At 73.2% G+C, this 55390-nt stretch carries 53 protein-coding genes and 1 pseudogene (1 of these 54 cut by a window edge); 29 read left to right on the forward strand and 25 right to left on the reverse strand.

Annotation, left to right across the window (positions count from 1 at the left end):
• Positions 1–335: 335 nt before the first annotated feature.
• The 6 genes from ACWDD9_RS37860 to ACWDD9_RS37885 all read left to right on the forward strand — a co-directional run bounded on the left by ACWDD9_RS37860 (position 336) and on the right by ACWDD9_RS37885 (position 6364).
• Positions 336–890, forward strand: coding sequence for a PadR family transcriptional regulator (locus ACWDD9_RS37860; RefSeq protein WP_074003532.1), 555 nt, complete (start codon positions 336–338; stop codon positions 888–890).
• Between the two features lie 191 nt (positions 891–1081).
• A complete protein-coding gene (locus ACWDD9_RS37865) occupies positions 1082–1954 on the forward strand; it encodes a class I SAM-dependent methyltransferase (RefSeq protein ID WP_074003533.1) in 873 nt (290 codons plus the stop codon).
• Between the two features lie 808 nt (positions 1955–2762).
• Positions 2763–3719 carry a PhzF family phenazine biosynthesis protein gene (locus ACWDD9_RS37870; RefSeq protein WP_449814119.1) on the forward strand — a complete coding sequence of 319 codons (957 nt, stop codon included), beginning with the start codon at positions 2763–2765 and terminating at the stop codon, positions 3717–3719.
• Positions 3720–3990: 271 nt separating this feature from the next.
• Complete coding sequence (locus ACWDD9_RS37875) at positions 3991–4878, forward strand: isocitrate lyase/PEP mutase family protein (protein ID WP_375877348.1); 888 nt, start codon at positions 3991–3993, stop codon at positions 4876–4878.
• Positions 4875–5222, forward strand: a complete 348-nt coding sequence (locus ACWDD9_RS37880) for a hypothetical protein (RefSeq protein WP_234348422.1) — start codon at positions 4875–4877, stop codon at positions 5220–5222. Before ACWDD9_RS37875 ends, ACWDD9_RS37880 begins: the two co-directional genes overlap by 4 nt.
• Before the next feature lie 152 nt (positions 5223–5374).
• Positions 5375–6364, forward strand: coding sequence for a bile acid:sodium symporter family protein (locus tag ACWDD9_RS37885; protein ID WP_449814153.1), 990 nt, complete (start codon positions 5375–5377; stop codon positions 6362–6364).
• Here ACWDD9_RS37885 and ACWDD9_RS37890 read toward each other — a convergent pair.
• The 7 genes from ACWDD9_RS37890 to ACWDD9_RS37920 form a co-directional block, all read right to left on the reverse strand.
• Entirely contained in the window at positions 6330–6788 is a 459-nt protein-coding gene (locus ACWDD9_RS37890) for a hypothetical protein (RefSeq protein WP_181970456.1), read from the reverse strand. The genes ACWDD9_RS37885 and ACWDD9_RS37890 overlap by 35 nt on opposite strands.
• A gap of 65 nt (positions 6789–6853) precedes the next feature.
• A complete protein-coding gene (locus ACWDD9_RS37895) occupies positions 6854–7555 on the reverse strand; it encodes a DUF402 domain-containing protein (protein WP_449814120.1) in 702 nt (233 codons plus the stop codon).
• A complete protein-coding gene (locus ACWDD9_RS37900) occupies positions 7552–8394 on the reverse strand; it encodes a hypothetical protein (RefSeq protein ID WP_449814121.1) in 843 nt (280 codons plus the stop codon). The genes ACWDD9_RS37895 and ACWDD9_RS37900 overlap by 4 nt, the downstream gene beginning before the upstream one ends.
• Positions 8391–10259, reverse strand: a complete 1869-nt coding sequence (locus ACWDD9_RS37905; protein ID WP_449814122.1) for a GMC family oxidoreductase — start codon at positions 10257–10259, stop codon at positions 8391–8393. Before ACWDD9_RS37905 ends, ACWDD9_RS37900 begins: the two co-directional genes overlap by 4 nt.
• Entirely contained in the window at positions 10256–10750 is a 495-nt protein-coding gene (locus tag ACWDD9_RS37910) for a hypothetical protein (protein WP_074003538.1), read from the reverse strand. Before ACWDD9_RS37910 ends, ACWDD9_RS37905 begins: the two co-directional genes overlap by 4 nt.
• A 233-nt stretch (positions 10751–10983) precedes the next feature.
• Positions 10984–12066 (reverse strand): TIGR03617 family F420-dependent LLM class oxidoreductase, encoded by a 1083-nt coding sequence (locus tag ACWDD9_RS37915; RefSeq protein WP_449814123.1) that lies wholly within the window; start codon positions 12064–12066, stop codon positions 10984–10986.
• Positions 12067–12158: 92 nt separating this feature from the next.
• A complete protein-coding gene (locus ACWDD9_RS37920; protein WP_449814124.1) occupies positions 12159–12815 on the reverse strand; it encodes a TetR/AcrR family transcriptional regulator in 657 nt (218 codons plus the stop codon).
• Positions 12816–12943: 128 nt separating this feature from the next.
• On the opposite strand from ACWDD9_RS37920, the gene ACWDD9_RS37925 reads away from it, so the two are divergent.
• Entirely contained in the window at positions 12944–14485 is a 1542-nt protein-coding gene (locus tag ACWDD9_RS37925) for a carboxylesterase/lipase family protein (RefSeq protein WP_049652502.1), read from the forward strand.
• Between the two features lie 158 nt (positions 14486–14643).
• On the opposite strand, the gene ACWDD9_RS37930 is transcribed toward ACWDD9_RS37925, so the two are convergent.
• A complete protein-coding gene (locus ACWDD9_RS37930; RefSeq protein WP_375874918.1) occupies positions 14644–15324 on the reverse strand; it encodes a type 1 glutamine amidotransferase domain-containing protein in 681 nt (226 codons plus the stop codon).
• Positions 15325–15561: 237 nt separating this feature from the next.
• Here ACWDD9_RS37930 and ACWDD9_RS37935 point away from each other — a divergent pair, with 237 nt between their 5' ends.
• Complete coding sequence (locus ACWDD9_RS37935; protein ID WP_375874919.1) at positions 15562–16473, forward strand: LysR family transcriptional regulator; 912 nt, start codon at positions 15562–15564, stop codon at positions 16471–16473.
• A gap of 54 nt (positions 16474–16527) precedes the next feature.
• On the opposite strand, the gene ACWDD9_RS37940 is transcribed toward ACWDD9_RS37935, so the two are convergent.
• From ACWDD9_RS37940 to ACWDD9_RS37955, 4 genes are all read right to left on the reverse strand, one after another.
• Complete coding sequence (locus ACWDD9_RS37940; protein ID WP_449814125.1) at positions 16528–17361, reverse strand: ABC transporter permease subunit; 834 nt, start codon at positions 17359–17361, stop codon at positions 16528–16530.
• Positions 17358–18353: an ABC transporter ATP-binding protein gene (locus tag ACWDD9_RS37945; RefSeq protein ID WP_449814126.1), complete on the reverse strand. Its 996-nt coding sequence runs from the start codon at positions 18351–18353 to the stop codon at positions 17358–17360. Before ACWDD9_RS37945 ends, ACWDD9_RS37940 begins: the two co-directional genes overlap by 4 nt.
• Positions 18354–18508: 155 nt before the next feature.
• Positions 18509–19936, reverse strand: coding sequence for an RtcB family protein (locus ACWDD9_RS37950; protein ID WP_449814127.1), 1428 nt, complete (start codon positions 19934–19936; stop codon positions 18509–18511).
• A gap of 49 nt (positions 19937–19985) precedes the next feature.
• Positions 19986–20441 carry an archease gene (locus ACWDD9_RS37955; protein WP_375874923.1) on the reverse strand — a complete coding sequence of 152 codons (456 nt, stop codon included), beginning with the start codon at positions 20439–20441 and terminating at the stop codon, positions 19986–19988.
• A 266-nt stretch (positions 20442–20707) separates the two neighbouring features.
• Here ACWDD9_RS37955 and ACWDD9_RS37960 point away from each other — a divergent pair, with 266 nt between their 5' ends.
• The gene (locus ACWDD9_RS37960) at positions 20708–22480 is read left to right on the forward strand and encodes an eCIS core domain-containing protein (protein ID WP_449814129.1); all 1773 of its coding nucleotides are present in this window, start codon (positions 20708–20710) and stop codon (positions 22478–22480) included.
• A gap of 58 nt (positions 22481–22538) precedes the next feature.
• On the opposite strand, the gene ACWDD9_RS37965 is transcribed toward ACWDD9_RS37960, so the two are convergent.
• Together ACWDD9_RS37965 and ACWDD9_RS37970 are read right to left on the reverse strand one after the other, a co-directional pair.
• Positions 22539–23729 (reverse strand): ATP-binding protein, encoded by a 1191-nt coding sequence (locus ACWDD9_RS37965; RefSeq protein WP_449814130.1) that lies wholly within the window; start codon positions 23727–23729, stop codon positions 22539–22541.
• 122 nt (positions 23730–23851) lie between these two features.
• On the reverse strand, positions 23852–24517 hold the full coding sequence (locus ACWDD9_RS37970) for a response regulator transcription factor (protein ID WP_049650922.1): 666 nt from the start codon (positions 24515–24517) through the stop codon (positions 23852–23854).
• Between the two features lie 174 nt (positions 24518–24691).
• On the opposite strand from ACWDD9_RS37970, the gene ACWDD9_RS37975 reads away from it, so the two are divergent.
• The 6 genes from ACWDD9_RS37975 to ACWDD9_RS38000 all read left to right on the forward strand — a co-directional run bounded on the left by ACWDD9_RS37975 (position 24692) and on the right by ACWDD9_RS38000 (position 31165).
• A complete protein-coding gene (locus ACWDD9_RS37975) occupies positions 24692–25183 on the forward strand; it encodes a hypothetical protein (protein ID WP_449814131.1) in 492 nt (163 codons plus the stop codon).
• Entirely contained in the window at positions 25173–26264 is a 1092-nt protein-coding gene (locus ACWDD9_RS37980) for an efflux RND transporter periplasmic adaptor subunit (protein ID WP_375874926.1), read from the forward strand. The genes ACWDD9_RS37975 and ACWDD9_RS37980 overlap by 11 nt, the downstream gene beginning before the upstream one ends.
• On the forward strand, positions 26261–26971 hold the full coding sequence (locus ACWDD9_RS37985) for an ABC transporter ATP-binding protein (RefSeq protein ID WP_074003550.1): 711 nt from the start codon (positions 26261–26263) through the stop codon (positions 26969–26971). Before ACWDD9_RS37980 ends, ACWDD9_RS37985 begins: the two co-directional genes overlap by 4 nt.
• Entirely contained in the window at positions 26968–28164 is a 1197-nt protein-coding gene (locus ACWDD9_RS37990; protein ID WP_074003551.1) for an ABC transporter permease, read from the forward strand. The genes ACWDD9_RS37985 and ACWDD9_RS37990 overlap by 4 nt, the downstream gene beginning before the upstream one ends.
• 146 nt (positions 28165–28310) lie before the next feature.
• The gene (locus tag ACWDD9_RS37995) at positions 28311–28703 is read left to right on the forward strand and encodes a hypothetical protein (protein WP_074003552.1); all 393 of its coding nucleotides are present in this window, start codon (positions 28311–28313) and stop codon (positions 28701–28703) included.
• A 5-nt stretch (positions 28704–28708) separates the two neighbouring features.
• The gene (locus ACWDD9_RS38000) at positions 28709–31165 is read left to right on the forward strand and encodes a DUF4132 domain-containing protein (protein WP_449814154.1); all 2457 of its coding nucleotides are present in this window, start codon (positions 28709–28711) and stop codon (positions 31163–31165) included.
• A 30-nt stretch (positions 31166–31195) separates the two neighbouring features.
• On the opposite strand, the pseudogene ACWDD9_RS38005 reads toward ACWDD9_RS38000, so the two are convergent.
• Positions 31196–31397 (reverse strand): annotated as a pseudogene (locus ACWDD9_RS38005) (IS630 family transposase); the annotation flags it as partial.
• Between the two features lie 365 nt (positions 31398–31762).
• Between ACWDD9_RS38005 and ACWDD9_RS38010 the strand changes: the two are divergent.
• From ACWDD9_RS38010 to ACWDD9_RS38020, 3 genes are all read left to right on the forward strand, one after another.
• A complete protein-coding gene (locus ACWDD9_RS38010; RefSeq protein WP_449814132.1) occupies positions 31763–32287 on the forward strand; it encodes an RICIN domain-containing protein in 525 nt (174 codons plus the stop codon).
• A gap of 127 nt (positions 32288–32414) precedes the next feature.
• A complete protein-coding gene (locus tag ACWDD9_RS38015) occupies positions 32415–32783 on the forward strand; it encodes a hypothetical protein (protein WP_074003555.1) in 369 nt (122 codons plus the stop codon).
• A 594-nt stretch (positions 32784–33377) separates the two neighbouring features.
• Complete coding sequence (locus ACWDD9_RS38020; protein WP_449814133.1) at positions 33378–34565, forward strand: hypothetical protein; 1188 nt, start codon at positions 33378–33380, stop codon at positions 34563–34565.
• 130 nt (positions 34566–34695) lie between these two features.
• Here the strand turns inward: ACWDD9_RS38020 and ACWDD9_RS38025 are convergent, their stop codons facing one another.
• Both ACWDD9_RS38025 and ACWDD9_RS38030 read right to left on the reverse strand, forming a co-directional pair.
• Positions 34696–35130 (reverse strand): SMI1/KNR4 family protein, encoded by a 435-nt coding sequence (locus ACWDD9_RS38025; RefSeq protein ID WP_387824501.1) that lies wholly within the window; start codon positions 35128–35130, stop codon positions 34696–34698.
• 37 nt (positions 35131–35167) lie between these two features.
• Complete coding sequence (locus ACWDD9_RS38030) at positions 35168–35833, reverse strand: TetR/AcrR family transcriptional regulator C-terminal domain-containing protein (RefSeq protein ID WP_449814134.1); 666 nt, start codon at positions 35831–35833, stop codon at positions 35168–35170.
• A 68-nt stretch (positions 35834–35901) separates the two neighbouring features.
• On the opposite strand from ACWDD9_RS38030, the gene ACWDD9_RS38035 reads away from it, so the two are divergent.
• On the forward strand, positions 35902–37164 hold the full coding sequence (locus tag ACWDD9_RS38035; RefSeq protein WP_449814135.1) for a beta-ketoacyl-[acyl-carrier-protein] synthase family protein: 1263 nt from the start codon (positions 35902–35904) through the stop codon (positions 37162–37164).
• Between the two features lie 43 nt (positions 37165–37207).
• Here the strand turns inward: ACWDD9_RS38035 and ACWDD9_RS38040 are convergent, their stop codons facing one another.
• On the reverse strand, positions 37208–38212 hold the full coding sequence (locus ACWDD9_RS38040; RefSeq protein ID WP_449814136.1) for a S41 family peptidase: 1005 nt from the start codon (positions 38210–38212) through the stop codon (positions 37208–37210).
• A 256-nt stretch (positions 38213–38468) separates the two neighbouring features.
• On the opposite strand from ACWDD9_RS38040, the gene ACWDD9_RS38045 reads away from it, so the two are divergent.
• From ACWDD9_RS38045 to ACWDD9_RS38055, 3 genes are all read left to right on the forward strand, one after another.
• Complete coding sequence (locus ACWDD9_RS38045) at positions 38469–39110, forward strand: hypothetical protein (RefSeq protein ID WP_143204585.1); 642 nt, start codon at positions 38469–38471, stop codon at positions 39108–39110.
• A 33-nt stretch (positions 39111–39143) separates the two neighbouring features.
• Complete coding sequence (locus ACWDD9_RS38050; protein WP_449814137.1) at positions 39144–39719, forward strand: RICIN domain-containing protein; 576 nt, start codon at positions 39144–39146, stop codon at positions 39717–39719.
• Positions 39720–39949: 230 nt separating this feature from the next.
• Positions 39950–40978 (forward strand): hypothetical protein, encoded by a 1029-nt coding sequence (locus ACWDD9_RS38055; RefSeq protein ID WP_449814138.1) that lies wholly within the window; start codon positions 39950–39952, stop codon positions 40976–40978.
• Between the two features lie 57 nt (positions 40979–41035).
• Here the strand turns inward: ACWDD9_RS38055 and ACWDD9_RS38060 are convergent, their stop codons facing one another.
• Positions 41036–41572, reverse strand: coding sequence for a DUF4240 domain-containing protein (locus ACWDD9_RS38060; protein ID WP_375874933.1), 537 nt, complete (start codon positions 41570–41572; stop codon positions 41036–41038).
• Between the two features lie 324 nt (positions 41573–41896).
• Positions 41897–42544, reverse strand: coding sequence for a transglycosylase family protein (locus ACWDD9_RS38065; RefSeq protein ID WP_375874934.1), 648 nt, complete (start codon positions 42542–42544; stop codon positions 41897–41899).
• A gap of 467 nt (positions 42545–43011) precedes the next feature.
• Here ACWDD9_RS38065 and ACWDD9_RS38070 point away from each other — a divergent pair, with 467 nt between their 5' ends.
• Genes ACWDD9_RS38070 through ACWDD9_RS38080 form a run of 3 tightly spaced genes read left to right on the forward strand, consistent with a single transcriptional unit; the run spans position 43012 to position 45387 of the window.
• Complete coding sequence (locus tag ACWDD9_RS38070) at positions 43012–43338, forward strand: hypothetical protein (RefSeq protein ID WP_375874935.1); 327 nt, start codon at positions 43012–43014, stop codon at positions 43336–43338.
• Positions 43339–43355: 17 nt separating this feature from the next.
• Positions 43356–44762, forward strand: a complete 1407-nt coding sequence (locus ACWDD9_RS38075; RefSeq protein ID WP_449814139.1) for a hypothetical protein — start codon at positions 43356–43358, stop codon at positions 44760–44762.
• A gap of 52 nt (positions 44763–44814) precedes the next feature.
• On the forward strand, positions 44815–45387 hold the full coding sequence (locus ACWDD9_RS38080; protein ID WP_449814140.1) for a hypothetical protein: 573 nt from the start codon (positions 44815–44817) through the stop codon (positions 45385–45387).
• A 246-nt stretch (positions 45388–45633) separates the two neighbouring features.
• On the opposite strand, the gene ACWDD9_RS38085 is transcribed toward ACWDD9_RS38080, so the two are convergent.
• Entirely contained in the window at positions 45634–46422 is a 789-nt protein-coding gene (locus tag ACWDD9_RS38085; protein WP_449814141.1) for a TIGR04222 domain-containing membrane protein, read from the reverse strand.
• Between the two features lie 519 nt (positions 46423–46941).
• Between ACWDD9_RS38085 and ACWDD9_RS38090 the strand changes: the two genes are divergently transcribed.
• Together ACWDD9_RS38090 and secD are read left to right on the forward strand one after the other, a co-directional pair.
• Complete coding sequence (locus ACWDD9_RS38090) at positions 46942–47364, forward strand: hypothetical protein (protein ID WP_449814142.1); 423 nt, start codon at positions 46942–46944, stop codon at positions 47362–47364.
• Positions 47365–47541: 177 nt separating this feature from the next.
• Positions 47542–49875 carry a protein translocase subunit SecD gene (secD, locus tag ACWDD9_RS38095; protein WP_449814143.1) on the forward strand — a complete coding sequence of 778 codons (2334 nt, stop codon included), beginning with the start codon at positions 47542–47544 and terminating at the stop codon, positions 49873–49875.
• Between the two features lie 325 nt (positions 49876–50200).
• On the opposite strand, the gene ACWDD9_RS38100 is transcribed toward secD, so the two are convergent.
• Positions 50201–51349 (reverse strand): methyltransferase domain-containing protein, encoded by a 1149-nt coding sequence (locus ACWDD9_RS38100; RefSeq protein ID WP_449814144.1) that lies wholly within the window; start codon positions 51347–51349, stop codon positions 50201–50203.
• A 548-nt stretch (positions 51350–51897) separates the two neighbouring features.
• On the opposite strand from ACWDD9_RS38100, the gene ACWDD9_RS38105 reads away from it, so the two are divergent.
• Positions 51898–52164 (forward strand): hypothetical protein, encoded by a 267-nt coding sequence (locus tag ACWDD9_RS38105; RefSeq protein WP_449814145.1) that lies wholly within the window; start codon positions 51898–51900, stop codon positions 52162–52164.
• A 222-nt stretch (positions 52165–52386) separates the two neighbouring features.
• On the opposite strand, the gene ACWDD9_RS38110 is transcribed toward ACWDD9_RS38105, so the two are convergent.
• Positions 52387–53451, reverse strand: a complete 1065-nt coding sequence (locus ACWDD9_RS38110) for an aldo/keto reductase (RefSeq protein WP_449814146.1) — start codon at positions 53449–53451, stop codon at positions 52387–52389.
• 117 nt (positions 53452–53568) lie between these two features.
• On the opposite strand from ACWDD9_RS38110, the gene ACWDD9_RS38115 reads away from it, so the two are divergent.
• Complete coding sequence (locus ACWDD9_RS38115) at positions 53569–54471, forward strand: helix-turn-helix domain-containing protein (protein ID WP_449814147.1); 903 nt, start codon at positions 53569–53571, stop codon at positions 54469–54471.
• A 49-nt stretch (positions 54472–54520) separates the two neighbouring features.
• Here the strand turns inward: ACWDD9_RS38115 and ACWDD9_RS38120 are convergent, their stop codons facing one another.
• Together ACWDD9_RS38120 and ACWDD9_RS38125 are read right to left on the reverse strand one after the other, a co-directional pair.
• The gene (locus ACWDD9_RS38120) at positions 54521–55159 is read right to left on the reverse strand and encodes a hypothetical protein (RefSeq protein ID WP_449814148.1); all 639 of its coding nucleotides are present in this window, start codon (positions 55157–55159) and stop codon (positions 54521–54523) included.
• A 72-nt stretch (positions 55160–55231) separates the two neighbouring features.
• Positions 55232–55390, reverse strand: the 3' end of a protein-coding gene (locus ACWDD9_RS38125) for an alpha/beta fold hydrolase (RefSeq protein ID WP_449814149.1). The gene runs 1428 nt beyond the window's last position; 159 of the gene's 1587 nt are visible here — the last part of the coding sequence; its start codon lies off the right edge, out of view; it ends in the stop codon at positions 55232–55234.

The raw sequence follows: 55390 nt of genomic DNA on the forward strand, positions 1-55390 counted from the left end.
AGGCCGTCCTGGCCCTCGCCAGGCGCCGTCTCAACGTGCTCTGGGCCCTCATACGCGACAGCCGCACCTTCGATGCAGTTGCGCCCAAGAACGCCGCCCCAGCGCAGTAAGGCAGTCACGAGGCGTCACCGCCCTGGCTTGACAACATCATTGGGAATCTCCCTTCCCCTGTGGTGCTCGTACGTGACCGGGCGGGCCCCGGCCCGCCTCGGCTCTCCTCGATCGGCTGCGGCCCTCTCGACCTGCCTCGAATAGAGATACATCGTTTCGAGGCACATCGACAAGAGGTAACATGACGACTCCACAGGGCGCACTCCGACCGAAGGGCTCCAGCCGTGTTGACGCTCGCGATCCTCGGTTTCCTGTACGACCAGCCGCTTCACGGCTACGAGCTCAAGTCCCGGATCACCGGACTGACCGGTCATGTCCGACCGGTGAGCGACGGCGCGCTCTACCCCGCCATCGCCCGGCTGGAGAAGGCCGGACTGCTGCACCGCCGCACCGAACCGGGCAGCGGCGCCGCACCGCGGCAGACGCTGGAGCTGACGGCGCAGGGGCGGGCCGAACTGCTGCGCCGCCTGGCCGACCCGGAGCAGGCCGAGATCACCGACCAGATCCGCTTCTTCACCGTCACCACGTTCCTGCACCATCTCGCCGACCCGACCCGGCAGGCCGCCGTGCTCCGCCGCCGACTGGCCTTCCTGGACGCTCCGAGCAGCTTCTTCTACGACGGGACGGGGCAGCCGGTGACCGCCGAGCGCGAGCCGAACCCCTTCCGGCGCGGGATGCTGCTCGTCGCCCGGGCCTCCACGGCGGCCGAGCGGGCCTGGCTGTCCGAGACCGTCGCGGAGCTGGAACGGCCGGGTGGGGCGGAGCTCTCGGAAGGCTAGATTCGGGAGCGAAAACGAAGGCGTGAACCCCTGTCGAACGGCAGAGCGAAGAGCCGGATTTAGGCCGTTCCGCATCTGGCTCTCCCCCGCCCCGGCGTCGCTATGATGATCCGCCTCACGTCCTCGGCGTCCCCCTCCGCGGGCGTGACCCGCCACCGCGCCCCGCCGTCCCCCTGGAGGCCGCCGTGCCCATGTCCGAGACCGCGGTCGAGGCCGCAGTCCACTCCGCGCCGCTGAAGCGGGACGACATTCCCGGCTGGTTCTTCAGCCTCGACCGGGCCGCCTTCAGCCACCTGCTGTCCGCCCAGACCGCGGCCGGCGTCACCGGCGACATCCTGGAGCTCGGCAGCTACCTCGGCCGCAGCGCCGTCCTGCTCGGCGACCACCTGCAGCCGGGTGAGCGGCTGACGGTCTGCGACCTGTTCGACTCCGAGGCGGGCGACGCCGACAACGCCGCCGAGATGAACATGTCCTACCGCAAGACCCTCACCCGCAGCGCCTTCGAGGCCAACTACCTCGCCTTCCACGGCGAGCTGCCCGAGATAGTGCAGGCCCCGACCTCGGTGCTGGCCGACGGCCGCGTCCGGGCGGACAGCTGCCGCTTCGTCCACGTCGACGCCTCCCACCTCTACGAGCACGTCGCCGGGGACATCGCGGTGGCCCGGGCCGCGCTCGGCGAGAACGGCGTGGTCGCCCTGGACGACTACCGCTCCGAGCACACCCCGGGCGTCTCCGCCGCGGTCTGGGAGGCGGTCTTCACCGGCGGACTGCGGCCGGTCCTGCTCACCCCGATGAAGTTCTACGGCACCTGGGGCGACGCGGCGGCCGCCCAGGCCGTCCTGCGGAAGCGCGACTGGCCGGCCGAGGGGTACACCGTCGACGAGGACACCATCGCCGGCGCCCGGGTGATGCGCCTCAACTACCAGGTCAAGGGCCCGATCCAGCGCTCCACCTCACGGCGGCTCGCCCTGGAGCTCCTGCCCCCGGTCGCGACCAAGGCCACCCGCCGGATGCTCCGGACACTGCGCGAACGCCGCGCCGCACCCCCGCTCCCGCGCGCCTGACCCTCACGCGCCGGGGCCCGCACCTCACCGGTCGGGCCCCGGCGCCGGCTTCGCCCCGTACACGGCCCTGTTCCCCCGAAGCCACGGCGAAGCGAGAGACAGTGCTCTGCAGTAAGAGTGGCACTCGGCCCGGGACAGCGAGGCGGGGCCCGGGGAACTTGGCCGACCCGGAGGACGGCGAAGTCGATGTGGGCCTGTTCGACGGCTTCGGAGCACACCTCGCGCTTGGCGTGCTCAGCCGGCGCCCGGTAGATGCTCGCGACGGAGGGGTTCCGCCCCTTCCGCGTGCCGGCGGGGATGATCAGGCCGGGCTGGATCTGTTCGACCGACCGCCACCCGCGCGGCGGCGCAGGACGGTGTGCACCATGTCGTCGGTGATGACGGGCGGTCGGCCGCCCTCCTTGCCCTTGCGGGCCGCGGTGTGCCCTTCGAGGGTGGACGCGCGGAGTGGGCGGTGCGGACGTCCGCGCTCGGCAGGTCCGGGTCGGTCAGCGCACTTCGGACAGACTTGCCGACAGGGGTCCGGCACCCCGTGATCGACCTTGCTCTCGCACTGGACCGTTCGCGAGAAGGCAACCCCGGTGGACACTTAGTCCAGACTGGATATAACGTCCAATCCATGAGGAGCCCTGACGCAAGCGCGGATCCGCGCGTGCAGACCTGGGCGCCCTGGACTCGGCACTCGCCTCGGCCGTCCTCCACGAACCGACCCCGCCGGCCCGATGATCACCATGCTCAGCGTCAGCCCCGGCAGCCACGGACGACAGCCCAGCCGATGACAGCAGAGCCACTCGAAGAGAGAACCGCGATGACGACCCACTCCGCCGGCACCCCCGCGCTCCCCACACTCACGAGCGACAACTCGACCTTCTCCGGCGATGACGGGTGCATGAAATTCGAACTGGTCGAAGTGTTCGGGAATGAGCCGCTGACCGGAGGGCCACTCGGAGTGGTCACGTGCGCTGCCGCATGTGACGATGCGCTGATGCAACGCCTGGCGGCCCGCCTGGCCATGCCGGAAACCGTCTTCCTGCGCCGGGGTGACGGAGGAGAGGTGGAGGTGCGGATCTTCACTCCCTACGTCGAGCTGGACTTCGCAGGTCATCCCCTCGTGGGAGCAGCCGCAGTGGCGGTGCGGCAGGGCCTGGCCCAGCCCGGCCGGGTGGCGCTGCGCACTCGGGGCGGAATCGTTCACGCGCAGGTGGGGCCGACAGGGGAAAGTGCCGTACTGGAGGAACGGGCCTGCCAGGTGGGTCCGCCCGTCGTTCCGGATCTCGTATGCGAAGCGGTTGGGCTCGCTCCGGACGCGGCAGTGGGGCCCGTGAGATTGGCATCGGCCGGGCTCGGGTTCGCCTGCCTCCCGGTGAGCGCCGCCGATCTGGAGTCGGCCGAGGCCCTGCCGCACAGGGTTGCGGCGCTCGCCGAGAGGGTGCCCGGACTGGCCGGCGTCTTCGGGGTGGCAGTGTTCGTTCCGCAAATGCCCGAAGTCCGCGCTCGGGTCTTCGTGCCCGAGCCGGTTTGCGCGGAAGACCCCGCCACAGGCTCGGCCGCACTGGCAATGGCCGGATGGCTGGCGCACACGGGGCCGATCGACAAGCCCCTGGTGTTCGACATCGTCCAGGGCACCACCGAACTCGGCTTCTCCAGATTGCGGGTGGAAGTCCGCAGGAATGCCGATGGGGGCATATTCGCAAGCGTCGGCGGCGGGGTACGCACCTTGCTGAAAGGGCAGCTCATGACGGGCAAAATGGTCGACCGGGCCTGAGAACCGCTCGCCCGGCGATTCACGTGACGGCAGTCGACTCCGACAGCCCTGCCTCCGGGGCGCCGACCCCGACCACCTTGCTGAAGCGTCACAGCATTTAGCCGATATGCATATCAGCATCTTTCATATCTTCGACATTTCTTCACTCTCGCGAGTGAATCTCACTTAAAGATTTGCCCACGGAACCTTAAAGAGCGCATAGTGATGACACCTCAGTTCGGTCTGGTAAGCACCAAGTTCAGGCAAAGTCATCCCCAGTGAGGAGAAGACCTTGTTCCACGGAAACACGGCAACGGACAGCCCCGGGCAGCGGCTGCGCGCGGAGATCGCGGGCCCGGGGGCGACGCCGCTGATCGGCGTCTACGACATGTACTCGGCCTCCATCGCGGCCGAGCACTACGACGGCATGTTCGTCTCCGGCTTCGGCTTCGCGGCCTCCTACTACGGGCTGCCGGACATCGGTTTCATCGCCTGGCCCGACATGGTGGGCTTCGTCGAACGGCTGCGCGGGGCCTTCCCCCGGCACCACCTGCTGGTCGACATCGACGACGGCTACGTCGATCCGGAGGTGGCCTGCCACGTCGTGCGCAAGCTCGAACGGATCGGCGCGTCGGGCGTGATCCTGGAGGACCAGAAGCGGCCGCGCCGCTGCGGGCACGCGGACGGCAAGCTGGTGCTCCCGCTGGAGGAGTACCTGGAGAAGCTGGAGCTCGTCCTCGCCAACCGGACGGACTTGGTGGTGGTCGCGCGCACCGACGCCACCGAGGAGGCCGACATCCTGCGCCGGGCCCGGGCGCTCGCCGCCACCGACGCCGACGTGGTGCTCGTGGACGGCGTGCGCAGCGAGGAGTGGATCCGCCGGATCCGCCGGGTGGTCGGCGACAAGCCGCTGCTGTTCAACCAGATCGCGGGCGGCAAGTCGCCCCGGCTGTCGCTCTCGGAGCTGTCGGCCCTGGGGGTGGACGTGGCCATCTACAGCACCCCGTGCCTGTTCGCCGCGCACCGGGCGATGGACGACGCCCTGTCCGAGCTGAAGAGCGCCGACGGACGGCTGCCCACCCCGTCCGGGGGGCGTGAGCAGGTCGGCGTGCGGGAGTCCACCGAGCTGCTGGAGCGGAACATCGCGCGCCCCAGGGGGCTGATGGCGGTGACGGCATGAGGGCCGGGCAGCTCAGGCCGGCCCGGCCCTCGCCCGCCCTGCCCTCGTCGGCCCAGCCCTCGGCGGCCGCCGCCCTGCGGGCCACCGCGCTGGGGCTGGCCGGGGCCTGCGCCCTGCTCGCGGGGGCCGCGGCGCCCGCGGCCGCCGGCGGCGGGCTGATCACGGTCGTGGACAACTCGAACGCCGACTCCTGGCTCGAGATCGACCGGACGGCCAACCTCCAGAACGGCAGCGGCTCCGCGGGCAGCGACCACGACGGCGCCGGCTCGCTGGTGGGCGGCCTGCTCGGCCCGGGATCCTCCTCCGGGCCCGCCCTCCGCCCGGTGACGGGAGGCGGCCCGTGACCGACGGCCTGGCGCGCCCGGAGCAGCCACCAGGGCTCCGGGCGCGCGGGGAGCGGCCCCGCGGGGCAAAGGCGCTCGAGGTACGGGCGCGGACGCGACGCGGCTCCGGGCCCCGCTCCCGAAGACTGCTGCCGCGCTGGCTGGACCCGTACATGGCGGCGCTGGCCGGGACAGTCGGGCTGGCCGCGCTGTTCCCGGCCTCCGGCGCCTCGGCACGGGTCGCCGGGGTGGCCTGCGACCTCGCGGTGGCACTGCTGTTCTTCCTCTACGGTGCCCGGCTCTCCACCCGCGAGACGCTGGCCGGGCTGCGCCACCTGCGACTGCACGGGCTGGTGGTGGCCACCACCTTCGTCCTCTTCCCGCTGCTCGGCGTGGCCACCGCGCTGCTCACGCCCGTCCCGCTCACCGGGCCGTTGCAGACCGGGGTGCTGTTCCTCTGTCTGGTGCCCTCGACGGTGCAGTCCTCGGTGGCGCTCACCGGCGCCGCCGGGGGCAACGTCCCGGCGGCGATCTGTGCCGGCACCTACTCCAGCCTGGCGGGCCTGGTGCTGACGCCGGTGCTGGCGGCCTGGCTGCTGGGTTCGCACACCGAGCTGTCCGCCGACGGGCTGCTGCGGATCGGGCTGCAGCTGCTCGCGCCCTTCCTGCTCGGGCAGGTGCTGCGGCCGTGGCTCGGCGGTCCGCTGTCCCGGCACAAACGGGTGCTCACGCCGGTGGATCGCGGCTCGATCCTGCTGGTCGTCTACACGGCGTTCAGCGCGGCGGTGTCCCAGGGCATCTGGGGCCTGGCCACCCCGCTGGCACTGCTCGGGCTCCTCGCGGTGCTGCTCGCCCTGCTCGCCGCCGCCCTGGCGGCCACCGGGCTCGGTGCCCGGCTGCTGGGGCTCGATCGGTCGGCCACCGTGGCGGCGGTGCTCTGCGGTTCGCAGAAGAGCCTGGCCAACGGCCTGCCGATGGCCACCGTCCTGTTCGGAGCGCAAGCCGGGCTGATGGTGCTGCCGCTGATGCTCTACCACCAGCTCCAGCTGATCGTCGGCACCGTCCTCGCCGGTCGCTGGTCGCGGGCGGCGGCGGGCGGCGCGGCGCCCGGCTCGGTCCCGCCCGCGCTCACCGGTCCGGGCGCTCCGCCAGCGCCCGGGTGATCCCCCGGCGCAGCCTGGCCGAGGCCCCGGGCTGTCGGCCGAGCGGGAGCAGCCGCTCGGCTGACAGCTCCGGTCGTCGGGCCAGCTCCAGGACGGCCGCGTACGGACGGTCGCCCTCCCTCAGGCGGTCCCCGACGAGATCGACCAGGCCGTCCAATGCCTCGCCCGTGAGGGCGGGGTGGGCCGCGAGCAAGCGAAGGAGGCGATTGTCGTTCCACACCTGCTGCCGGCGCCCGGCCAAGGCCGCCAGCAGGTCGGTGGGGGCGGCCGGGTTGTCGGCGATCGCGTGCCAGACGAACGGGTACTCGCCGATGGCCAGTCGGCGCAGGACGTCGGGATTCGAGGTCCGTTCGGCGAGCCGCCGGTAGTCGCCGCCGTCGTGCAGGTGCTTGAGCGCCTCCATGTCGTCCGTCGTGTCCGTCATGCCCATCGTGTCCGCCGCGGCCGTCACATCTGCCCCCTCGCCGTCCTTCGTGCAGGGGCGCGACCTTAACAGTCCACTGATCCGCCCTCATTCCACTTTCCGGCGGGGGTGCTGAGGGCGGTGGCCGGGAGGGTGGGCAGCGGTCCCTCCGGCGGCAGCGTCCAGGCGTCCGGGTCGGGGGCGAACGGGCCGGTGCGGTCCCGGAGCTGGGCGAGGGCGAGCTCCCGGGCCCGGTCCAGCTGTCGGTGGGTGGCCTCGTCAACGACGCCGAGGCGCCGGGCCTGGGCGTACTCGTCCTCGTCCTTCCAGCTGTACGACGACAGATCGGGGGTGATCACGAGGTCCAGGAAGAGGTCGAGGGTGTCGATGCCGATGGCCGTCCGGCGGTACGGGCGCTCGAAGTTGACGTACCAGCGCAGCGGCCGGCCGTCGGGTGTCAGGAAGCGGTGCACGCTGAACGGCACTCCGGCAGTGAAGCGGCTGAGCACCACGGTGTCGCGCCAGGTCCAGTGGTCGAGTTCCCAGCGGCCGGAGGCGAGGTCGTGGACGCAGTCCAGGCGCAGGGCGTCGTCTCCGGCGTGCGCGGCGACGGTCCAGCTGGCCGGGGCCAGACTCTCCGTACCCGGGCGGGCGGTGAGGGTCAGGACGTCACCGTCGTCCGCGAGCACGGTGTAGGGCATGGCCGACCAGACCCGGCCGTGGGCGACGTCCCGCCGTACGGCGGTGCCGCCCGGGGCGAAGACGGGAGCCGAGCCCGGGGCCGTCACCGGACGTAGTAGGCGCGGTTGTGGGCGGCGACGGGCGGGGACTGGTAGGTCCAGACCCCGGCCGCCGGGGCGTCGGCGATCAGGTGGGCGAGGTCGCGGGCGGACTCCTCGGCGGGGTTGCCGAGGTCGAGCCGGACGCGGTCGGCGGTGCGGTCGTCCAGCGCGTAGTAGCGGTAGGGCTGGTAGACGTTGAGCGGTCCGGCCAGCAGCTTGCCCTCGTCGTCGGTGCCGTAGCCGGTGATCGGGGTGTTGTTGACGGACTCGGGGGTGAGGCCCACCAGGTTCACGTCCAGGGCGAGGAGTTCCTCGTCGTGGCGGCTCAGCCCGTCCGGCCCGAGGGCGGCCCGGCGGCAGGAGACCGACCAGCGTTCGCGCATGTCGGGCGCGTTGAGGGAGGGCAGGGTGGTCTCGAACCAGCCCGGGTGCTTGGGCTCGGCGTACAGCCGGCGCCCGGCGTCGATGGCGAGCGGGTTGTCGCAGAGCACGTGCAGCCGCGCGATGCCGAGCAGCTTGGTCTGGTCGTAACCCCGGGCGTACTGGCCGTAGTTGACCACCGGCATCCGCTCCTCGGCGAAGACCGGGTGGGCGATCAGGTTGATCTCCAGCTCCTGGGTGATGCCGCCGCCGTTCGGATACTGGGCGAAGTAGAGCTGGAAGTTGAGCGAGACGCAGGCCCCGCCGTCGAAGGCGGCGACGCTCAGCCCGGGGTGGCGCTTGGCGAGCAGTTCACTCGCCCGCGCACGGTCGACCAGGTAGTCGACACCGATGTTGTGCAACGCACCGTAGTGGAAGGGCAGGTGGTACGGCTCCGGTACGGGCGGCAGCGGCAGGCCGGTCATGAGGGCTCCGAGGACGAGGGGGACGAGGAGGACGGCGAGGAGAACGGCAAGGGGGACGACGAAGGGGTCAACGCGGGTGAGAACACGGGCGGTACGGGGACACGGCTAGCGGCCGGGGGCGCCACCGCCGCCGGGCGGTGCAGCTCCAGCAGGTCGCGGTGCATCCGCTCGGCGCTGCGCAGCGCGAGGGCGGCCATGGTGAGCGAGGGGTTGGAGGTGCCAAGGGAGGGCATCGACCCGCAGCCGACGGCGTACAGGTTGGGGTGCTCCCAGCACCGCTGCCAGTGGTCGACCACCGAGTTGGCGGGCGAGTCGCCCATGATGTGGGTGCCACCGGCGTGGCCGGCGCCCCGGTAGCCGTGGACGGTTCCCCGGTGTTCGAGCCGTCCCGGCCATCCGGCCGCCGGGTAGGCGGTGTGGTCCTCGGCGCCGAGCAGCGCGAACAGCTGGTCGGAGACGGCCCGGGCCGAGGCCATGCCCTCGCGGACGTACTCGGAGACGTCGTAGCGGATGGCCGGGCTCGGCAGGCCGAGCGGGTCGCGCCGGTCCCGGTCGAGGGTGACCCGGTTGGCCGGGTCGGCGGGCTGCTCCAGCTCGAACTGGAGCGAGAACTGACGGCCCAGCCGGTCGCCGAGCCGCTCCCGGAGCTCCTTGCCCCGGAGGCCCGCCGCGAGCAGCGACGCCGCCTCGGCCTCCGGCGCGCCGCCCGCCCAGGACCAGCCCCAGTTGCCGATCTCGATCCGGAACGGCGCCCGGCGGTCCCGCCCGGGTCCGAAGCGGAACGCCTCCAGGCCGCTGGTGGAGCCGGGCCCCCGGTAGGGGCCGACCGGTCGGGGCATCAGCCCCCAGGTGAGCAGGGCCGGGTGGTCCATCAGGTTCCGGCCGACCTGGTCGCTGCGGTCGGCCAGACCGGAGAGGAGCAGCAGCCGGGCGTTCTCGATCGCGTGCGCGGCGAGGACGACCAGGTCCGCCGTCACCTGGTGGGTCGTGCCGCCCGCGAGGTACTCGACTCCCCGGGCCCGCCCGGTCTCCGGGTCGGCCAGCACCCGGCTGACGACGGCCTCCGTGCGCAGTTCGACCCCGGCCGCCCAGCGGGCCTGGGTACGCATCGGGGTGTACTTGGCCCCGCTCGGGCAGGCCGGGACACAGCTGGAACTGCCCGCGCAGAGCGGCCCGTCCGCGGAGCCGGGCCTGGTCGGCACACCGTTGCGGGCGTGCGGGGTGGCGGTGACGGCGAGCCGGGCGGGGCCGGGCACGGCGGGGTCGCGGACGGTCCGGCCGTCGAGGGCCCGGGCCAGCTGCCGGTCGAGGTAGCTGGCCGGGATGGCCCGCATCGGGAAGTCGTAGCCGTCGGGGATGGGCAGCCCGACGGCACGGCGCTGCTCCTCGGCGTCGGCGGCGACGCCGAGTTCCCGTTCCGCCTCGCGGTAGTGGGGTTCCAGGTCGTGGTAGCCGATCGGCCAGTTGCGGCCGTGGCCGAGGTCGCCGGTGCGGAAGTCCTCGGGGTGCATGCGCGGGGTGAGTCCGGTCCAGAGCAGCCCGGTGCCGCCGTTGGCGCGCAGGTAGCCGCTGGCGTAGGGCAGCGGCCCGTACTGGCGGAGGTGGCCGGTGGCGGTGAAGCCGCCGTCCGGGTTCCCGGTGAGGTCGGTGACGTCGGGTGACGGCGCCTCGGGGCTGTGCGGGTAGGGCGAGGTGGGCGGTCCGCCGCCGGCCGCGCGGTGGGCGGTGGCGGCCTCGGCGCCGGTGGGCGCGGCCCGTCCGGCCTCCAGGACGAGGACCCGCCAGCCCTGTGCGCCCAGGCGGTGGGCGACCAGTGTCCCGGCGAAGCCCGCGCCGACCACGACGGCGTCCCAACGGACGGTCACCGGCCCTCACCGCCGTTCTCCGGTGCCACTGCCCCGGTGCCCCGCGATGCGGTGCCTCCCGACGTCGCGGCCCCGCCCAGGATCTCCGCCCCTCCCCGGACCTCGGGGCCCGGAACCTCGGCGCCCCGGGGCGCGCCGGCCCAGCTGCCGTGCCCGGGGGCGGCGGCGCCGGGCGGGACGGCGTGGAAGGTCCGCCAGACCAGCCCCTGGTCGTGGGCGCGGGCGGAGGAGGGCGCCTCGCCGGGCCAGGCGCCGACGTACCAGAGGTGGACCAGGGCGTGCTCGTCGCGGACCCGGTGGGCCAGCGTGGTGCGGTGGTGCTCGTCCGCCATGCCGGTGGAGCGCAGTTCGGGCACGTCGAAGCCGGTCAGCTCGGCGCAGACGCGGAGGAACTCGTCCGGGTCGGCCAGGGCGTCGACGTACGCCTTCGCTCCGGGGTCCCAGCGCTCCGCCAGGTCGTAGTCGGCCGGACGGTTGTCGGACACGGACACGCGGACACCCCCACGATCGGCAACGGGTGGCCGAGGCATGACAGGCCGTACGGCGCAACGGTCCGTACGGCACGACAGGCCCCGCACAACGCGGCAGGTCCGGGGCCGCCGGTCCTCACGGGGACGGCCCTGCCTGCCACCGCGATCCTGCCGCCCGCCCTCACCACCGGAAACGCGTTGCACGAATCTGCCCGGACTTCATCACCCTGTGCCCGGTCGGCCGTCCATCCCGATCATCCGGCGTCCGCTTCCGGTCGGCCCAGCGCCCGCACCGCCGCCAGGACGTCCAGGCCCAGCTCCGGGTCGGCGTCCTCGGGGAGGCTCACGGACAGCCGGGTGACCAGCCCCGCGTAGCGGCGGTGGATCTCCCCCGCGACCTCCTCGACCGGACCGCAGACCGCGAAGGTGTCGAACACCTCGTCGTCGATCAGCGCGGCCATCTCCGCCCAGCGCCCGCGCACCGAGTGGGTGTGCAGCTCCTCCTGGAGCCCCTCCCAGCCGTGCTGCGCCAGCACCGGGCGGTAGGCCGGCGTGGAGGCGTAGAACGCCAGCCGCTCGCGGGTGGCGGCCCGGTTGGCCGCCACCTCCTCCTCGGTGCGGCCGGTGGCGGTGAGCACGTTGCCGACGATCTCGAACGGCCGCTCCGTCCACGCGGCGCCCTCCGCCTCGGCCCGGGCCCGTTCCTCGGTCAGGCCCGGCAGCACCTGCTCGGCCAGGTAGGCGGTGGAGGAGAACGGGTGGCTCAGGAAGCCGTCGGCCACCGCCCCGGCGGTCCGGGTCATCAGCGGCCCGACGCCCGCCAGCAGGATGCGCGGCACCCCGGACGGGACCGGATCCGGCGAGAACACCGGCGTCATCACCGTGTGGGTGTAGAACTCGCCCCGGAAGCGCAGCCGTTCGCCGGTCTGCCAGCTGTGCCAGATCGCCCGCACCGCGTGCACGTACTCGCGCATCCGGGCGGCCGGGCGGTCCCAGGGCATCCCGAAGCGCTTCTCGATGTGCGGCTTGACCTGCGAGCCCAGCCCGATGACGGCCCGTCCGCCGGAGGCCGCGTGCAGCCCCCAGGCCTGGTAGGCGAGCGTCATCGGGGTCCGCGCGAAGGCCACCGCGATGCCGGTGGCCAGCTCGATCGACTCGGTCCGGTCGGCCGCCCGGGCGAGCTGGAGGAACGGGTCGTACGCGGTCTCGGCGACCACCAGCCGGTCCATGCCCCGGCGTTCGGCCCGCTCGGCGGCGTCCAGGATGCCCGCCGGGTGTCCGGAGGCGGTGGCGTCGAGGCGCAGGGCGGCGGGTCGGAGGGCGGCGGGTCGGTCCATGGCGGTGCTCCTGGTCGCGGGCGGCGGTGCTACCCGGGTAGCCTGCCACGCCCCGCCCCGGGCCCCCGGGCCCCGGACCGACCGCCGCCCCCTCACCGACCGCCGACGGCACCGCCCGCACCGCCCGCACCATCCGCACCACCCGCACCACCCGGCGCCGCGAACAGCCGGTCCAGGTGCCGGTCGACGGCCGTGAGCACGGCGGCGGGCTCGACCACGTCCAGCTCCAGCAGCGTGGTGAACCCGGTGAGCGCGAGCAGCAGGTCCGTCTCCACCACCGGGTCGCGGTCGGCCGCGAGCTGCCCGTCGGCGATCGCCTGCCGGACGATCCGCTCGACCATCGCCCGCCCCTGGAGCAGTCCGCCGCGCGCCCGCGCGTGGACCTCCTCGTCGTGCAGCGCCTCCAGCACGTAGGCGGCGCTCATCCGGCTGGTCGCCCGCGCGTCGGCGTGCAGGGGCAGCAGCTCGACCAGCATCGCCCGCAGCACGTCGCGCGGGTGCGGCCGCTCGCCGAGCTCCGCCAGTGCCCGGCCGACCCGCAGCCCGCTCTGCTCGCCGGCGAAGTCCATCGCGAAGGTGAGCATCTGCGCCCGGGAGCCGAAGTAGTGCTGGAGCTGCCCGAGCGAGATGCCCGCCTCCTGGGCGACCTCGCGCATCGTCAGGTGCGTGGCGCCGCGCCGCTCCACGACCCGCCACAGCGCGCGGGCGATCGTCTCGCGGCGTTCCCGGTGGTCGACCTGCTTGGGCATCGGCGGCGGCTCCTCGGATTCTCCCCGCGGGCCGCGGAGGCCGCGGACCCTGCGGGATCTTTTCCATACGCTTGACATAATACATCTGACCTATAACGTGGGAAGCCTTCCGAGGGAGGAGCGTCCACATGTCGGAGCAGCCCGTCATCCGCACCACCGAAGGACTCGTCCGCGGCCGCTGGGAGCCGCGGCGCGAGCCGGAACAGCACTCGGAGCAGCACCACGAGCAGCGAGGCGGCCGGGAACTCGCCGTCTTCCGCGGCATCCGCTACGCCCAGCCGCCCGTCGGAGCCCTCCGCTTCGCCGCCCCCGCCGCCCCCGAGCCGTGGGACGGCGTCCGCGAGGCCGTCGCCTTCGGCCCCGTCGTCCCCCAGTCCGGGCCGATGCCCGCCGGGTCCGGCGAGTCGTCCGAGGACACCGACTGGCTGACGCTCGACGTCTGCACGCCCGATCCGGGCGCGGCCGGGCTGCCGGTCCTGGTCTGGATCCACGGCGGCGGATTCATGTCCGGCACCGCCGGCGACCCGCTGTACGACCCGACCGCCCTGGCCTCCGCCGGGCTGGTCGTGGTGGCCGTCAACTACCGCGTGGGCGCCGAGGGCTTCGCCCTGCTGGAGGGCGCCCCGGCCAACCGGGCCTTCCTGGACCAGATCGCCGCCCTGCACTGGGTGCGGCGCAACATCGCCCGGTTCGGCGGGGACCCGGCCCGGGTGACCGTCGCCGGGCAGTCCGCGGGCGCCGGCTCGGTCGCCGCCCTGCTGGCGATGGACCCGGCCCGCGGCCTGTTCCGGCGGGCCGTCGCCCACTCGGTGCCGGGCAACCACTGCACCCCCGCGCTGGCCGCCGAGGTCACCGCCGAGCTCGCGAAACTGCTCGGCACCGTCCCCACCGCCGCCGCGCTGGCCGAGGTGCACCCCTGGCGCCTGGCCTCGGCGGTCACCGAGCTGAATGCCGCGCTGCCGGACCACGTCGCACGCTGGGGCCGACTGGCACGGAGCGGCATCGCCACCGTCCCGGTGGTCGACGGCGAGGTCCTGCCGGGCTCCCCGTGGTCGGCGCTGACCGCCGGCGTGGACCTGCTGGTCGGTCACACCCGGGACGAGTTCCGGCTGTTCAGCGTCCTCAGCGGCCGACACGGCGGCTTCACCGAGGAGGAGGCGCGGCGCATGCTGAAGGCGTTCGCGCCGACGCCGGGCGGCCCGGACGCCTACCGGTCCGCCCTCCCCGGCGCGACGCCCTCCGAACTCCTCGAAGCCGTCGGCTCCGACGCCCTGTTCCGGGTGCCGTCCCTCCGGCTGGCCGAGGCCAACGCGGCCGCCGGCGGCACCTCGTACCTCTTCGAGCTCGCCCTGCCCGCCCCCGCCCTCGGCGGCGTCCTCGGCGCCTGCCACGGCCTGGACGTACCGCTCGCGTTCGGCAGCCTGGACAGCCCGACGGCGCGGCAGTCGCTCGGCGACCCGCCCCCGCCGGAGGCCGTCCGGGTGTCGGCGGAGCTGCGCCGGGCCTGGGTCCGGTTCGCCACCACCGGCGACCCGGGGTGGCCCGCCTTCGATCCGGACCAGCAGCTCACCCGCGTCCTGGACGCCCGCTCGGAGACCGTCCGCTACCCGGAACAGGCCGCCCGCCGGATCTGGGCGGGGCACCCCCTCACCGCCTACGACCTGCACTGACGGGGCCCGGCCGGGCGGGGATCCCGAGGGCGGGCGCCGAGGACGGCCGTACGGCGCGGGCACATGCCCGCGCCGTACCCGCCGTGGGCTCCTCACCCGTTCAGACAGCTCCCGTGCACGGGCGACCGCACGGACCGGCCGTTCCGCCGCTACTTCCCCTACTTCCCCGCGTCCTTCAGCAGCCGCAGCAGCCCGGTCGCCACCAGGGCCGAGGAGGCCGGGTTCTGACCGGTCACCAGGTTGCGGTCGACCACCGCGTGCGGCGCCCAGGGCTCGCCCTCCTCGAAGTCCACGCCGAGCCCGACCAGCCGGTCCTGGAGCAGCCACGGCGCGCGGTCCGCCAGGCCGGCCTGGGTCTCCTCGGCGTTGGTGAAGCCGGTCACCCGGTACCCGGCGAAGGGCGAGCCGCCGTCCTCGGTCCGCGCCGCGAGCAGCGCGGCCGGGCCGTGGCAGACCACTCCGAGCGGGCGCCCGGAGGCGAGCACCCGGGTGAGCAGCCGGCCGGAGTCGGCGTCGACCGCCAGGTCCTCCATCGGGCCGTGGCCGCCGGGGTAGAACACGGCGTCGTAGTCGGCCGGGTCGACCTCGGCCAGCACCAGCGGCTGCCGGAACTCGGCGATCCCCGCCAGTTCCTCGGCCATCGCCGGGTCGGTCAGACTGGCCCGGTCCGCGACCGGGACGACACCGCCGGGGGTGGCGACGGCGACCCGGTGGCCGGCCTCGGTGAAGGCGCGGTACGGGACGACCGCCTCCTCCGCCCAGAAGCCGGTCGGGTGCTCAGTGCCGTCGTTCAGGGTCCAGACCTTCGAACCGGTCAGGACGAACAGGATGTCGGCCATGGGGTGTGCCTCCGGGGGTGCCGCGGTCTCCGCCACGACGGTCCGCCGCGGCGCTCACGCGGTCGACGCTAGACGCGCCCGGCCCGCGGGAACCAATGGGCCACGCGATGCGAGGCATCGGGATTCCGATACCTCACCCGGACCGTCGAGCCGGTCGCCGCGCTCAGCGCCGAACCCACCATCGGGGCCACCATCGGGCCCACCGCCGAGCCATCGGAATCCCGTACGCTCACGGGCATGAGCGATCGCCCGGCCACCGGCTCCGGCCCGCTGGACCTCAACCAGCTGCGGACCTTCCTCGCCGTACACCGGGCGGGCTCCTTCACCGCGGCCGCGCACCTGCTGGGCCTCTCCCAGTCCACGGTGACCGCGCAGATCCGGGCACTGGAGCAGCGGCTCGGCCGGGAGCTGTTCGAACGCCGGGCCCGCGGGGTCAGCCCGCTGCCGTACGCCGACGACCTCGCCGCCCGCCTGGCCGGGCCCCTGGACCGGCTCGCGGACCTCGCCGACGGGCGCGGCGGCGGCACACCGGAGCCGGTGCACCTGGCCGGGCCGGCCGAGTTCCTCGGCACCGTCCTGCTGGCCGAGCTGGCCCCGCTGGTCGCGCAGGGCGTCCAGCTGCGGGTGACCGGCGGGCTCACCGACCCGCTGCTGGCGGAACTGCGCGCCGGACAGCACGACCTGGTGGTCGCCACCCGGCGTCCGCGCGGCCGGACGCTGCTCGCCGAACCGCTCGCCGACGAGGAGTTCGTCCTGGTCGCGGCCCCGGTCTGGGCCGAGCGGCTGGCCGGCCGGGAGCTGCCCGACGCGCTGGCCGAGGCACCGCTGCTCAGCTACGCCGAGGACCTGCCGATCGCCCGCCGCTACTGGCGGCACGTCTTCGACCGGCGGCTGCACGCCCGGGCCGCGGTCACCGTGCCGGACCTGCGGGCGCTGCTCTCGGCGGTGACCGCGGGCGCGGGCTGGAGCGTGCTGCCCGGCTACCTGTGCCGGGCCGAACTCGCCTCCGGGGCCCTGCGGTTGCTGCACGAGCCGGCCGATCCGCCGATCAACACCGCCTACCTGGTGCGCCGCCCGGCCGGCTCGGCCAACCCGCACGTGGCCCTGGTCCGCGAACACCTGCTGGCCGCGGCCCGCACCTGGGGCTGACCGGCCGCACCCCCGCCGACCAGCCGCCCACCAGCCACACACCGCGCCCCGGGATCAGACCGCCAGGTCCCGCCGCTCCAGCAGCCGGAAGGCCGCCACCAGCCCGAGCAGCCCCACCCCGAGCAGCACGCCGAACGCCGCCCACGGCACCCCTCCGTGGCCGAGCACGTCGCCCGGCGCGTAGTAGTGGAACGGGCTGAGGTAGCGCAACGACCGGGCCGGGGACCAGGCCAGCGCGACGAAGTTGAGCGCGAAGCCGACCGCGCCGAAGGCGACGGCCGCGCCGACCACATGGGCCCGCCGCCGGCTGACCGCGGAGACCGCCAGCACCGGTCCGGTCAGGCAGAACGCGAGGGCGCAGCCGAGCAGTCCGGCGGTGAACACCGCGCCCTCCGGGACGGCCTCGCGCAGCGGCGCGGAGACCGCCACCCCGAGCGCGAGGGTCAGCGTGGCGGCGGCGTTGAGCAGCACCGAGGCGGCGACCAGGGCGCCGGTCCGCTCGGCGAGCAGTCGGCGGCGGGAGACCGGGCGGGTCATCAGCAGCTCGATGGTGCCGGACTCGACGTCGGCCGCGACGGCGGCGGCGCCGAGCGAGCCGATCACGGTCAGCTGGAGGGCGATCCAGAACGGGTGGGTGAGTCCGGCGCCGAGCAGGCCGGGGTAACTGGCGATGGAGACGTCGCCGTTGGAACCGCTGAAGGCCTTGAACGCGCCGGGCGGGGTGCGGCCGCCGCCGAACAGGTCGCCGGGCGGGATGGTCCCGGCGATCACCACGATCAGGGCCTCGAAGACGACCATGCCGAACAGCAGGGAGAGCAACATCCGGCGCCGCCGGTGCAGGGCGAGCCAGACCAGCGGGAGGCGGCGGTTGACGGTGCCCGGGTTCACGGCCGCTCCTCCGGTTCCGGCCGGCTGCCGCCGGTCGAAGGCTCCTCGGCCCCGACGGACCGGTAGAGGTCGAGGAAGGCCTCGTCCAGGCCCGCCTCCTCCACCGTCAGGTCGGCCACCGGCAGTTCGGCGAGCAGGGTGCGCACCGCCGCGACCACCTCGTCCGGCGGCACCAGCAGCTCCACCCGCGGGCCGTCCCAGCGCGGGGACCACCGCTCGGCGGCGCCCAGCGGCCGGGCGCCCCGCCCGTCGTCGAGGAGCAGCCGGACCCGGCGGGCCCGGGCCTGGCGCAGCTCGGCCACCGAGCGGACGGTGACCAGCCGGCCGTGGCGGACGATGGCGACCCGGCCGCAGGTCCGCTGCACCTCGGGCAGCACGTGGCTGGAGAGCAGGACGGTCCGTCCGGCCGCGGCCTCCTCGGCGAGCAGTTCGTAGAAGGTCTCCTGGACGAGCGGGTCGAGCCCCTCGCTCGGCTCGTCCAGCACCACCACCGGCGGCCGGTGCTGGAGCGACTGGACGAGTCCGAGCTTCTGCTTCATGCCGCGCGAGTACTGCCCCACCGGCCGGGCCAGGTCGGCCCGGGAGAGCTTCAGCCGCTCGCACAGCTCGCGCTGGCGCGGGACCGGGGCGCCCTGGAGGGCGGCGAGCAGGTCGAGAGTCTGCTGCCCGGTGAGTTCGGGGTAGAGCCGCAGTTCGCCGGGCAGGTAGCCGATCGAGGGGGCGAGCAGGCCGTGGTCGGCCACCGGGTCCAGACCGAGCACCCGCACCTGCCCGTCGCTGGGGCCGAGCAGGCCGACCAGGCAGCGCAGCGTGGTGGTCTTGCCGGCGCCGTTGGGGCCGAGCAGGCCGAACACCTCGCCGGCCTCGACCGACACGTCCAGCTGTTCGATGCCGACCGTACTGCCGTAGCGCTTGGTGAGCGCCCGCAGTTCGATCACCGGACCGCCTCCGGTGCCCCGCCGGTCGACGGCTGGATCCGGACTTCCCGGCATGACCACCTCCTGTGAGGGACGCGCCCGACGGTGCCGGACGGGCTCCAGCGACGGGATGCGATCCGTCGCCGGACGCGCCCCGGTGACGGACGCGTCCGACATCCAAGCGCGCCCGGCCGGGCGAGTCGAGGGACGCGGCCGAAACGGAGGGTGTCTCACCCCTTGCACACCCCCAGCGGCACCAGCCGGGCGACCTGCCGGGCGAGCCCCGCCGCCTCGGTCACGGCGGCCACCGCGTCGACGTCCTTGTACGCCTCGGGGGTCTCCTCGGCCAGCGCCCGCCAGGAGGCCGGCCGCACCGCGATCCCCCGCGCCTCCAGCTCGCTCTTCAACCGCTCGCCGCGCACGGTGCGCAGCGCCTGGTGGCGACTCAGCACCCGCCCGGCGCCGTGGCAGGCGGAGCGGAAGGCCTCGTTGCCGGGCAGGCCGACCATGACGTACGAGGCGGTGCCCATGGTGCCCGGCACCAGCACCGGCTGCCCGGCCTCCACCAGGTCGGCGGGCAGGTCGGGGTCGCCCGGCGGCAGCGCCCGGGTGGCGCCCTTGCGGTGCACGCACAGCGTCCGGAACTCGCCGTCGACCTCGTGGGTCTCCAGCTTGGCGAGGTTGTGCGAGACGTCGTAGACCAGCTCCAGCCCGACGCCGAGCACGGTGGCGAAGGCGCGGCGGGCCGCCTCGGCGAGCAGCTGCCGGTTGGCCCGGCCGTAGTTGGCGGCCGCGGTCATGGCGCCCAGGTAGGCGCGGCCGCGCGGGGAGTCGACCGGGGTGCAGGCGAGCTGGCGGTCCAGGAGCTCGATCCGGTAGCGGTGCAGTTCGCGGTCCATGGCGCGGACGTGGTCGGTGCAGATCTGGTGGCCGAGGCCGCGCGAACCGCAGTGGATCATGACGCAGACCTGGCCCGGCCGCAGTCCGAAGGCGGCGGCGGTCCGCGGGTCGTGCACCCGGTCGACGGCCTGCACCTCCAGGAAGTGGTTGGCCGAGCCGAGGCTGCCGACCTGCTGCAGCCCGCGCTCGACGGCCCGGGTGCTCACCTCCCCGGGAGCCGCGCCGGCCAGCACGCCGCGGTCCTCGCAGCGTTCCAGGTCGCGCGGCACACCGTGGCCGTGCTCGACGGCGTAGCGGGCACCGCCGATCAGCAGCTCGTCCAGTTCCTCCGGTCCGCCGAGCCGCCACAGGCCGCCCCGGCCCAGGCCGCGCGGGACGGTGCGGTCCAGCAGGTCCATCAGGCGGCCGATCCGCTCCGGGTCGAGTTCGTCCCGGCCGACCCCGGCCGCCAGCAGCCGGACCCCGCAGGAGATGTCGAAGCCCACCCCGCCCGGCGAGACCACCCCGCCCCGCTCAACGTCGGTCGCGGCGACCCCGCCGATCGGGAAGCCGTAGCCCCAGTGCACGTCCGGCATCGCGTAGGAGGCGCGGACGATCCCGGGCAGCGTCGCCACGTTCGCCACCTGCTCCAGCGCCTTGTCCCCGGCGGCCTGCGGCAGCAGCGCGGCGCTCGCGAACACCACCCCGGGCACCCGCATCGGCGGGCGCGGCTCGATCCGCCAGCGGTACCGGCCGGCCTCGGTCAGTGCGATCTCCACCTCGCTCACCCCGCTCCCGCGGCTCCGGCCCACCGCGCCGGGACCGGGCTCAGACGTCCACCGTGGCCTGGCAGGTCCAGCCGTCCGGCCCGGCGCTCAGGTCCAGGTCGTGCAGTGAGACGGCCTTCGGCACGGCGCCGACCAGGACGGCCGTGGCGGCGTCGGCCATCCGGAACCGGACCGCCACCCGACGGGCGCCGTCCAGGCCCTCGATCGGGCCGACCGCCACCGCCACCGGCAGCTCGCCGTCGACGTCCATCCGGTAGACGACCTCCTCCAGGACGCCCGCCAGCAGGTCCGGATCGCTCACCGCGAGGACCGTGCAGCCGCGCTCACCGACGATCCGCGCGCCGGCCAGGTCGGCGAAACTGCCGACGACGCCGTACACCAGCTCGCCGATACAGCCCTCCGCCGTCGGCGCCCAGGCCTCGACCCGCAGGTCGGCCGTGTGCGGCACACTCCGGTGCCCGCCGGCGGACCGGCCGACAGGCTCGTCTCCGTCCACGAGCGACGCCTCCCGCACCCGTTTCCCTCTCCCCTCCAGCCTCGTCCCGCAGCCCACCCGGGGGCAAGCGCGGCCGATCCGGCGGCCGGGTGCCGCAGCAGGCCCGCGCGCAGGGCGATGGCGTACGGCCGAACGGTGGCCGTGCCTGCGCGACGGGCAGCGCGTCGTGCCCGATCAGGCAGCCCGGACTGCCTTCACGCCTCTGGTGGAGCCCCTGCCCGTCTGTTAGTCAGGAGGGTGACCGCCTGCCGTGCGAGAGGGAGACCATGCACGCCCAGCACAGCGCGAAGACCGATGAGGCCGAGCGCAGCCGTCCACCGGCGAGCAAGCCCGCGATCGGGGGCGCGCCGCCTCTCCTGGCCCTCCAGCGCAGCGTCGGCAACGCGGCGGTCGTCCGGATGCTCCGCCGGACCGGACGGCCAGGGGCTCAGGAAGAGCCCCGGCAGGGCGGCGAATTCGACTACGGGCAGGCCGAACACGCCGTTCAGCGCTCCACCGTCCAGGACGTCCTGCGCTCCCCGGGGCGTCCGCTCGACCACGGCACGCGCACCGAGATGGAAGGCCGGCTCGGCGCGGACTTCTCGGACGTCCGCATCCACACGGACGCCGCCGCGCGGGCCTCGGCAGTGGACGTGGGCGCCCGCGCCTACACCTCCGGCCACCACGTCGTCATCGGCGAGGGCGGAGGCGACAAGCACACCCTCGCCCACGAACTCACCCACGTCATCCAGCAGCGCCAGGGCCCCGTCGCCGGAACGGACGACGGCACCGGGCTGAAGGTCTCCGACCCCTCCGACCGCTTCGAACGCGAGGCCGAGGCCAACGCCGTTCGCGTCATGCGGCGGTCGGTGCATCCGCCGGCGCGGACCGAGGGCGGAGCCGCCGTCGGCACCCGTACCGACGTAGCGGTGCAGCGCGCGACGGCGGAGGAGGACCGCGAGGTCGCGGCGAACCTCGCGGAGGCCGCCGGCGGGCGCCTCGGGAGCACCGAGCCGTGGGCGCGCGAGACGTTCGATCCCCATGACACGGAGATCGGCGCGGACAGGACCGGTGTCCACATCGCCAGCGTCCAGGCCCCCACGGACAAGGTGATGAAAGCGGGTGCGCAGTGGTCGGCCGTCGAGCTGGATAAGAAGAAGAAGCTCCTGGGCGAGGCGCTGGACACCGCGTTCCTCGAATGGAGCAAGCGGTACGACCCCGAGCAGGTGTACATCTTCACCGCGCCGGAGTACTACTTCAGCGGCCAGGGCACCCACTTCCTGAGCGGGGACCAGGCGGCCGGCGTGGACGAGTGGCTCGCCGACCGCCTGGCGATCCTGCCCAGCAACTACCTGGTGGTGCCGGGAACCATCGGCCGCCGACGTTCCCTCGACGCGCACGAATCGGACCAGGCGCGCGCCGACCAGCAGGAGGGCCGGAAGCGGCTCAAGGAGAACATGGGTGCCGACAACGGATACGCCAAGGACTCGGTAGCGGAGCTGGAGGAGATCTGGGAGCAAGGCCCTGACCCCGACGGGTCGGGCAACGTGACCGTGTTCGACAACTACGCGCGTGTCTTCCAGGGCGGCCAGGATCCGAAGACCTACACGAAGCGTTTCGAGGCGCCGGACTGGGGAGGAGCTCCGGACCGTTCACAGGAGGAGATGGAGCAAGGCTTCTTCGCCATCGGGCAGGAGAACTTCGAGACCACGGTGAAGGGCGTTCAGGTCCGCCTCCAAATTTGCTCGGACAACGCCGCGGAGAGCCTCTGGAACGAACCGTACGAAGGCGTCCACATCCTGGTGGCGGCGAACTTCGGCGACGCGGGCGAGAGCCAGGCCAACATGCACGGGGACACCTTCGTCGTGGCCGACTCGGGACATTCCCAGCTCTTCGAGGCCGACAATCCGGTCCCGCCGGCGGACAGCGTCGAGGACCTCCGGTACCACGCTGCCGAGAAGCGGAAGATGACGGGCAAGAGCCCGGAGGCGACCAGCACGAAGGGACCGGTCTCGCTGAACTTCTACCGCACGGCGACCCGGGAACCCAGCGCCCAGTAGGCGCCGGGGCGGTGGGCGAGGCCGATCGCGTGCCCTGCGGGTGCCGCCGCCCGCCGGGTCAGGCCGTGGGGAACTCGACCCGGACGCGCAGTCCGCCCGTGCTGCCGGGGTCGGCGGTGACGGTGGCGTGGTGGGCGCGCGCGATGGAGGCGACGATGGACAGGCCCAGGCCCGCGCCCTCACGCGGGCTGTGCCGACGCTCCTGGAGGCGGCGGAAGGGCTCGAAGAGATAGGGGACCGTCTCCGGCGGCACCTGGGGGCCGGAGTTGGCGACCTCCAGGACGCCGTCGCGCACGTCGACGTCGACCCGGCCGCCGTCGTGGTTGTAGCGCAGGGCGTTGCCGACCAGGTTGCGTATCAGGTGTGCCAGCAGCACCGGATCACCGTCGACGGACACGGGGGCGGTGTCCGTCCGGACGGTGACGCCGTTCGTCCGGGCTTCCTCCGGGGCGGCGCACTCGGCGGCCACCGCGCGGGCCAGCTGGTCCAGTGCGACCGGTTCGCGGTGGTCCAGCCTCTGGTCGGAGACGGACAGCAACAGCAGGCCCTCGATGAGCCGTTCGCTGCTCTCGGAGACCTCGATCAGTTTGCGGCGGACCCGGGCGACGGCGGCCGGGTCCCCGGTGGCCAGCCCGATCTCGGCCGCGGCCCGCTGCACCGCGAGCGGGGTGCGCAGTTCGTGTGCGGCGTTGGCCGCGAACCGCTGCTGCGCACCGACCAGTTGCTCCATGCGGTCGAGCATGTCGTCGAAGGTGTCGGCGAGCTGTTTGAGTTCGCCCGGGGGTGCGTCGAGGGCGATCCGCTCGTGCAGGTTCTCGCCCGAGAGCCGCCGCGCCGTGTTGGTGATCACCGCCACCGGGCGCAGCACCCGTCCCGACATCCACCAGGCCAGTGCCATCGAGATGACGGCGAAGGCGGCCAGGGCGATCAGGGAGACGGTCAGCAGCTGGTTCTGGGCGGCCTGCTCGGCGGCCTGGGTGACGACCTTGACGGCCTGGAAGTGGGACTGTCCGCCGTCGGCGGAGTCGGTTCCGGCGGGGTCGGTTCCGGGTAGGGCGTTCGCGGGTGCGGCGGTTCCCACCATGAGGGTCTTCGCCGCCGCTGCCGGGTCCGGGGTCGCCAGCGTGGCCAGTCGCGGTTCGACGGCGACGGCCGTGCTGATCGAGGTGTACAGCCCCTCCCGGACCAGGAAGTTGACCAGGACGATGAGCATGGCCCCGGCGAGGACGAGCAGCCCGCCGTAGAGCATGGTCAGCCGGCCCCGCTCCCCTCCCGGCAGCCGCGGGCGTGCTCTGCCTGGTAGCCGCGGGCGCGCTCTGCCCGGCAGCGGAAGCAGCGGAAGGCGGTTCGGGCCGATCGGGGCGGAGCGCCTCACGCCGGGACGCCGATGCGGTAGCCGTGGCCGGGCACGGTGTCGATGACCGAGGGCTCGCCGAGCTTGGCGCGGAGCTTGCTGAGGGCGACCCGGACCGCGTTGGTGCGGTATCCCATGTTCCGCTCCCACACCTGGTCGATCAGGTCCTCACCGCTGACCACGGCGCCCTCGGCCTGCATCAGCACCTCCAGGACGCCGAACTCCTTGCGGGACAGGGCGAGGTAGCGGCCCTCCCGGAAGGCCTGGCGGCGGGCGGTGTCGAGGGTGATGCCGGCACGTTCGATGACCGGCGGAAGGGCGGGGTGGGTGCGGCGGCCGAGGGCCAGGACCCGGGCCAGCAGTTCCTCGTAGGCGAACGGCTTGGTGAGGTAGTCGTCCGCGCCCAGGTCCAGGCCGTCGACGCGGTCGCGGACGGTGCCGGCGGCGGTGAGCATCAGCACCCGGGTCAGCAGCCGCTGCTCGACGACGCTCCGGCACACCTCGTCGCCGTGCGCTCCGGGCAGGTCGCGGTCGAGTACGAGCACGTCGTAGTCGGTGAGGCGCAGCCGTTCCAGCGCGTCGGCGCCGTTGTACACGACGTCGACGGCCAGGGCGTCGCGCCGCAATCCCTCGGCGATCATGTCCGCCAGGAATTCCTCGTCCTCCACGATCAGTACACGCATGACATCAGGTGTACCTGAAAGCCACCTTTCGTCGCCGTAAAGGTCTCGGCTGACAGCGGCGAAACGCGGGTGCGTGCCAGCCTCTGCGTCGTCGGTCACCCGGTATCGGAGACGTATCGGACACGGTGGCCGGCCACTCGCAATCGGACACGGAGGAATTCCATGCGGAACCACATGCGGAACCACAGGTACGGCGCGGCGGCCGTGCTGGTGGCGGGGATGGCGCTGTTCACCGCGGCCTGTGGCGGAGGCGCCACGGGCTCCGGCGGGGGCGGCGGCTCGGACTCGTCGGGCAGGGGCGCGGCGGCGGACCAGGCCTACGAGCACCGTAAGTGCCTGCGCGAACACGGCGCCCAGGTGAAGGAGCCGGAGCCGGGCCAGGACCCGCGGGGCCTGGTCCTCGAGGGCGGCCAGGACAAGATGGCGGAAGCCCTCAAGGCCTGCGGTGGAGTCGGCGGCGCGGGCGGCTCGAAGATGTCCCAGGCCGACAAGGACAGGGCTCTCAAGTTCGCCCAGTGCATGCGCGGTAACGGTGTGGACATGCCGGACCCGAAGTTCGACGGCGACTCGGCGATGTCGGGACAGGCGATGAAGGTCCCGGAGGGCCCCGACAAGGACAGGTTCGACAAGGCGAACAAGGCGTGCAGTGGTCAGAATGCGGAGTGAGCGCGGGCGGAGCCGCCGAACGTACCTGATCGCCGCGCTGGTCACCTCGGTCTCGCTGGTGGGCGGGGTCACGGCCCTGTCGCAGACCGGCGGCGGCGCGAGCGCCGGCACGGACCGCACGGACGGGCTGCCGCCGAGCACGGGCTCGGTGGAACGACAGGACCTGAGCAGCCGGACCCAGGTGGACGGGACCCTCGGGTACGCCGAGGAGCGCCGGTTCAACGCCGGTGTGACGGGCACCCTCACCTGGCTCCCGGAGGCCGGCGCGGTGGTGGAACGCGACGGGGTCCTCTACGAGGTCGACGGCCGGAAGGTCCGGCTCCTGGTCGGCGAGCGCCCCGTGTACCGGACGCTGAAGGCCGGCGACAAGGGGCCGGACGTCAGACAGCTGAAGGAGAACCTCCGCGCCCTGGGCCACGGCAAGGGGCTGGCCGCGGACGAGGAGTTCACCCCCGGCACCGTGGAGGCGGTCAAACGCTGGCAGAAGGCCCACGGTCTGGCCCAGACCGGCGAGATCGGCCCCGAGCAGATCGCCTTCTCGCCCGGTCCGGTGCGGATCAAGAAGAACGACGCGGCCGTCGGCGACCAGGTCGCTCCCGGCAAGCCGGTCCTCACCACCACCGGCTCCGAACGGCAGGTGCAGATCAGGATCGAGGTCTCCCGGGCCGACCTCGCCAAGCCCGGTACCAGGGTCGAGGTCGCTCTGCCCGGCGGCGGCAGGGCCAAGGGCAAGGTCGCCTCCGTCGACCGCACCATCGGTGAGGACGCCAAGGAGCAGGGCTCCCAGGACAAGCCCGCCAAGATCACCGCCCGGGTGGTCTTCGACGACCCGGGGCAGGCGGAGGGCTTCGACCAGGCGCCGGTCACCGTCGAGCTCGAGGGCGAGGTCCGCGAGGGCGTGCTGACGGTACCGGTCAACGCCCTGCTCGCGCTGACCGGCGGGGGCTTCGGCATCCAGGTCGTGGAGAACGGGAAGGTGCGCGAAGTCCCGGTCGAGCTCGGCATGTTCGGACAGGGCCGGGTCGAGGTCAGCGGGACCGGCCTGGCCGAGGGAATGAAGGTCGGGGTGCCCACGTCATGAGCGCGGTGGTCGAGTTGAACCAGGTCACCAAGGAGTATCCGGGCGGGGTCGTGGCGCTGCAGGGGGTGGACCTGCGCATCGGAAGCGGCGAACTGCTCGCCATCGTCGGCCCTTCGGGGTCGGGCAAGTCCACCCTGCTGCACATCGTCGGCACCCTGGACCGGCCCAGCGCCGGATCCGTCACCCTGGCGGGCCACGACGTCGCCGCCCTCTCCGACCGCCGGCTGTCCGCCCTGCGCGCCCGGCACATCGGCTTCGTCTTCCAGTCCTTCCACCTGGTGGCCGGGGTCAGCGCCCGGGACAACGTCGCCGAGGGCCTGCTCTACTCGGGCCTGCCGCGCGCCCAGCGCCGCAGGCGCGCGGCCCTGGCCCTGGAGCGGGTCGGGCTCGCGGACCGCATGCACCACCGGCCGCACGAGCTGTCGGGCGGCCAGCGGCAGCGGGTGGCGATCGCCCGGGCGGTGGTCGGCGAGCCGGACCTGCTGCTGGCCGACGAGCCGACCGGCGCGCTGGACTCCGCCTCGAGCGAAGCGGTGATGGAGCTGCTGCACGACCTCAACGCCGACGGTGCCACCATCGCGGTGATCACCCACGACGGCGAGATCGCCGACAGCCTGCCCCGCCAGGTCCGGATCCGCGACGGCCGCGTCGTGGCGGACCTGCGCACCGGCGCCGCCGTCCCGGCCGATCGGGGTGGGGAGCGATGAGCCGCACACGGCTCTCCCCGGCCCGGCTCGGCCCCCGTGACGTCCTCCACGTCGGCTCGGCCGGCCTGCGCACCCGGCCGCTGCGGGTGGTGCTGTCCGCGCTGGGCATCGCCATCGGCATCGCCACCATGATCGCGGTGGTCGGCATCTCCTCCTCCAGCAAGGCCCAACTCCTGCGTCAGCTCGACCGGTTGGGAACCAACCTGCTGGTGGCCTCCCCCGGCCAGGGGCTGTTCGGCGAGAAGGTGAAGCTGCCCGAGGAGTCGGTCGGCATGCTGAGCCGCGTCCCCGGGGTCGAGCAGGTCGGCGCGACCGGTGACCTGGCGCAGTCCGTCCGGCGCAGCGAGAAGATCCCCGACGACGAGACCGGCGGCATCACCGTGAAGGCCGCCACCGAAGGACTGCTGGACGTCGTACGCGGCGCGGTCGGCTCGGGCACCTGGCTCAACGAGGCCAACGGGCGCTACCCGTCGACGGTGCTCGGACACGTCGCGGCCCAGCGCCTGGGCATCACCGCCCCCGGGCAGCAGGTCCACATCGGCGACCGGTACTTCACCGTCATCGGCATCCTCGACCCGCTGCCGCTGGCTCCCGAGATCGAGCGGGCCGCCCTGGTCGGCTGGGACGGCGCCGGCACGCTGCTGGGCTTCGACGGCCACCCGACCCAGATCTACGAACGGTCGACGGACCGGACGGTCAGCGCGGTCCGCGAGCTGATCCCCCGCACCGTCGATCCGCAGAACCCGCACAACGTGCAGGTCACCGACCCCTCCTCGGCGCTCCAGGCCAAGGCCGCCACCGAGGGGGCGTTCACCGACCTCCTGCTCGGGCTGGGCGGGGTGGCGCTCCTGGTCGGCGGCGTCGGGGTCGCCAACACGATGATCATCTCGGTGCTGGAGAGGCGCCACGAGATCGGACTGCGCCGCTCCCTGGGCGCCACCAGGGGCCAGATCCGCCTCCAGTTCGTGACGGAGTCCCTCCTGCTCTCCGGACTGGGCGGACTGGCCGGCGTGGCCCTGGGCGCGGCCGCCACCTACGCCTTCGCCGCCTCGGGCGGCCTGCCCTGGGTGGTCCCCCCGTGGGCCGTCACCGGGGGCTTCGCCGCCACCCTGCTCATCGGCACGGTCGCCGGCCTCTACCCGGCCGTCCGGGCCGCCCGCCTCTCCCCGACCCTCGCCCTCCACGCCGGCTAGCGGGCCGCACGGGTGGGGCACCCCTCCGGGTGCCCCACCCTCCGGTCCGGTCGGCCTGCCGGCCAAGGCACGGGTGGCTCGGCTCCAGCAGTCCCGCACCACTCTGTCGAACGTCAGTGTCAGGGTGGGCCCGTACTGTTCACGGCATGGCAATCGTGATGTTCGTCGACGAGACGACGGCTGGGGACCGGAGCGACGGGTGGGAACTGGAGGTTCTCGAGGAGAGGCTCACCGTGCGTGAGCTGATCCGGCGCAGAGTATTCCAGGAGGTCGCCGAGTACAACGCGAAGGCACCGCAGGTGTTCCAGGGGCTGGTGCGGCCGCACGATGCCGAGCGGGTGCTGAACGGGTACGCCCTGCGCACGCCGCGCCGGATCGATCCGGAGGCGCAGAGCGAGCTGGCGCTCCGGGCGTTCGCGGGCAACGGCTTCCTGGTGCTGGTGGGGGAACGCCAGGTCACCGACGCGGAGGAGGAGGTCGAGCTCGGCCTCGGCACCGAGGTCACGTTCCTGAAGCTCGTTCCGCTGGTGGGGGGATGACGGTGATGGACTTCCAGGAGATCACGGAGCTGGTCCGGCAGTACGCAGGAGAGGCGGATGACCTCGCCGTCGAGCTGCTGAAGCTGGGAACAGGGAGGCACAGCGGCTACTGGGAGGGACGGTGGGATGGCGCCTTCGCCGAGTTGCGCGCGCTGCCGTCCGAGGCCCGGACCGCGCTCGCCGACGCGCTGGTCGGGCAGTACCACTCGGCCGAGGCCGGCCCGGTCGCCCGCGGGAACGTTCTCATCCTGCTGGCTGTCGTCGCGCACGGTCTGCCCGGCGACCGGCTCACGGCGGAGCGCACGGAGAAGCTCGACGAGCTCGGCCACGAGAACTCCGTGGTGCACAGCGGCCGTCACCTGCTCCTCGCCGAGGCCGAGCTCGGGGCCGGCCGCCCCCTCACTCCCGAGGTCGTGGCCGTCTTCCGGCGCTCGGCCCTGGACACCTACGGCAGGAAGCCGCTCGTCGAGTTCGCCGGCACGCTCACCGAGCCCGTCCTCAACGTCGGTGAGGAATGGGCCGAGCAGGCCCTGCGGGACACCCTGGACGACCCCGACTGGCAGGCACTCCTGCGGCACGCGACGACCGCCACAGCCGCCAAGCCCTCCCGCCCGTGGGAGCAGCGGGCCGAACGCCTGATCCTCCCCCTCGGTGCCGACCGCGTCCGGACCACCCTGCTGCCCTGGCTCGCCCTCGTCGGCCGCCGCACCTTCGCGCTGAACCATGAACTCCTCGGGTCCGACGGACACAGCGCCTACGACCCGTACAACGCCAACGCCCTGCGCGGACTGACCTGGATGCTCGCCCTGCTGCCGGCCCATCCGGACACCGCCCGCGCCCTCGGCGCGCTGGTCGAGACCTCCCTCAGGAAGATCCCCGGGCTCGGCCCGCGCAACCCGAAGGTCGCCAACGCCGCCACGACCGCGCTCTCCCGCATCGACGGCGAAGCGGCCCTCGCCGAACTCGCCCGCCTGGCCACCCGCGTGACGTACAAGGGCACGCTCAAGCTGCTCGACACCGCGCTCCGGACCCGGGCCGAGGCGCTGGGCCTGTCCCGCGAGGAGGTCGAGGAGATCGCCGTCCCCGCCTACGGGCTGACCGGGGTCGGCCGGGCCGAGCCGCGTCTGGGCGAGGCCACGGCGGTCCTGGAGGTCCGGGGCACCAGGGTGTTCCTCGGCTGGCGCAACGCCGCGGGCAAGGAGGTCAAGAGCGTGCCCGCCGCCGTCAAGCGCGACCACGCCGAGCAGCTCAAGGAGCTGAAGACGGCGGTCAAGGACATCGACAAGATGCTCTCCGCCCAGAGCGAGCGTCTGGACCGGCAGTTCCTCGGCCGCCGCACCTGGCCGTACACCGCCTGGCGCGAGCGGTACCTCGACCACCCCCTGGTCGGCACCCTGGCCCGACGGCTGCTGTGGACGGTCGACGGCACGACCGTCGGATTCGCGGACGGCGAGCTGCGCACCCTCGCCGACGACCCGGTGCGCGAAGGGGCCGAGGTCCGGCTCTGGCACCCGGTGGGCCACGAGCCCGCCCAGGTCGTGGCCTGGCGTGACTGGCTGGAGCGGCACGAGATCACCCAGCCGTTCAAGCAGGCCCACCGCGAGGTGTACCTGCTGACCGACGCCGAGCGCGCGACGGGGACGTACTCCAACCGTTTCGCCGCGCACGTCCTGCGCCAGCACCAGTTCCACTCCCTGACGTCGGCCCGGGGGTGGCGCAACAAGCTGCGCCTGATGGTCGACGACTCGGCCCCGCCCGCCACCCGTGCGCTGCCGCAGTGGGGGTTGCGCGCCGAGTACTGGATCCACGGGGAGGGCGACGAGTACGGGGACGACACCACCGAGTCGGGCAGTTACCTGCGTCTGGCCACCGACCAGGTCCGCTTCTACCCGATCGACGCGCCGGAGAACGCGGCGGACTGCTACGGCGGTGAGTACCGCATGTGGTCGGCGGCCGGCGCCGGGCCGGTGGAGCCCGTCCAGCTCGCCGAGGTCCCGCCGCTCGTGCTGTCCGAAGTCCTGCGCGACGTGGACCTGTTCGTGGGCGTGGCCAGCATCGGCAACGACCCGGCCTGGCAGGACGGCGGACCGGAGGGCCGCTTCAGGGACTACTGGAGGTCGTACGGCTTCGGTGAGCTCGGCCAGGGTGCCGAGACGCGCCGCATGCTGCTGGAGCGGCTCGTGCCCCGGCTGGCGATAGCCGACCGCTGCACCCTTGAGGGCCGCTTCCTGCACGTGAAGGGCGAGCGCCACACGTACAAGATCCACCTCGGCTCGGGGAACGTCCTGATGACGCCGAACGACCAGTACCTGTGCATCGTCCCGAAGTCCGCCGCGGCCGCCCCGCAGACCGGCTACCTCCCCTTCGAGGGCGACCGCCTGCTGGCCGTGATCCTCAGCAAGGCGATGATGCTGGCCGAGGACACGAAGATCACGGACCCGACGATCCTGAGCCAGCTCTAGCACTGCGAGTTCGTTCGCCGGGTTGCTTGATCACGCGGCGAGGACGGGCCTGCCGCCCCGGCGCAGGCCCTTCTCGCCGCGGATGCGGGCGCGCCCCTTGCGTTTGGGCGGCCGGGACGTCGTGGTGGCGGGCGTTGGCGTCGCGCCACCGTAGACAGGCGGGCAGCACACGGCTCCGGACCGTGTGGTTCGGGTGACTGGAGTTCGCCAGGGCGAACTGACGCAGTGCGCCCTCACCGGATGATCGGCGGCGTGCGGCGCCACCACGTGTGCCGGGGTCCAACGGGGTCTACTCAGGGCGCTGATCGCGCGCCACGCATACGGCTGCCGCCTGCACCGCCTCTTACTCCCGCTGGTTCGGTCCACTTTGCATCCCACGGGGATTAGGTGTCATTCCGAAACGTAAGCAAAGGACTTGTCACGTTGGCCTGATTGCGCCTTGGGATTCCCTTGAGTTTCCGGAGAGACTGCCCATGGCCCGGCAAGTCCCGTGCTCGATGAGGCGGCTACGAAGGACGGTTCCGCGGTGCCGGAAGGGCACCGGCGGGTTCCGCGGGCGTGCCGGGCGGGCGGATTTCCTTCCGAAAGGGGTACGTCATGAAGAGGCTCACGGCGGTACTGGCAGTATTCGGTTCAGGGGCACTGACGATCCTCGGCGTTCCCGGCACGACCGCTGCCGCTCCGGCGGCTGTGTCGTCCTGGACCCCGTACAACATCCAGAACTACAACAGTGAGCGGTGCATTCTCGGGCCCGGCCATGGAAGCGAGACCGGCCTCGCACAGGTGGAGTGTGCCGGGTATGCGGACCAGAAGTGGGAGAAGCACCAGTACCTCGGCGAGAGCTATTACTTCCTCGCCAACGTGAACAGTCGGCTCTGCCTGCTCGCACGATCCCAACAAGAGGCACGCCAGATAGACTGCGGGGCCGCCGGAGCGGATGCCGACTGGTACATCGACACCATCAATGCGGCCGACCCGCAGTGGAAGCGTCTCGTGAACAGGGCGACAGGCACGTGCCTGGTCCCCCAGAACACGAACCTGAACGTCCCGATCCTGCAGGCCACCTGCGACTACAGCACCAACCCTCCTGCCGATCAGCGGTGGCGATTCATCAACTTCTAGGATCCGAGCCATGTTTCGCGTCGAGGCAGGGCTTTTCTCCCGGTACTGCGGTGCCGGGTCCAGGAGAGGACGACGAGCGATGCGCACTGGATCATCCCGAACAGCCCTCCGTCAGTGGTCAACCAGGTTGAAGAGCGGCCTGGCTGCGGCGGGACTGGTGGCGGTGTCCTCGGTCGGGCTGCTGTCCGCTCCGGCCCAGGCGGAGTCCATGCAGTGCACCGAACTGGTGTGTCTGTTCGTCACCGGCGGCCCTGACGGGTACGCAACGCATGCCTACAAGCGCAGTTCGGCCGCCGGCGCCTCCACCTTCGAGGGCTTCTTCGCTTTCAGCGGCCCGGGGCTCCACGCCGACACCGAGACCAAGCGGTGGTACGACTTCGAGAACACGAGTACCTTCGGCGGCCGTGGCGCGGGCCTCGTGTGCGTCCAGATGATGTACAAGCATCCGGACGGGAGCTTCGGCTACGGCTCCCAGCGGTGTGACCGGGTCTACTGAGCCTCGGGGCCCAGGTGCTCGCCCGGCGTCCCGCAGGGAGGCGCCGGGCGCGCGCGTTCCGGAACCGTTGGCGTCGAAACTGACCCGGCCATCGATGAGGCGCAGAGACCGGAGGAGGCTCCGGTGCTCCGGCTGACATAGGACCTCCATACGGCGGTGGGGCGCGGTGGCGGTGACAGCCTGCCCGTCGCCCCGGGTGCCGGGGGCGCCGAAGGTGAACTCACCGCCGTGCTTGGGCGGATGGCCCCCGGCAGGGTTGGTCAGGGCGAACTCGCGCAGGCAGTTGGATGGCGGTGGCAGCGGCCGGGTCGGCGCCGGGCTCCGCTCGCACCGCGTCCAGAACCTGCGCGAACGCGTCGCGGGCCGGGGGCGTTGGACGCCGCCCTCGGTCCAGGGGCGGGGGCGGATGCGGGGCCGGGAAAAATTTCTTCGAACCCGGCTGCAACCCCCCGGCGGGATGGACGTCTATCAGGGTGAGAGGCGGGGAGAGCGAGCCGGCGGAGCCGGGGGGCTCGGGCCGACTCCTCGGGGCGCGACAGTAGGCGCCCGCTCATTCGATCACCACCATCACCATGTCCTTGGGGGGACTGTCACATGAACGCGTCCGTTATCGCCCGTATTGCGAAGATCGTCCCGCTGGCCGTCGTCACCGCCGTCGGTGTCACCGCCTGTGGCCCGACCGAGGGCGGGGCCTCCGTCGCCGCCTCCGCTCCCGCCTCCGCCCCGGCCACCACCTCCTCGGCCACCCCCGGTGCGGGCGCCGTCCCGACCGTCCCCGCCCCGGCCGCGCCGACCGCCGAGGCGGCCCCGGCCGCCGCCACCCCGGCCGGGCAGGCCCCCGCCGCCGGGGCCGCAACGGCCAAGACCGACGTCAAGGCCGCCGCGAAGGCCGCGGCCAAGCCCGCCGCGCCGAAGGCCCCCGCCCCGTCCGGCGGAAGCGGTATCGGCATCACCTTCGGCGGCCTGAGCGAGGGCGGGAAGATCGGGCTGAACGACCTGGTCCCCTTCACCGTCACCTGGAAGAACAACGACGCCACCGGCACCCGCAGCGTGGCCCCGGTGGTGGCCACCCAGCAGTACGAGGGCGCGCCCTGCACCATGGTGCTCGCGATGGCGGACGGCACCCTGGAGCGCAAGGACGCCTCCGGCTGGAAGACGCTGGACCACCTCAGCCAGGGCGGCGGGATGGACTACGCGGGTACCGCCGACGACGCGGCCTTCACCCTGGCCGCCGGCGAGAGCCGGACCATCGAGTTCCGGATGCGGTTGTCCCTGGCCAACCGCCCGGGGCAGATCACGATCGAGGCGGACGCCCCCGTGCCGCACTCCAAGAACTACCTGGACATGGCGAAGGCCGAGCTGAACGCCACGGTCGTCGACAGCCACAGCCCGGAGATGCTCTCGGTGATGCCGCCAGCCAAGGGCGTGATCACCACGGACCCGATCCCGTTCAGCTTCCGGGTCTCCTCGCCGGACGGCACCGCGGGCCTGCGCCCCCGGGTGACCGTCTGGAGCTCCGAGGGGCCGACCCCGAACGACGTCACGGTGGAGGCCCGGGTCGGCGACGTGTGGAAGCCGGTCGAGCTGAAGGACGAGTGCGGCCTGGTCACGGTCGACCCGAACGTGCCGGGCGTCCGTGACGGCAACACGGTCGAGTACACCTTCCGAGCCACGTTCAAGGAGGCCCCGAAGTACGGCGCCGACGTGGACATCCGGGTGAGCGCGGAGTCGAACGGCCACCAGTCCGTCCAGCGCTCCGTCTTCCTGCGCGACGCGCGCTGACACCGCGCACCCGCGCACCCGCACACCCGCACACCCGCACACCCGTCCCGGCCTCCCACCACTCGGGAGGCCGGGACGGTGGCGTTGGGGAAGAGGCGCCGGGACGCTGATGTCCCAGTGAGCCGGAGGGCTACCGGTACCAGTCGTCTCCGCCGTCGGCGAGCGAGCGTCCGAGGTAGTCCCGGAGACCGCCGGCCACCCAGCGGCGGCTGTCGGTCTCGTGCTCCCAGACGAAGGCGTCCGGCCTCCGCGGCGTCCGCACGAAGGCGAACTGGTCGCCGCCACCGTTGTCCCCGAAGAACAGGAGTGCGTCGAACGGCATGTACAGCCGGGCGAAGGAACCGTCCGTACGGAAGTGGAGGTTCTGCTCGGCGATCTGCTCGACGGTCCAGACGGTGTCCACGCTGGTCCGCCCGACGATTCCGTTGCTCTCCAGCAGCAACTGCCTGAGCTCGGACGGTAGTTCCTCCCCCAGCTTGCGCTCGGTCTCCGCCAGGACCGACTCGTCGGCGGGCTCCGCGAAACCGGCGTCGGGGAACGCCTCGCGGGCTGCTTGTCTCCATATGGTCCGGAAGCGTGGCCGTCCCGGACGACACGCCCGCTCAGCCGGGACCGGGTTCGTCGTGGATCGTCAGTGATCCGGCGAGGTCGAGGTCGGCGACGGTGCCGTGCGCCCCGGCGCGGACGAGCAGCACGGCGCCGAGCGCGGTGCTCCAGAACGTCCTGGCCTCCACGGCGAGCGGCCGGCGGGCCGCCCAGCCGCGGCTGTCGACGAGTTGGCCGACGAAGCGTTCGGACTGCCGGAACAGCAGTTGGAGGTGCCGGTCGACCACGGGGGCGAGTTCGGGCTTGGAGATCCCGGCGGCGAGTGCCCGCGTGACGGACGGGAGCGAGGGCATGGCCAGGACGGCGCGGGCGATGTTGCGCCGGAACGTCGCCGCGTCGGGGGCCTGGCGGCCGATGCGCTCGATCCGTCGGGCGTCGTGCAGCAGGCCGAGGAAGGCGGCGTGCACGAGCAGTGAGTCCTTGGAACCAAAGTGGTAGGTGACCTGGTTGGGGAAGACGCCCGCCGCGTTCGCGATCTCCGCGACGCTCAGATCGGCGCCGGGCCGCTCCTTGCAGAGCTCCGCGGTCGCCTCGATCAGCCGGGTCCTCGTCGCGCGACCGCGGTCCCGCGAGCGGCCCGGGGCCGGTCGGGCTCCGGTTCGCTTTTTCCCCACGCGCTCCGGCTCCTCCACGCGCTCCTTCTCCACTCGCTCGCTCTCCATCCCGGAATTGTATGTGATACAACTTGCCCCGCATTCACTTGTATCGCATACAAGAAAGGCTGAGGAGCATGCACCGGACCGAAGTCGTCGTGACCGGACTCGGCGCGATCACCCCGCTCGGGGCCGACGTGGCGTCCACCTGGGAGGCCCTGCTCGCCGGCGCGTCGGGCCTCCGCGGGGACGTCCTGCGCGGGCACGAGGGACTCGGCCTCCCCGACACCGTCGCGGGGACGATGGCGGTCGACCCCGCCACGTTGCTGCCGCCGGTACAGGCGAGGCGGCTCGACCGCTCGCAGCAGGCGGCCCTCGCCGCGGCGGCCCAAGCCTGGGCCGACGCCGGAGCCCCGGAGGTGGACCCGGACCGGCTCGCCTCGGCGATCGGCACGGGCATCGGCGGCGTGGGGACGCTGCTGAGGGAGGACGACGTCCTGGAGACGGCCGGAGCCCGGCGCGTCTCACCCCGCACGGTGCCGATGCTCATGCCGAATGCGGCGGCGGCGCTGATCAGCATCGAGTACGGCGCGCGGGCCGGGGTCTTCACGCCCGTCTCGGCGTGCTCCTCCGGGGCCGAGGCGATCGCCCTGGCGGCCCGTCTCATCCGGGCCGGCGAGGCGGACGTGGTCATCGCGGGCGGGACCGAGGCCGCGACCACCCCGATCACCGTCGCCGGGTTCGCCCGGGCCCAGGCACTGTCGGGGCACACCGCCGATCCCGCCTCGGCGTCCCGGCCGTTCGCGGCGGACCGCAGCGGATTCGTCCTCAGCGAAGGCGCCGCCGTCCTGGTGCTCGAAAGCGCCGAGCACGCCGCCGCCCGGGGCGCGCGCGTCCACGCGGTGCTCGCGGGCGCCGGCATCGCCGCCGACGCCCACCACATCACGGCGCCCGCCCCCGACGGCGCCGGTCAGGTCTCCGCCATGCGCAAGGCCCTCGCCCAAGCCGGTCTGACTCCCGGGCAGATCGGTCACATCAACGCCCACGCCACCGGAACGCCGGTCGGCGACGCCGCCGAGGCGCACGCGATCAGGGAGGTCTTCGGCCGCGCCACCGTCACGGCCCCCAAGGCCGCGCTCGGCCACCTCTTCGGCGCCGCCGGCGCGATCGAGGCGCTCATCGCCGTCCTCAGCGTGGAGCACGGCGTCATCCCGCCGACCCGCAACCTCACCGCGGCCGGCATCGGCCCCGACATCGGTCTCGACGTCGTCGCGGAGCGACGGGACGTCCCCCAGCAGGCCGTGCTCAGCAACTCCTTCGGCTTCGGCGGGCAGAACGTCTCCCTCGTCGTCACCGGCGCACGGCACCGCGCGTCCCGTACGGCCCCGGCCGCGCCATGACGGACACGGACGATCGCTCCGGCTGCCACGGGACAACGGGGTACTACGGGGTGCCCTGGCAGGACGCCTGCCGCCCGAGCCAGCCGGTCGCGGCGGCGAGTGACGGATCCCCCTCCTTACGAGTGTCCACGGCCTCGTCCGGCTCGATCGGCCCCGCGTGGATCCGGCCCGTGCGGTCCGCCTCGGCGGCGCCCGTGAGCAGGACGACCGCACCGTCCGACAACCGGTGCGCGGCGTTGCCGGTGGGCACTCCGTAGGTGCGCGCGCCGAAGCTACGGGTGTCCGGGCGGCCGATGAACGCGATGGCGACGGCCTCGCCCGCGCTGCCCGTCCCCGGGCCGGTGAGGACGGCGACGGGCGCGCCCGGCCACGCGTCCGCACCGGCCCCGGGGGCCTCCGCCTGCGGGGCCCCGTCCAGGAACGGCACGCCCCCGCGCACCGACCAGACACTGCGGGTGCCGTCCGCCGTGACGAAGGCCCCCACCGGACCGTCCCCGAGCAGCGGAGCCGCCACGGCCAGCGGCGCCCACATCCCGCCGCCGCTCTCCCGGCGGAGGTCCACCACCCAGCCGCAGGCGCTCGCCCCGGCGACGGCGGAGCGGCCGCGGGCGACGTACTCGGCGTAGGTGCGCTCCGAGCCGTTCACCGCCGGAAGGTTCAACCTGGCGATGCCGCCGGGAAGTTGTTCGACCGTCGGGGCGTCGACCGTCACGGGGTCGGCGTCCACGGCCGCCGCCTCACCGGGCGGGTAGAACCGGCTGTGACCGTCCCCGAGCGCCGCCACCGCACCGCCGACCGCCCGATGGGTGTCGGCCGTCGTCCGCGCCCCGGCCGCCCGCGCGAACGCCTCGCCCCGCAGCTTCGGCCAGTCCACCGTCGCGGTGTTCAACGACTCCCGCTGCAACAGGTCCAGCGCCTCCGACAGGTAGCCGTGCGCCTGCGCCGACATCCCCCCGGACTCCCCGGACTCCCCCGAACCTCCCGAAGCGCACCCCGCGACCAGCGCCACCGCGCCCGCCACCACCACGGCGATTCGCGCCGCTCTCATCCGCACCCCTCCCCCGGTTCGTACAGCCCCCATTCCTACCCCACGAACCGGCAAGCAGCGACGGCTGGGAGCCCCGCCTCGACCGCCCCTGCCGATCCCCGATGCCGTCCCGCAGGCCCGCCGGGTCCCGCCCGGCCGAAAACCATCGTGTGCGCAGGACCCCCCTAGATATCTCGGATGGACAGGGCGTCAGGCCGCACGCGAGGCTTCCGGGAGGTCGGACCGAAACCATTCCCCCTACCGGAGGGATCTCCTCATGACAGCATCACCCAGGCGCCGACGGACCGTCTTCACCTCGGGGTTGGCCGCCCTCTTCGCCGTCGCCGGGTTGGGCCTCACCGCCGCCCCCGCGCAGGCCGACGCACCGCCACGCGCCACCTGCAACCCCGAGATCGAGCCGGTCTGGGACGACATCGTGACGGCCACCGTCACCCCGGTGGTCACCGAGTTCACGTCCTTCAACGTCGTCCCCGGGACGACGGGGCAGCAGCAACAACGGCTCTCCCAGGTGACGATGATCACCACCAAGATCAACAACAGTGCCGATTTCAACCTCAGCTACAGCTCCGCCCTGGCGCAGGTCAGCTTCAAGACCGGATTCCAGGTCGAGACCAGCCGGGCCAACACCCGGACCACGGACACCTCCCGGACGGTGAACATCAACGCGCCGGGCAACTACGGGATCTTCCGCGGGTTCCTGCGCGTCGACGGCGAGTGGACCCGCTACCTGTGCGCCCGCTCGGGCCAGGGCACCGGGTACTGGATCAAAGCCAACCCGAACGGCACCGGCTACTACACGACGTACGGGGCGGCGAGCGAGGGCGTGGTGCTCTGCTCGTACCCCGAGCCGGCCGGGACCGTCCGCGAGGCGGCCCGCCTCGAACTCTGCAAGCACTGACCCGTGACCGCGTCCCACCCAGGAGGGAAGACCATGGCGAAGTCCGGCAAGCGCTCCACCCACCGACTCGGAGCCGTGCTCGGCAGCGTCGCCTTCGTCGGCTCGCTGCTGACCGTAGCGGCGCCGGCCGCGCACGCGGCGAATCCGCTGGACGGCTTCACCTGCGAGAGCGGCGGGTACCGCATCTTCACCCCGTACACCTATGCGAGCGACCGGATGGTGCTCGGCTGGTCCCAGGCGTCGTGGGACAACGGCTCGATCATCCAGGAGCCGTGGGAGGACGCCGCCGACCGGCAGTGGACACTGTGCGAAGAGAACAATCCGACCCGGACCGACGGCAAGTACTACAAGCTGATGGACCATGCGCGCCACTGGTGCCTCGGCATCGACCGGGCCATGACCGACGACGGCAACTGGCTGATCGACGAGCCCTGCAACTACTCGCAGAGCGAGATCTTCTTCATCCAGCCGGTGCCGGGCACCAACCTGAAGGCGATCATGGCCAAGCACAGCAACCGCTGGCTCTCGGTGGACGGCTCCAACTCCGGATCCCACGTCACCCAGGGCTCCTTCAAGGCCGACCTGTTCGAGCTCCACAAGGTCTGGTAGGCACCCGCCCCGACCATCCGTGGGGGCCTTCCGGCAACGGAACCCGGCCGGAAGGCCCCCACGGGCTGCCGCTCCCTGGTAGGGCCGCCGCGGATGCCGGCGACGGGGTACGGGATCAGGTCGTCGGGCAGGCCGTCCTCGGTGAACCAGCGCAGGTCCAGGCGGCCACGCTCGCTCACCTGCCGGGGTGTTCGACGGCCGAAGCCGTCAGGTGTCTAAGGTCGCGTTCCATGACGAGGACCACGCCCCCACGCCCACTCGATGTCGAGGCGCTCTTCCCGGAGCTGGCCGCCCACCGGGGTACGACGACCCGGCTCCACCCGCGGCCGGGCAGCCCGCAGATGTCGGCCAGTTCGGTGGGCGGTCCGATGCTGTGGCCGGCGGACGAGCCGTGGCCGGTGTGCGGTGAGGTCCACGGCCGCGGGCGGGGTCGGCGCCTGGCCGACATCCACCGCTACCGGCGGACCCTGGCTGCCGCACGGGTCCGGGAAGAGAATCCGGGCCCCACGGCGGAGGAACGAGAGTTCCTGACAGAGCTGAGCCGCGAGCACCGGCTCTCCGATGTGTCGGAGACGGATCCGCTGCCGATGATCGGCCTGGCGCAGCTGTACCGCCGGGATGTCCCCGACCTACCGGAGGGGCCGGACGGCTGCGACCTGTTGCAGGTGTTCTGGTGCCCCTTCAACGCCCATGGCCCGAACCGGTACGACTTCGAGCTGCACCTCCACTGGCGGCGGTCGTCGGAGGTCGGCGAAGTGCTGACGGCTCAGCCGCAGCCGCTGGTCGTCGAATCGGACAGGTTCGTTCCCGAGCCCTGCGTCCTGCACCCGGAGCAGGTGGCCACGTACCCGTTCGCCGGCCTGCTGCCCGAGGACCTGTGCGCCCGGCTCGACGCTTGGGACGAAGCGCAGGAGGAGGCCGCCAGGTCCACGGACGGGCGCTCCGTACAGCCGATCGGCTACCAGTATGACCTGTCCGTCCCGCCCGGCTGGCGCGTCGGCGGCTTCGCCTCCTGGCACGCGACGGACCCCTACCCGATGGACTGCCAGACCTGCGGGACACCGATGCACCTTCTGCTGACCATCGACAGCTCGGAGTGGGACGGCGGCAGCGGCAGCTGGAAGCCACTGGAAGACCGAGACCTGCCCACCCCTCGGTCCGCCACCCCCACTGGAATCACCGTCGGCCGATTCGGCGAGCTCAACATCTTTGCCTGCCCGAACGATCCCGGACATCCGCACCGCTGGAGCATCCAGTAGCCCACGGGAGGCGGCCCGTCGGCCCGGACCTCGAGCGGCGCCGCGCTGTCTGCTCTGTCAGTCCGGATACAGCGCCGCCAGGCGTGGCAGCCGTCGGCTCAGCTGGTCACCGTCGCCGAAGTCGAAGTTCCAGGCCGGGTCCAGCGGCGGGTACGGAACGGTGAGGGCCTCGTCGGGGAGGTTCTCACCGGTGGCTTCCCGGTAGGCGCTCCAGGCGATGCTCAGGGCTTCTTCACATTCGATGTCGATCCCGTCGGCGGCGTACGCCTGTACGGCCGGGAGCGCGGCGAGCCGGTCCGGGTCGGTGATGACGCTGTCGAAGGTCGTGCGGCCCTGTGTGATCAGCCAACCCCGGAAGTAGTCGAAACCGTCGTCGGAGCAACCGCCGTTGATCAGGTAGGCGGCGCCCCACAGCGGAGCCCGGTACGAGTCGGCCATCAGGTTCCGCAGGACCTGCTCGGCGGCGACGATCTCCCCGGCGGGGCGGAGCGCGAGTAGCGCGCCGGCCCGGATCGCGACCGCGTGGCCGTTGTCCGGGGCCGGCGCCTGCGAGCGGGCTTCCTCGATCAGGTTCCAGAACTGCTGGGTGTCCATGGTGGTTGAGCATCGCACCGGACACTGACAACACGGCTAGGAGACGGACCGTGCCCGCCGCGACGGACCGCCCGACCAGGAGCGGGCGCCTCTCCAAGGGCTGGAAGCCGTCCGGCCGGGCGTCCGGCTCCCGACGTCACGGGAGGCTGGTTCGTGAATCTCCGTCCGGTCCTGAGTCGTTGGCGACTCCACACCAGTGCCGCGTTGGAACGCTCCTTCACAGGCGGGGTGATGATGGCATGGCGCGTGTGGCGAGGTGGACCATGAGGTGCCCGGGCTACGGATCGAGCCGCCGCTCGTACGAGCCCGCTCCGCCGGCGGGCGTCAGCGCAGTGCGAGGACCTGGCCGGGCAGGAGCAGGTCGGGGTCGTCGCCGATGGTGTCCTGGTTGAGTTCGTAGAGGGCGGGCCAGCCGCCGTCCGTGGCGAAGGCCTCGGCGATGCCGCCGAGGGTGTCGCCGGGTTCCACGGTCCAGGTGTCCGGGCAGTCCTCGTCGTCGTCCGTGCAGACCGGAGCGGGGGCATCGGCGTGGGATGGCGGGGTGGCGGAGGCATGGGGCCGGGTGTGCGCCGGCCGGTTGCTGCCGGTGTGAGCGGCCGGGTGGTCGCCGCTGTGTGCGGCACGGGCTCCGCAGGCCGGCCACGGGGTCAGGCCGCGGCGCTCGGCGAGGTGTTCGGCCACGGCGATCTGCTGTTCGCGGGTCGCCCGGTCCGCGCGCGGCGCGTAGGCGAGGCCGCCGTTCGAGCGCCAGGTCCCGCTGTCGAACTGCAGCCCCCCGTAGTAGCCGTTGCCGGTGTCGGCCTGCCAGCGCCCTCCGCTCTCGCACCTGGCGACGGCATCCCAGTCCACTCCCGTTCGGACCCCCGCGCTCGCCGCGGCGGCGGACGCTGTTGCCGTACCGCCGGCGATGGCGACGGCGAGCAGGGACAGCAGAACGACGACCAGGCGACGGGCCACGGACAGCGGTGACATGAACGCTCCGTACTCCGGGAACAGGGACCGGGCACCGAAGTGCCCCTCCCACCCATGCACCTGACGCCCTCGACGAGCAGGAGCGCAGCGCCGATCTCGCTCTACCGGCGGCTCGACACCACTCGAACGCGCGACCGGGCTACCGGGCTACCGGGCTACCGGGCTACCGGGCCGAGCGATCGCCCGAGGGGGGCCCGGAACGCCTCCTCGGGCCGTCCGGGTGGGCCACTCGTGATCCACGGCGGGGCTCCGACCCGCGGCCGCGCCCTTGGGGCCAAGGACGGGGGCAGCGGTCGGGAGCCGGGCGCCGCCCGGGGCTCGGCTCTGCGGTCGGGCCCCGGGAACGGTGGATAGCACTTTTGCTGGCTATCCGTCAAAACCCTGACGCATTGGGCTTGTTCGGGCTCGTCGTTTACGCTGGGCGGCGGTTCGATCACGCAACTGGTGTGTCTGAGGGGGCTGAGACGATGGCAGGGTTCCGAGTGAATCCGCAGGACCTGCGCGACGCGTCGAAGAGCGGCTACGCGGTGGCGAAGGGCATCCAGCAGGACTGGGCGGAGGCGTTCGGCCACGCGCCGCCGGCCCTGGGCCTGCCGAACTGGTCTTTCGAAGGAGCGGCCCAGGCCGCCCTCCACGACCTGGGCGAGCACATCGACCGCATCACCACCAGAACCCTGGCGGAGGCGGCCGGCAACCTGTCCATCATCGCCAGGAGTTACGAGAACACGGACAACGGCGCCGCCTTGACGGTCGATGGCGCCGGGGCGCAGACCGGGACAGGGGGGCAGGACTGATGCCGCACTACTGGGGAATGATCAAGGAAGCCGATGTCGGCACGCTCAGGACGGCCGTCCAGGTCCTGACGACCTTCGAGGGCAGGTACAAGCAGCAGGTCACCGCCTGGCAGACGATGCAGCGCACCCTCGCCTCCTCGTCCTGGCACGGCCAGGCCTCGGACGCGACCACCACCGCGCTCCAGAACCGCACCAACCAACTGCTGCTCGTCGACCAGTTCATCGAGGACCTGCGCCGGATGCTGACCGACGGCATCGACAGCGTCCTCCTCCTGCAGGCACGCCAGCAGACGCTCATCACACGGGCGACCGGCAACTGCCTGGAGATCGTCGCCGCCGACGTGAACGCCACACCGGTGGTGCGCGTCCTGCCGCCCGACCAGCACTCCCGCAACGACCCCGAGTGGCGCAAGGAGGTGGAGGCCGCCCGGGACCGCCTCGTGACGGACATCGACGCCCTGTGCACCTCCGCCCGGGGCGACGACGACCGCCTCGCCCGTGCCCTGGCCGCCTTCGACTACATCGCCAAGCAGGACGGGGACTACTACCCGGAGAAGGTCGCCGAGATCGCCAAGGCCGTCGCCGAACTCGACCGGATGCCGGGCGGCGGCGTAGGGAGCGGCGGCGGCAACCCCGAATCCAACCGGGCGTGGTGGGACTCCCTGCCCGAGGCCACCCGGCAGCAGCTCATCCAGGACCGCCCCGGCTGGATCGGGTCCCTGGACGGCGTGCCCGCCGAGGTCCGTGACCAGGCCAACCGGGCCTGGCTGCCCCAGCTCCGCGAGGAGATGGCGCGAGAACTCACCGGCCCCCCTTCGCAGAACATCACCCAGGCGAACCTGAACGGCCTCGACGCCCTCCAGAAGCAGATCGACACCCCCGGTGTTCCGCCCCAGCTCCTGCTCAGCGTGGACGACCCCCGCTCGGTGTCCCACGTCCCGGGCGCCGTCCTCGCCTACGGCAACCCCGACACCGCCACCCACATCGCCGCCTACGTCCCGCCCGACCCGGCGGTGGGGACCCTTCCCGCGGACGCCGCCGCCGCACGCAACCTGGCCGTCGCAGCCGGGAAGGCGGACCCGACGAAACCGACCGCGAGCATCGTCTTCACGAACCTCGGCCCGGCCGGCGACCCGTACCAGACCCCCACCGCCTCACTCAGCCCGCTGCGCGACGGCGGCCAGACCATCCACGGCACGTACAACGGACTGCGGGCCTCCCACCGCGACGGCAACGCCACCCTGAGCGAGGTCGCCGCCCCCGCCGACGGCTCCGGGTTCGCCGTCGCCAGCACTCCCCTGGCCGACACGGGCAAGCCCGGGTGGAGCTTCACCACCGACTCCATCGTCGCCAGGACACCGGGCGGCCCCGACGACCCGTCCTCCCGCCACACCGCCGCCAACGCCATCGTCGGGCGCCGGTAACGGCCCCGGGAACAACGGCCCGGGTGTCACACGGTCCGCCTATCCTCGCGGTATGAGCTTCAGGGGGTACTGGGTCGTGATGCCGGTGCCCGTCGACGTGGTCGCCGACGTGGCCCCGGTGTTCACGCCCCTGATCGACGCCCAGGCGGCGGCAGGCCGCGAGGGGCTGGAGCGGTGGCGCCACGAAAGCCCGGGACGACCGGACGTGACGGAGCTCCACGACCTGGCCGCCCCCTACCTCCTCGACGACCACCTCGACGTGCTCTTCGGGATCTGGGGCACCCACGAGGCGGCCGGCCCGTTCCTGAAGTCCTCCTGCCGCAAGGGCTACCCCGCCGTCGGCCTCGCCCACGCGCTCCGAGCCGAGCGGTTCCTCGCCCTGCCCGGCTGGTTCGGCCACTTCGTCCTCACCCCGCAGGAGGTCCGCGCCACGCTCCCCGCCGTCCAGGCCGCACTCGACCTGACACCCGACCAGCGCAGCACCGTGGAGCAGCGCCTGTACGACATCCTGGACGAAGTCTCGGAAGAGGACGCCGCCGCCCTGCTCGACGACCTCGTACCGGTCTGGCGAAGAGCCGCCGCCACCGGCCAGGGCCTCATCGGCGCCCAGGCCGTCCCCTGCTGAACACACCTGCCACCAGCGGCTGTTGACAGGATCGGGCCGCATGAGCCACATGCGGTGCGGAGAAGGCCGCAGGCAAGCCTCCGCACTGGCGGGGCCGATGGGGCGTCGTGGTCGGTGCGGTGTGCGGACCGGCGGGCCACAGGTCCGCGCTGGCGCGCACCGCGGCGGGAGGGCCCGGCAGCGGTGCTGAGCCGCAGTCCGCCGACGGGCGCCTGTACCGGCAGCGGCATTCGGGGTCACCCGAGATCAGAGGTCGCCGCCGTAGATCGCGGCGTCGCCGGACCCCTCGTACGGGCCGTAGTCGCTGCCGGTGCGGGCGACGGTCTCCCGGGCCCCGCGCCCGCCGAGGAGCGCGGCCCGGGCGGCGAAGTCCGGCAGCAGCAGGCGCAGCGCCCGGCGTCCGTACAGCGCGGTCAGCAGTCCTGCCCCGTCAGGCTCCGATGGTGTGTCACCTGATGCCGCCGCCCCGTTCAGGGGGTGCCGGCGGCGCAGCTCGCGCAGCAGCCTGTGTCCGGCGAGGGTGCGGGCCGGAGCGCAGAGCAGCATGAGCGGGAGTACGGTCATGGGCAGTCCTGTCCACCAGGCGCCCCGGGCGGTGGCGAACGCGCCCGTGGCGCACGTGGCCGCAGCCAGCACGCTGGATGCGGCCAGCCGGGCCGGACCGCAGCACAGGCCGCGGCGGACCAGGTCGGTGCGGGTCTCCTCGCGGGCCCGCCGCACGGGTGGGGTGGTCACGGCGTCGGCCCAGGACAGGTCCCGGCCGAACGCCGTCCGCGCTGCCCGGTGCAGTGGAGTTGCGTCCTGCCCTGAGTGGGCGTGCACCACCCGCCGCAGGCGGCCGCGTCGGTCGGTGTCGAGCACCCCCGCGAGGTGCAGTTCGACGACGACCACCACCAGTGCGGCCTTCGATCCCCCACGGACCCCCGCGATCGCCGCGGCTGTCAGGCCGTCAGTCCTCCCCCGGGCCGGGTGCCATCGCAGCAGCCCCGCCCCGAGGAGCGCGGCCACCTCGCACACCACACCGACCGATCCCATCAAACCCCCTGAAGCACGGACCACCCGACGGCCCTCCCCCGGCCACCGTTCCCGCAGGATGACAGAGCGGGAAGGCGACGCCAAGTGGCCGACCAGCCCGACCGCCATGCCGCCGGAGCGCGATGAGAGCGCGGACGGCGATCCCGTCGAGCGTGCCGACGGCCTTCGTCTGTCCATGAGCGCGGCGGACGCGTGGAAGTCTCAGGGGTCGACGTCCTCGGTTCGGGCCTCCCCGCGCAGGCGGAGCGAGCGATCGTACGGCGGGTGCACGCTGGAGATCGGCTACTTCCTCGGCCGGCGGCACCGATCCGCGGACGCCGGGTCAAGGACGCCGGCTCAAGGGCGCCGTCCTTCGGGAGGGCGCCCTCACGCCACCGCTCAGGTCCCCGCCGGACCGTGACCCGGCCTCGGCCGGTCCGCTCCGCAGCCCTGGCCTCCCCGCACGACGGTGTCGTCGCCTACAGTGAGAGCTTCTTGCGGGCGGGGCCTGGTGACGGCACGAGCGGGGAGGGGGCCGGAGTGGAGCGACGGGTACGTCGGACCGCGGCGGCCGCGCTGTCCTGGGCGTTCCTCACGGCCTGGGCCGTCTGCCAGGTCCTCCTCGGCACGGCGACGGGCGCGGCGCAGCCGGCCCCCGGCACGCCGCCCGCCGTCGCCGCCCCGGTGGCCCCCGCCGTCGTACGGCTCGGCCCGGCGGGCGCGGAGGTCCGGCGCGCTGCGGACCGCCCCCGCCATGACGTCGCCCAGCGGCAGACGGCCGCCGCCGAGTCCGGTGTCCGGCTGCCCGCGCTCCCGCCGGCCGCGCTCCCGTCCGGCCGGACGGACGCCCCCCGGCCCCGGCCCGGGATGTACGCCCCGGGGCCGCGCCAGGAGCGGGCGCCGCCGTCCGATCGCTACGACCCCCGCCACACCCGCGGTCCCCCTTCCACCCGGTCCAGCTGACGTTCCACCGCGCCCGCCGATCCGGGTGCCGCGGCCTGCCCGCGGCCCGGACGGGAGGGCTCCGGCCACCGTGCCCGGAGCGTTCCCGGCGGCGCGCCGTCCCCTCGCGTCCGCCCGTCCCGGGTGCGGCGTCCCCCTGCGGACGCCCGGCTCCCGCGGACCGCCCGTGGAGTACCCATGCCTATTCGCCGTGCCGCGTTCTGGCGCGCGCTCGTCGCGCTCGCCGTCGTCGGCGTCTCGTTCTACGTCGCCCTGACCACCCCGCCCCGCCTCGGGCTCGACCTGCGCGGCGGCACCCGGATCGTCCTGGAGACCCAGGACTCGCCCACTGTCCGCGCCGACGCGGACGCCACCGACCGGGCGCTGGAGGTGCTGCGCCGCCGGGTCGACGGTCTCGGTGTCGCCGAACCCTCGCTCGCCCGCGCCGGGGAGCGGCGCATCGTCGTCGAACTCCCCGGCGTCCAGGACCCCCGCGAGGCCGCCGGGGTCATCGGCCGCACCGCCCAGCTCACCTTCCACGCCGTCACCGCGACCGCCGACGGCCCGGCCGGACCCCCGGCGGCGGACGGCTCCCGGGTCCTCGCCGACCCCGGCCTCCCCAGTGGCCACCTGCGGCTGGGTCCACCGGTGCTGACCGGCGACGGCGTCAAGGACGCCTCGGCCGTCCTCGACACCCGGACGGGCCTCGGCTGGAGCATCGACCTCTCCTTCCGCGGCTCGGCCGGCGACGCCTGGGCCCGGCTCACCGGGGAAGCCGCGTGCGCCGCGCCGGCCGACCCCGCCCGCCGGGTCGCCATCGTGCTCGACGACCGCGTCCTGTCCGCCCCCGGCGTCCAGGACAGCGTGCCCTGCGGGCAGGGGATCACCGGTGGTTCGACCCAGATCACCGGCGGGTTCTCGGCCGACGAGGCCCGCGATCTCGCCGCCCTGGTCAAGGGCGGTGCCCTGCCCGTCCCGGTGACGGTGATCGAGCAGAGCACCGTCGGCCCCACCCTCGGCGCCGAGGCGATTCGGGCCAGCGCCCTCGCCGCGGCCATCGGCTTGCTCTGCACCGGGGCCTTCGTCATCGCGGTGTACCGCCTGCTCGGTGTGCTGGCCACCGTCGCCCTCGCCCTCTACGGACTGATCTCGTACGCCGCCGTGGTCGCGCTCGGCGCGACGCTCACCCTGCCCGGGCTGGCCGGCTTCGTGCTCGCCATCGGCATGGCGGTGGACGCCAACGTGCTGGTCTTCGAACGGGCCAGGGAGGAGTACACCGCTCCTCGCGCGGTCGGCCCCGGCAGGGAGCGGGACCTTCGGCACCCGCTGCGCGTCGGGTTCGCGAAGGCATGGAGCGCGGTGGCCGACTCCAACGTGACGACGCTGCTCGCCGCCGGTCTGCTCTTCGTGTTCGCCACCGGCCCGGTCAAGGGCTTCGGGGTGACGCTCTCGATCGGCGTGCTGGCCTCGATGTTCTCGGCCATGCTGATCACCCGGCTGCTCGCCGAGTGGGCGGTGCGCCGGCCCGCCGTCGCCCGGCGGCCCGCCCTGACCGGCATGGCCACCGTCGGCCGGCTCCGGACCCGGCTGACCCGGCGGCCGCCCCGGCTGATGCGCCACCGGCGGCGCTGGCTGGGCGCCTGCGCCGGCCTGCTGCTGCTCGCCGTGGCCGGGATCGGCGGGCGCGGCCTGGACTTCGGCATCGAGTTCACCGGCGGTCGGGTGGCGCAGTACACCGCCGCGCAGCGGGTCGACGCGGACGCCGCCCGCGCGGCGGTGGTCGGCGCCGGGTTCCCGCAGGCCGTGGTCCAGACCACCGGCGACACCGGGGTGTCCGTCCGCACCAAGGAGACCGGCGACGACCAGCAGCAGCGCATCCGGGAGGCGCTCACCGGCGTCACCGGCGAGCTGTCCGTGGAGCGCGACGAGCTGATCGGGCCGAGCTTCGGCAGCGAGCTGCGCGGTTACGCACTGGCCGCGCTCGGGCTCGCGGTCGCCGCCCAACTGCTCTACCTCACGATCCGCTTCCGGTGGGCCTTCGCGGCCGCAGCAGTGATCGCGATGGCGCAGGACCTGCTGCTCGTCCTCGGCCTCTTCGCCTGGCTGGGCAAGCCGGTGGACAGCGTCTTCCTCGCCGCGCTGCTCACCATCGTCGGGTACTCGGTCAACGACACGGTGGTGGTCCTGGACCGGCTGCGCGAGCTGCGCCGGACCGGGACGAAGGCGAGCTGGGCGGATCTCGCGGACCGCGCCGTGGCGCAGACCCTCCCCCGGACGGTGAACACCGGCATGGGGGCGCTGTTCGTCCTGGTGGCCCTGGCGGCCTTCGGCGGCGACTCGCTCGCCGACTTCTCGGTGGCGCTGCTGGCCGGGGTCCTGCTGGGCACCGCGTCGACGGTGTTCACCGCGATGCCGGTGGTCGTCCTGCTCCAGGAGCGGTTCCCGGACCGGCCGCAGGAGGCCGAGGAGGCACCGGCACCTCACGCGGCGGGCGCGGCCCGGGCGCGCGACCACAACGGGGCGGTGGTCTGAGCGGCGTTGGTTCGGCCGGGAGGCCGTGCGTTCCGCGACCGGCCGGCTGCTCGCGGTCGGCCGGCGGGCGAGCAGGTGCTGGCGCAGGACGTCAGCGCCATCGGACGGCGGAGCGCCGTCCTGACGCACGATGAGACGCCGACCTGCTGGTCAACGGCCGCCGTACAGCGGGACGTTCGGGCGCCGCAGGGCGCGGGGCAGCGGCCCGCCGGATCGTCCGGCGGGCCGCCGAGGAGCACGGGAGGTCTCGTCTCCCGGCCGATCCGGTATCGGGAGACGTGCCGGCCGGACCGCGGGGGAAGCCGCTGTCCGGCCGGGCTCAGCCTTACCCCCGTACGGACGGCAGCGGGTTGGCCGGCTCGTCCAGCCACGCCCGGTGCCCGCCGTCCGTGTCCACGGTCAGCCCGAACCGGTCGAAGCCCGGGCGGCCCTGCTTCTCCCACCAGCGGACGACGTCCTCGACCTCCGACCACATCCGGCGAGGACCCGACTGGCGGACCTCGTACCGTTCCGCGCCGTCCACGAAGTCGACCGTGGCCCAGGACGTGACGCCGGTGTCGAACAGCCACAGGGTGGTCATCCCGTCGCCGTCGCTGCGCCGGTAGTACGCATCGGGCACGGCCAGGCCCACGACGAAGGACGCCAGCCAGTCGTCCACGACATCGAGCGGGCTGAGGGTCGTGTACTCCTGCGCGGCGTCGCCGGGCCAGTCACCGGGCAGGTAGTCGTCGACGGGCGGGCCCTGGTAGCGCTGTTGACGCATGCGCATGAACGCCGAGGACCCGGTGAACGGCCCCTCGGCGGTGCGGCCGGCGGCGGTGAGGCGGGCGACGGCTCCGCCGCCGAAGAGCGGCGCGAAGGGCAGCACCAGCACTCCCTGCGGCCGGATCTGCCCGATCACGGCCGCGGGGACCTCCCGTACCGAGCAGGTGAGGATCCCCCGGTCGTACGGGGCCCGCGGCGGGTACCCGTCGGCGGCGTCGCCCACTACCGCGGTCGGGGCGTCGTCGAGGGCCCGGAGATTCGCCTCGGCCTGGGCGGCGACCTCCCGGTCCAGTTCCACGGTCACCACGGCCTGCGCGCCTTGGCGCCGGGCCAGCAGCGCGGCGTTCCAGCCCGGGCCGGTCCCGCCCTCCCAGACCGTGTGGCCCTCGTGGACGTCCAGGTCGCGCAGCATGGAGGCCACAATCGTCGGCATGGAGACCGATGACGTCGGCTCCCGCTGCCCGCCGTCCGCGTCGTCCTCCCACTGCGTCACGATCGCCACGTCGGAGTACGCGAGCTCCAGCCACCTCCCGGGGTTCTCCGTCCGGTCGCAGCGCTCGTAGCCGTCGCTGGTGCTCGCCCAGACGACGTCCGGGAGGAACAGGTGGCGCCCGACGTCGAGGAAGGCCTGACGCCAGCCCGGGGTCAGCGCACCCGAGGCCTCCAACCGGTCGACGAGCCGGCCCTGGAGGTCGGCGATCGCCGTCACTTGTGCTTCGGATCGGGAGTCGGGCCCTGTCCGTCGGGATTCGGCTTGGGGCCGATCTGCGGGCCACCGGGCTTGGCGTGGGAACCGCCCCTACCGTCGTTCGGGCCTCCCTTGTTCTCGTCACCCACGGGTGATTCCCCCTTCTGTGCGACGCTCCGAGAATTTCAGAGCAGAGCGTAGGTGGGCGAGCACCCAAAGTAAATGGCGGTCCCACCGCTCCTCCTCGCGGGACAGGCACGGCTGGCCGACCATCCCGGGTGGGCCAACGCTTCGGGTCGTACGGCGCACAGGAGCAGCCGGGGAGCGCGCGCGGCGCCACCCACGCCGACGCCGGGCGCCTTGCCGAGGAGTGGGAGCGATACGACAACCTGGCGAGGGAGCAGTTCGTCGGGAAGTGCTGGAATTCGCATGCAGTGGATTCCTGCGGCAACCAAGGCCGCACCGTGGTTCGAACAACCCGGAGGCGTCACTCAGTTCTCCCTTGAAAAGCCCGTCAAGGTACTCTGCGCCGCGGAATACCTTGTCTTCGAGAATGGAAAATCCTGCTGATGGATCGTCACCAACTTCTGACGCGCCTCACCGAGGCAGGTGTGAGCGACCGCTTCTACGGGATCAGCACGCGGGGTCTCTCGACGTCCAACCATCTACACGAGGCGGCCCCCGTCCTCACCGAGGGCCGCGATGGTCGATGGACGATCGACGTCTATGAGCGTGGCGAGCACTGGGAGGAAGCGAGTCTCGAATCGGAGGAAGAGGCGTGTTCCTACCTCTACGCAGAGGTCATGAGGCAGTGGGAGCTCTACGGGTCTCAGTGAGGTGAACAATCGAGCGCAGAGCCGCCGGGTCCTGGTGGTGCAGGACGACGTGGACGTCCACGATCGGGAGCGGGGTGAGACTGGTTTCGGTGGTGCCCATGTCCTCTCTAACTTCCCTACGGGGCTTGGGTGTTGATCGTCCGGTGCGGCACCGCTCCCAGGATGGCCTGTGCGGTCTGCTCGGGGAGTCAGGTGGGTGGCGTCTCGGGGCGCTGGCAGGCCTCAGGGGCGGGGGGCGATCTTCAGGTCGCCCCGGGTGACCTGGCGGATGTGGGGGCCGGCCAGCAGGTCGTGCGGGTAGCCGAGTTCGATTCGGCCGGCCTCGTCGAGGCGGTCCGACTGGGTGGCGCTGAGTTCGACCTCCAGGGCGCCCAGGTTGTCCTCCAGCTGCGTGAGCGTGCGGGCGCCGACGACGGGCGCCGTCACGCCCGGCCGGTGCAGCGTCCAGGCGAGCGCGACCTGCGCGGGTGTGCGGCCCAGTTCGGCGGCGACCTCCTTCACGACCTCGGCGACGGCGAGGGCGCGTTCGGTGACCATGCCCAGCCCGGCGTTGAAGCTCCTCCGGGTGCCCTCCCCGGGGCCGGCGGCCGCCGCGGTCAGGTCGGCGCGGCCGTACGTGCCGGTGAGCAGGCCGCCCGCCAGCGGGGAGTACGGCAGCACGCCCAGGCCCATCTCCCGTGCCATCGGGACGAGATCGCGTTCCGCCGCCCGGTTGAGGAGGTTGTACTCGATCTGCAGGGCGACCAGCGGGGACCAGCCGCGCAGGTCGGCGACCGCCTGCATGCGCGAGACCTCCCAGGCCGGGACGTTGGAGACCGCCACGTACAGGACCTTGCCCTGCCGGACCAGGTCGTCCATGGCGCGCAGGATCTCCTCGACCGGCGTCGTGAAGTCCCACACGTGCAGGTACAGCAGGTCGAGGTAGTCCGTGCCCAGCCGCCGGAGGCTGGACTCCACCGAGGCGAACATGCTCTTGCGGTGGCTCCCCGCGGAGTTCGGGTCGCCCGGCCGGCGCAGCGTGGTGTACTTCGTCGCCAGCACCAGGCCTTCGCGGCCGCCCCGGGTGAACTCGCCCAGCTGGCGTTCGGAACTGCCGTCGGTGTACGTGCTGGCGGTGTCGATGAAGTTGCCGCCGCGCTCGACGTAGGCGTCGAACAGCCTGCGCGCCTCTGCCTTCTCCGCGCCCCAGCCGAACTCGGTGCCGAACGTGGCCGTGCCCAGCGCGAGCGGTGAGACCCGCAGTCCGGAACGGCCCAGCAGCCGGTAGCTGTCGAGGGTGAGTGCCATGGTGACCTCCCGTGTTCGTGATCCGTCGTCGACAGCGAGTCTGCGGCGGCGACGGGGCACGGATAAGGGAGGGGACTTCCTGGGAACATCTGTCCTACCCTGGCTGTTGCGCCGGTCATGACGACCTCCGCGCCGGACAGGACCCAGACCCAGGAGCTGGCCGCGTTCCTGCGCAGCCGGCGCGAACGCCTGGATCCCCGGGACGTCGGGCTGCCGGCGCGCCTCCGAAACCGCCGTACCCCGGGGCTTCGCCGTGAGGAGGTCGCCGAACTGGCCGGGGTCAGCGTCGACTACGTCGTCCGGCTGGAACAGGCCCGCGGGCTGCGCCCCTCCCCCGACGTGCTCCAGGCCCTGGCCGGGGCGCTGCGCCTGGCCCCCGACGAGCGCGCCTACCTCTTCGACCTGGCCCTGCGGCGGCCCCCCGGCGCCGACCGGCCCGCCACCGCCGCCGCGCCGCCGCTCGCCCGGCTGGTCGCCGACCTCGCACCGCTGCCCGCCATGCTCCTGAACCACCGCTACGACATCCTGGCCTGGAACGCCGAAATGGCGGGACTGATGGTGGACTTCGACGCCCTGCCGCCCCCGCAGCGCAACGCGATGTGGCTGTGCCTCATGCACCCGCGGGTGCGGGAGTTCTACCTCGACCGCGAACGCGTGGTGCGGGAGGGGATCGCCCACCTGCGCGCCGCGTGGGCCGCCCACCCGGAAGACCGGGCCCTGAGCGGACTCATCGCCGAATTCGCCGCCGGCGACGAGGAGTTCGCGCGCCTGTGGGCCGAGCGGGACGTCCGGGTCAACGGCCGCGGCCACAAGGCGCTGCGACACCCCGAGGCCGGCGTCCTCACGGTGCAGTTCGAGACCCTCAGGCCGCTCCAGGACCCGGACCAGCTGCTGGTGATCTACCGTGCGGCGGACGCGGAGAGCCAGGCGGCCCTGGACCGGCTGCGCGCAGCTGCCGCCGGTCCGCGGCAGGGGCCCGACGGGCTCTCGCACGCGTCCGGCTCCTCGCACCGGCCCTGACCGTCGGCCACTCACCACGGAGCGGCAGAGGCGGCACCTGTACGTGGAGTCAGCCGAGGTCGAACTGCCAGTACGCGGTGTCGCGGAACCCGGGCGACTTCGGGGCGACCTCCACCGTGACCGGGCCTCCCGCCTTGTCGGGCTTCACCCGCACCGGCACGCTGCGCTTCTGCTCCGTGCCGAGGGGCGGTGTGAGGGCGGTGACGGTCGCGGCCTGGTCCAGGAAGGTCATGCTCGCAGCAGGGACGGGAGCCAAGCCGAAGGCGGAAGGGGTGGACAGCGGGCCGGAGTCGATGGCCTTCCCCGCCCGGACCACGACGGCGGCGGAGCCACCGGTCGCGCCGACGCCGGTGTCGGGGGACGCCCCACCGGGGCGCAACTCCTCACCCGTGCCGTTGTCGTAGGTGATCGTGAAGCTGTAGCTGCCGTCGGGTTCCCGGCGGGGAGGGCCCACGGTGGTCCTCAGGCCGTCGTCGTAGCGGGCGGTCCCGCCGGCGCGCAGGGGCTCGACGACGGTTCCGGGGCCTTTGACGTACCCGTGCTGGGTCAGGGAGTCCTCGAACTTGGCCAGCGCCATGGCTCCCAGGACGACCAGGGCGGTGAGGACCGCCAGCGCGACCCCGAGGACGGTGGCCCAGCGCGGGGTGTCGGAGGGCCGGGGGCAGGCGGGAGCCGCGTTCGTGTCCATGCGGGTCACGGTAGGGAAACAGCTGGTCGGAACGCATGAGCGGACGTACTCAAGGGCCTCTGAGTAGCGGAGCTATGCGGTGCAGGTGCGGTCGCGGGCGGGGAGGTGTCCGGTGGCGAGGTAGGCGTTGACGGCGGTGTCGACGCAGGAGCTGCCGTGGACACCGTAGTTGGCGTGCTGGTTGGCGCCCGCGAGGGTGAGCAGGCGGGAGCTGGGGAGGCGGTCGTGCAG

Source organism: Kitasatospora sp. NPDC001119, assembly GCF_053598475.1.

What these genes read in the sequence shown, in the direction of transcription:
- ACWDD9_RS37865 (WP_074003533.1), top strand. Translation starts at nt 1,082, where the DNA reads ATGTCCGAGACCGCGGTCGAGGCCGCAGTCCACTCCGCGCCGCTGAAG.
- ACWDD9_RS37870 (WP_449814119.1), top strand. Translation starts at nt 2,763, where the DNA reads ATGACGACCCACTCCGCCGGCACCCCCGCGCTCCCCACACTCACGAGC.
- ACWDD9_RS37880 (WP_234348422.1), top strand. Translation starts at nt 4,875, where the DNA reads ATGAGGGCCGGGCAGCTCAGGCCGGCCCGGCCCTCGCCCGCCCTGCCC.
- ACWDD9_RS37885 (WP_449814153.1), top strand. Translation starts at nt 5,375, where the DNA reads ATGGCGGCGCTGGCCGGGACAGTCGGGCTGGCCGCGCTGTTCCCGGCC.
- ACWDD9_RS37890 (WP_181970456.1), bottom strand. Translation starts at nt 6,788, where the DNA reads ATGACGGACACGACGGACGACATGGAGGCGCTCAAGCACCTGCACGAC.
- ACWDD9_RS37900 (WP_449814121.1), bottom strand. Translation starts at nt 8,394, where the DNA reads ATGACCGGCCTGCCGCTGCCGCCCGTACCGGAGCCGTACCACCTGCCC.
- ACWDD9_RS37915 (WP_449814123.1), bottom strand. Translation starts at nt 12,066, where the DNA reads ATGGACCGACCCGCCGCCCTCCGACCCGCCGCCCTGCGCCTCGACGCC.
- ACWDD9_RS37920 (WP_449814124.1), bottom strand. Translation starts at nt 12,815, where the DNA reads ATGCCCAAGCAGGTCGACCACCGGGAACGCCGCGAGACGATCGCCCGC.
- ACWDD9_RS37925 (WP_049652502.1), top strand. Translation starts at nt 12,944, where the DNA reads ATGTCGGAGCAGCCCGTCATCCGCACCACCGAAGGACTCGTCCGCGGC.
- ACWDD9_RS37930 (WP_375874918.1), bottom strand. Translation starts at nt 15,324, where the DNA reads ATGGCCGACATCCTGTTCGTCCTGACCGGTTCGAAGGTCTGGACCCTG.
- ACWDD9_RS37935 (WP_375874919.1), top strand. Translation starts at nt 15,562, where the DNA reads ATGAGCGATCGCCCGGCCACCGGCTCCGGCCCGCTGGACCTCAACCAG.
- ACWDD9_RS37945 (WP_449814126.1), bottom strand. Translation starts at nt 18,353, where the DNA reads ATGCCGGGAAGTCCGGATCCAGCCGTCGACCGGCGGGGCACCGGAGGC.
- ACWDD9_RS37960 (WP_449814129.1), top strand. Translation starts at nt 20,708, where the DNA reads ATGCACGCCCAGCACAGCGCGAAGACCGATGAGGCCGAGCGCAGCCGT.
- ACWDD9_RS37965 (WP_449814130.1), bottom strand. Translation starts at nt 23,729, where the DNA reads ATGCTCTACGGCGGGCTGCTCGTCCTCGCCGGGGCCATGCTCATCGTC.
- ACWDD9_RS37970 (WP_049650922.1), bottom strand. Translation starts at nt 24,517, where the DNA reads ATGCGTGTACTGATCGTGGAGGACGAGGAATTCCTGGCGGACATGATC.
- ACWDD9_RS37975 (WP_449814131.1), top strand. Translation starts at nt 24,692, where the DNA reads ATGCGGAACCACAGGTACGGCGCGGCGGCCGTGCTGGTGGCGGGGATG.
- ACWDD9_RS37980 (WP_375874926.1), top strand. Translation starts at nt 25,173, where the DNA reads ATGCGGAGTGAGCGCGGGCGGAGCCGCCGAACGTACCTGATCGCCGCG.
- ACWDD9_RS37985 (WP_074003550.1), top strand. Translation starts at nt 26,261, where the DNA reads ATGAGCGCGGTGGTCGAGTTGAACCAGGTCACCAAGGAGTATCCGGGC.
- ACWDD9_RS37990 (WP_074003551.1), top strand. Translation starts at nt 26,968, where the DNA reads ATGAGCCGCACACGGCTCTCCCCGGCCCGGCTCGGCCCCCGTGACGTC.
- ACWDD9_RS37995 (WP_074003552.1), top strand. Translation starts at nt 28,311, where the DNA reads ATGGCAATCGTGATGTTCGTCGACGAGACGACGGCTGGGGACCGGAGC.
- ACWDD9_RS38000 (WP_449814154.1), top strand. Translation starts at nt 28,709, where the DNA reads ATGGACTTCCAGGAGATCACGGAGCTGGTCCGGCAGTACGCAGGAGAG.
- ACWDD9_RS38010 (WP_449814132.1), top strand. Translation starts at nt 31,763, where the DNA reads ATGAAGAGGCTCACGGCGGTACTGGCAGTATTCGGTTCAGGGGCACTG.
- ACWDD9_RS38020 (WP_449814133.1), top strand. Translation starts at nt 33,378, where the DNA reads ATGAACGCGTCCGTTATCGCCCGTATTGCGAAGATCGTCCCGCTGGCC.
- ACWDD9_RS38030 (WP_449814134.1), bottom strand. Translation starts at nt 35,833, where the DNA reads ATGGAGAGCGAGCGAGTGGAGAAGGAGCGCGTGGAGGAGCCGGAGCGC.
- ACWDD9_RS38035 (WP_449814135.1), top strand. Translation starts at nt 35,902, where the DNA reads ATGCACCGGACCGAAGTCGTCGTGACCGGACTCGGCGCGATCACCCCG.
- ACWDD9_RS38040 (WP_449814136.1), bottom strand. Translation starts at nt 38,212, where the DNA reads ATGAGAGCGGCGCGAATCGCCGTGGTGGTGGCGGGCGCGGTGGCGCTG.
- ACWDD9_RS38045 (WP_143204585.1), top strand. Translation starts at nt 38,469, where the DNA reads ATGACAGCATCACCCAGGCGCCGACGGACCGTCTTCACCTCGGGGTTG.
- ACWDD9_RS38050 (WP_449814137.1), top strand. Translation starts at nt 39,144, where the DNA reads ATGGCGAAGTCCGGCAAGCGCTCCACCCACCGACTCGGAGCCGTGCTC.
- ACWDD9_RS38055 (WP_449814138.1), top strand. Translation starts at nt 39,950, where the DNA reads ATGACGAGGACCACGCCCCCACGCCCACTCGATGTCGAGGCGCTCTTC.
- ACWDD9_RS38060 (WP_375874933.1), bottom strand. Translation starts at nt 41,572, where the DNA reads ATGGACACCCAGCAGTTCTGGAACCTGATCGAGGAAGCCCGCTCGCAG.
- ACWDD9_RS38065 (WP_375874934.1), bottom strand. Translation starts at nt 42,544, where the DNA reads ATGTCACCGCTGTCCGTGGCCCGTCGCCTGGTCGTCGTTCTGCTGTCC.
- ACWDD9_RS38070 (WP_375874935.1), top strand. Translation starts at nt 43,012, where the DNA reads ATGGCAGGGTTCCGAGTGAATCCGCAGGACCTGCGCGACGCGTCGAAG.
- ACWDD9_RS38075 (WP_449814139.1), top strand. Translation starts at nt 43,356, where the DNA reads ATGATCAAGGAAGCCGATGTCGGCACGCTCAGGACGGCCGTCCAGGTC.
- ACWDD9_RS38080 (WP_449814140.1), top strand. Translation starts at nt 44,815, where the DNA reads ATGAGCTTCAGGGGGTACTGGGTCGTGATGCCGGTGCCCGTCGACGTG.
- ACWDD9_RS38085 (WP_449814141.1), bottom strand. Translation starts at nt 46,422, where the DNA reads ATGGGATCGGTCGGTGTGGTGTGCGAGGTGGCCGCGCTCCTCGGGGCG.
- secD (WP_449814143.1), top strand. Translation starts at nt 47,542, where the DNA reads ATGCCTATTCGCCGTGCCGCGTTCTGGCGCGCGCTCGTCGCGCTCGCC.
- ACWDD9_RS38105 (WP_449814145.1), top strand. Translation starts at nt 51,898, where the DNA reads ATGGATCGTCACCAACTTCTGACGCGCCTCACCGAGGCAGGTGTGAGC.
- ACWDD9_RS38110 (WP_449814146.1), bottom strand. Translation starts at nt 53,451, where the DNA reads ATGGCACTCACCCTCGACAGCTACCGGCTGCTGGGCCGTTCCGGACTG.
- ACWDD9_RS38115 (WP_449814147.1), top strand. Translation starts at nt 53,569, where the DNA reads ATGACGACCTCCGCGCCGGACAGGACCCAGACCCAGGAGCTGGCCGCG.
- ACWDD9_RS38120 (WP_449814148.1), bottom strand. Translation starts at nt 55,159, where the DNA reads ATGGACACGAACGCGGCTCCCGCCTGCCCCCGGCCCTCCGACACCCCG.